This window comes from Pseudomonas sp. LjRoot277 (assembly GCF_964253845.1).
Classification (GTDB): domain Bacteria; phylum Pseudomonadota; class Gammaproteobacteria; order Pseudomonadales; family Pseudomonadaceae; genus Aquipseudomonas.
Genome location: NZ_CAXURI020000001.1, coordinates 4812454 through 4870124, shown reverse-complemented (window position 1 = coordinate 4870124; position 57671 = coordinate 4812454). Strand labels below are relative to the sequence as shown.

Below are 57671 nucleotides of genomic sequence, written 5' to 3'. Positions count from 1 at the left end.
AGTCGTAATGGTCTTGGGAAAACCCGCTTCGGCGGGTTTTTTTTTGCCTGTCGAAAAGGCCTTGGTAGATGAGTTCGTGTAGCAGCTGCCGAAGGCTGCGTTCGGCTGCGCAGCAGTCGTAATCCATACAAACACGGGGTGCCTGAAACACCGCAGTGTCTGTTTTTGCGACTGCTGCGCAGCCGAACGCAGCCTTCGGCAGCTGCTACAGGAAGGGGTTTCAAGGCTGAATGGGCAATGGCTTACACCAGAGCGCTGGTATGTCCTCTGTTTACGCTTCACCGATGTATTTAATCTGGATCCATCAACTGAGTCGCAGGAAGCGCTCAGGATCACGGATGATCGACCATTGGCCAGGATGGCTGCCGACAGGATGTCGAAATGGTCTTGAGAAACCCGCTTAGGCGGGTTTTTTTATGGGCGATGGGAAATCTTCGGCTCATCATTTTGGCCGGGGTAACGGCAGCCAGGCACTGGCTGCCGATCGGGATGGATCAGCGTGCTGACAACTGATCGAGTTTCGCCGCTGCACGCTCAGTGATTTCCGAGCGCAGTTTCAATGACCCGGCAGCACGTTTGCGGGCCTCCTCCAGCACACTGACCGGAGCCGTCTCAGGGCTGCCCGACGCAAACGGCGGCGCCGGGGCGTATTCGAGCTGCAACTGCAGCAGCTCTGCCGTGTCCTTATCGAACAACTCAGCGGCCAGGGTCAGGGCAAAATCGATGCCCGCCGTGATCCCGCCACCGGTCAGCAGGTTGCCGTCGCGCACCACCCGATCCTTCACCGGGATCGCCCCCAAAGGCACCAGCAATTCGTGATAAGCCCAGTGAGTGGTGGCGCGTTTACCCTTCAGCAGGCCCGCCGCACCGAGTACCAGCGCGCCGGTACACACCGACGTGATGTAACGCGCGTTGGCGGCCTGCGCCTTGATGAAGGCCAGCGTCTGTTCATCTTCCATCAGCGGCCCGACGCCGCTGCCGCCGGGAATGCAGATCACATCCAGCTTCGGGCAATCGTCGAACGTGGTGGTCGGTTTCAGCACCAGGCCCGTGCTCGCGGTGACCGGCATCAGGTCCTTCCAGATCAAATGCACCTTCACGTCCGGCAGCGAGGCCAGTACGTCGTAAGGGCCGGTGAGGTCCAGTTGCTGAACCTGTGGAAACAACAGAAAACCGATCTGCAACGTCATGGCATTTCTCTCATGAAGTGGGTGGACGACTTCACTTTAGGCTCGTAGGATTTGGCGCATACGCCAATAACCCCACGAATTACGCCAATCATGCCGAAAACCATTCACGTGCTCGCCTTTGCCAATGTGCAACTGCTTGACGTCACCGGGCCGTTGCAGGTGTTCGCTTCGGCCAACGATATTTCCCGCCAGCAAGGCTTGCCGGCACCTTATGCGCCGTCGGTGATTGCCAGCAGCGGCGGGGCGGTGATGTCGTCGGCGGGGCTGGCGCTGTTGGCCGAGCCGTTGCCCGAAGAGGGCAGTGACACGTTGATCATTGCCGGTGGCTGGGGCGTTTACGACGCGGCGCAAGACGAACCGCTGGTGGCGTGGGTACGTGAACACGCGACGGGGTGTCGGCGGGTAGCGTCGGTGTGCACCGGGGCATTTTTGCTGGCGGCCAGCGGCTGGCTCGATGGCCGGCGGGTGGTCACTCACTGGACCCGTTGCGAGCAGTTGGCGCAGCAGCATCCGCGGCTGCAGGTTGAGCCCAATCCGATCTTCATCAATGACGGCCCGGTCTGGACCTCGGCCGGGGTCACTGCCGGTATCGATCTGGCGCTGGCCATGGTCGAAGAAGATCTTGGCCGCACGATGGCCCTGGAAGTCGCCCGGCAACTGGTGGTGTTCCTGAAACGGCCCGGCGGCCAGTCGCAGTTCAGCGTGACCCTCTCTTTGCAAAAGGAAGGCAACCGTTTCGACGAACTTCACGCCTGGATCAGCGAAAACCTCACCAAGGATCTCGGCGTCCCGACCCTGGCCTTGCAGGCCGGCATGAGCGAACGCAGCTTCGTCCGCCATTACCGCGCCGACACCGGCCAGACTCCGGCGCGGGCCATCGAACTGATTCGGGTCGAGACCGCCCGACGTTTGCTCAGCGATACCGGCGTGCCGATCAAACGGGTGGCGGTGCAATGCGGTTTCGGCAGTGAAGAGACGCTTCGACGCAGTTTTCTGCGGGCCATGGGCGTAACCCCGCAGGCCTATCGCGAGCGTTTCAGCGTCAGCCCTCCAGCAGCTCCAGTAACGCTCTGAGCGTTGCCTTCTTTCGATACCGCAGGATTTGCTTCAATCAGTCTTTCTTCGCGTCCAACCTGGAATGAATCATTGGGCCGTGGTCCTCCGATGAGGAAGCACATTGGGTTGAGTTTTAGGGCTGTTACTGCAGAGTAGAACTTTCCATACATGTGGTCCGGCATAGGTATTTTCAGGTGTGAGGCTGCCTAAGCCTCGACTTCCGAAACTTGATTGAAGTACTTCGACCGATCCGGCGTAAACGTCACCACCATGCTGGTCCGCGAACAGGTCAACGCCCGTTCTTCACCCAAATCAACATCCAGATCTTCCCCGCGTAACCCTTGCCACTGAGCGAGGTACTTGAGGGATCCGTATTTTTCGAGTTTTTTCAGGCTGCGGCTGACGCCACCTTTCCAGCCCAGCACCGGCAGTTCGCCGGCAAGACAGCGTTGGGCGAGTTCGGGGAAACGGGCGGCGCGTTGGCGGCCGATCTCCCAGCATTTGATCAGGCCCTTGTCCTGGCCTTCCCACAATTCATCCCGGTTCAGACCTGACCGGAGTGGGGCGTCGATGCTGCGGTGGATGCGCTGGGTCATTCTGGTTCCTTGAATTCGGGTTTTGTTGGACAGCTCCGCTGTACCCGTTGACGGTCGATGGTAGGGGGGGATGTAACGGGTGGCAACAAAGGATTTTCCGGTGGCGGATGCGGGTTTTGTTTAAGCAATGCAGGACTTCGGACTACACAAACGTGTGGCGAGGTGCTCTCACGGCTGCCAGAAGCTCTTCTCCCCACTCAATTTCCGATCCAGAAAACACGCCGCACTGATCAGGGCCAAATGCGTCAGCGCTTGCGGCGTATTGCCCAGGTGCCGCGCATGGCTGTCGAACTCTTCGGCGTACAATCCCAGGGGGTTCGCATACCTCAGCAACTGTTCAAATTCCAGATGTGCTTTTTCCACCCGTCCGTCGCGGGCCAGGCATTCGACGTACCAGAAGGAGCACGCGGCGAAGGCGCCTTCGGTGCCGTCGAGGCCGTCGATTTGGGTGTCGTCATTGCGATAGCGGTAAACCATGCCTTCGCGCACCAGATTCTTTTCGATGGCGTCGAGGGTCGCAAGCCAGCGCGGGTCCTTGGCGCTGACGAAGCGCACCAGCGGCATCAGCAGCATCGAGCCATCGAGCGCGGTACCGCCGATGTGCTGGACGAAGTGCCCGCATTCTTCGTTCCAGAAATTTCCCCAGATGTCCGCGTAGATCGCTTGTCGGGTCTGGTCCCAGCGGGCGAACGGGGCGGGCAGTGAGCGTTTGGAAGCCAGGCGAATGGCTCGGTCCAGTGCGACCCAGCACATCAGCCTCGAGTGCAGGAAGTGATGCTGTTCGCCGCGCATTTCCCAGATACCGACGTCCTTTTGCTCCCAGGTTTCGCAGACCTGGTCGACCACTTCTACGGTGTGTTTCCAGCCTTCATGGGAGATGGCGTCGCCATATTTGTTGACCAGATAAACCGCGTCCATCAGCTCGCCGAAGATGTCGAGCTGGACCTGGTCGTAAGCCTGATTGCCGATCCGTACCGGTGTTGCGCCGCCATGACCGGAGAGGTGCGAGAGTTCGGTTTCCGGCAGTTCCTGGCGGCCATCGATGGCGTAGAGGATGTTGAGTTTCATCGGTTTGCCGTGGCAATCGCTGACCCGCCCGCGCAGCCAGCGCATGTAGTCATTGGCTTCCTGAACGAAGCCCAGGCGCATGAACGCATAGACGGTGAACGAGGCGTCGCGGATCCACGTGTAGCGGTAGTCCCAGTTGCGCTCGCCGCCGGGCGTTTCCGGCAGGCCGAACGTGGCGGCGGCGAGGATTGCGCCATGCTTGCGCGAGGTCAGCAGCTTCAACGCCAGGGCCGAGCGATTGACCATTTCCCGCCAGCGACCGCGGTAGTTGGATTGGCCAATCCAGTCGCGCCAGAACTTCAGGGTACGTTCCAGGCAGATCGCGGCGGCGCCTTCCTTGAACCGCGGGTCGTCGATGCCGCCGAGCAGGAATTCGGCGCTCTGGTCCTGTTCGAGGGTGAATTCGGCGACTGCCGCATGACCGTCGATACGTAGAACCTGGTCCGAAGACAGGCGTAGGGACGGGTGATCGGCGGCCTCGAACGTTACATCCTTCTGATCCATGCGCGCATGGGTCTTGGCGCGAGCGTAGTCATGGCGCACGGCGCAGCGCATGTGAAACGTTGCCTGGCCGCTGACCACACGAACCCGGCGCATCAGCATCGGCGTGTCATCTTCGCTGTCGCCGATGGGCAGCAGGTCGGTGACTTCGACGACGGCGCGGTCGCTGAGCCAACGGGTTTGCAGCACGTTGGTGTCCGGCAGATAAATCTGTTCGCGGCGGGCATCGGGCAGGTCCGGCGACAGTTGAAAGATGCCGGCCTCGGGCGTGTCCAGCAGCGAGCAGAAGATCGACGGGCTGTCGAATTCCGGCCAGCAAAAAAAGTCCACGCTGCCTTTGTCGTTGACCAGTGCCGCGCTGCGCATGTCTCCGATGATGCCGTGGGCGTCGATGGCGCTTTGTCGTTCGGGATGATGATCAGTCATTGCCGCGAAACTCCGGAAAAAGGCTCATACCGCCGTCGATGAACAGGGTGATGCCGACGTCAGCGCCTTGAGTTGAGGGCCTAATTAGCTGACTGGTTTGGGGGGGCTAGAGTTCAGCGCCAAGCCTTCACATTCCACCAACAATTCGCTGCTTTCCCCTCAACCCGCGTTTATGGCAACTTGCAGGCCCTTGTTGAGACCTGCACCTATGGCAAACCCCTACCGCGAGCTGTTCAAAGCCCCAGGCAGCAGCGCCTTTGTGCTGGCCGGGATGATCGCGCGCATGCCGATTTCCATGACCGGCATCGGCCTGATCACCATGCTCTCGCAATTGCAGGGTGGCTACGGATTGGCCGGTGCAGTGGCGGCCACGTTTGCCTTGGCCACGGCGTTTTGCGCGCCGCAAGTCTCGCGGCTGGTGGACCGATTCGGGCAGCGTCGGATCTTGCCAGTCTCGGCACTGATCGGTGGCGGGGCGTTGTTGCTGGTGTTGCTTTGCACTCGTTTGCAGGCGCCGCAGTGGACGTTGTTTGTATTCGCCGCGCTGGCGGGTTGCATGCCGAGTATGTCGGCGATGGTGCGGGCGCGCTGGACCGAGGTGTATCGCGGCCAACCTGAACTGCAAACCGCCTATGCGCTGGAGTCGGTGCTGGACGAAGTCTGTTTTATTGTCGGGCCGCCACTGTCGGTGGGGTTGTGCGTGGTGGCGTTCCCCGAGGCGGGGCCGTTGGCGGCGTTGCTGATGCTGGCGATCGGGGTGACGGCGTTTGTGCTGCAACGTGACACCGAGCCGGCGATTCATCCCCATGAAGACCATCATCAGGCCTCGATCATTCGTTCCAGCGAGATTCAGTTACTGATGTTGTTGATGGTCGCCATGGGCACCATCGTTGGTGTGGTGGACGTGGTCAGCGTGGCGTTCGCCCAGCAGCAGGGTCAGCCGGCGGCGGCGAGTATTGTGTTGTCGGTGTATGCCATCGGCTCGTGCCTGGCCGGTTTGGCGTTCGGGGCGTTGCGCTCGAAACTGCCGTTGCCGCAACTGTTCCTGTACGGCGGAGTGGCGACGGCGGTGACCACGCTGCCGTTGCTGCTGGCGACGAACATTCTCGGGCTGTCGCTGGCGGTGTTCGTCGCCGGGCTGTTTTTTGCGCCGACCCTGATTGTGGCGATGGCGTTGGTGGAGCGCATCGTGCCGCCGGCCAAACTCACTGAAGGCCTGACCTGGCTGGTGACTGGGTTGAGTATTGGCGTGGCGATCGGTGCGGCCAGTTCGGGTTGGCTTATCGATACATTTGGAGCCCGAAGCGGATTCTGGGTCGCCGTCGCCGCTGGCGCCGTGGTCCTCGGTTCCGCAGTGCAAAGCTTCCGCCACTTGAAATGATGACTAAATGTGGGAGCGGGCTTGCTCGCGAATGCGGTGGGTCAAACAACATCAACGTTGACTGATACACCGCATTCGCGAGCAAGCCCGCTCCCACATTTAGATCTTCGACTAATTCGAGACCTGCCTCATCCGTTCTCTTAACAGACAACTTTTCGAGGTAAGCCCGGTGACCCAGCTGACATTGCTCTGCCTGCCTTATTCGGGCGCGAGTGCCATGGTCTACAGCCGCTGGCGGCGCAAGCTACCGGAGTGGCTCAAGCTGCAACCCGTGGAACTCCCAGGACGTGGCGCCCGGTTTGGCGAACCCTTGCATACCGACATGCGACGCCTGGCGCTGCAACTCGCGCAGGAACAAAAAGCCACGCTCAAGGCGCCGTATGCGCTATTTGGCCATAGCCTTGGCGCGTTGCTCGCTTGTGAGATGGCCCATGCGTTTCGCTCGCTGGGCTGTCCGGAACCGGTGGCGCTGTTCGCTTCGGGCACCGCCGCACCGACCCTGCGTGCCGATTACGACCGGGGTTTCGCCGAGCCCAAAACCGATGCCGAATTGATCGAGCAATTGCGCACCCTCAACGGCACCCGTGAAGAGGTGCTGGCCAACGAAGAGCTGATGAGCCTGACGCTGCCGGTCCTGCGTGCGGACTTTCTATTGTGCGGACGTTTCGAACCGCAACAGCGTCCCTTGCTCAAGTGCCCGGTTCACGTGCTCGGCGGCAAAGCTGATCGCGCCACCACCGAGCAACTGATCGGCTGGAGCAAGGAAACCCACGGCAGTTTCTCGGTGGACATGCTTGCTGGCGGTCACTTCTTTATCCACGAGCACGAAGCCAAGGTGTTGCGGGTGATCAAGGATCAGTTGGAAGTTCACCATCGGCGGCATGCCATGGCCGTCAGCGCCTGACGCAATACCTGTGGGAGCGGGCTTGCTCGCGAAGAGGCCGTGTCAGTCGACATCCATGTTGAATGTCACGCAGCCTTCGCGAGCAAGCCCGCTCCCACATTTTGATTTGCAGCAGCCTCACTATCCTCGCCATATCCCTCCTCTCTGATACTTGTTCTCATTCGCTAATTTTTCCGGTCTGCATTCGTTTTATAGGGACGACGTGCCTTTGTGCTTCCCGCCACTGATCCGGATGCTAAGAAATGAATGCTGAAGACTCCTTGAAACTTGCTCGCCGGTTTATCGGGTTGCCCCTGGAAAAGCGCCAGATGTTCCTCGCGGCCTTGCAAAAGGAAGGCGTTGATTTCGCCCGATTTCCGATTCCTGCCGGCGTCGAAGCCGAAGATCGCCAGGCGTTGTCATACGCCCAGCAGCGCATGTGGGTTCTCTGGCAGCTGGACCCGCAAAGCGGCGCCTACAACCTGCCGGGCGCGGTGCGACTGACCGGGCACTTGAACCTGTCCGCGCTGGAACAAGCGTTCGCCAGCCTCGTTGAACGTCACGAAACCCTGCGCACGGTGTTCCAGCGCCAGGCCGATGACACTTTGTTACAAGTGCCGGCCAGCGCGCCGCTGGTCATCGATCAGGTGGATTTCAGCGCATTACCGGCCACGGAGCGCGAAAGGTCGGTCGCCCAAGCGGCCGAGCAGCAATCGGTGCTGCCGTTTGATCTGGCAACCGGCCCATTGCTGCGCGTCACCTTGCTCAAACTCGCCGAGCAGGAACACGTCCTCCTATTGACCCTGCACCACATCGTTTCCGACGGCTGGTCGATGAACGTGCTGATCGACGAATTCATCCGCTGCTACGACGCCTTTGAGGCGGGCGCACAACCGCAACTCACGCCATTGCCGATCCAGTACAGCGACTACTCGTTGTGGCAACGCCGCTGGCTGGAGGCGGGCGAACAAGCGCGTCAACTCGACTACTGGCAGGCGCAGCTGGGCGACGAGCACCCGGTTTTGGAACTGCCCACCGATCATCCGCGCCCGGCGATGCCGAGCTATCGCGGCACCCGTTACGAGTTCGCCGTCGACGCTCAGTTGGCCGAGCAACTGCGAGCGACGGCGCAGAAGCACAACATCACCCTGTTCATGCTGTTGCTCGGCGCCTTCAACGCGCTGCTGCACCGCTACACCGGGCAGACCGACATCCGCGTCGGCGTGCCAATCGCCAACCGTAATCGCGCCGAGATCGAAGGCCTGATCGGCTTCTTCGTCAACACCCAGGTGCTGCGCACCCAGCTCGACGGCCAGACCCGTGTCGGCGACTTGCTGCGTGCCATCAAGGAAGCCGCCCTCGGTGCCCAGGCCCATCAGGACTTGCCGTTCGAGCGCCTGGTCGAGGCGCTCAAACTGGAACGCAGCCTCAGCCACACGCCGCTGTTCCAGGTGATGTACAACCACCAGCCGCAAGTCGCGGATATTTCTACGGTCAGCACCGCGTCCGGCCTGGCGCTGGGCGTGATCGAGTGGGAAGGGCGCACCACTCAATTCGATCTGACCCTCGACACCTATGAAAAGGGCGGCAAGCTGCACGCCGCGCTGACCTACGCCAACGACCTGTTCGACGCGGCGACCATCGCGCGCATGGCGCAACACTGGACGCATTTGTTGCAGGGCATGGTCAGTGATTCGCAGCAGCGCATCAGTGATTTGCCGCTGCTTGAGAACGCCGAATATCAACGCATCGTGCATGACTGGAATCGCGCTGACGAAAGCTTCCCGCAGGACCTGTGCATTCATGAGCTGATCAGCCAGCAAGTCGTCGCGAACCCGAATGCATTGGCGGTGACCTTTGCCACGGAGCAGCTGACTTACGCCGAGCTCGACCATCAGGCCAATCGTCTGGCTAACAAGCTGATCGAGCTGGGCGTGGGGCCGGAAGTCCGGGTCGGCGTGGCGATGCAACGTTCCAACAACCTGTTGGTGGCGCTGCTGGCGGTACTCAAGGCGGGCGGCGCTTATGTGCCGCTGGACCCGGATTACCCGGCCGAACGCGTTGCCTACATGCTCGAAGACAGCCGCGCGCTGGTGCTTCTTACTGAACAGGCTGTCGCCGCAACATTAAACGTGCCGGCTGATACGCAAGTGTTGCTGATGAACGCTAGGGCGTGGGCCGCTTACCCAAGCAATGCGCCGGTGACCCGCGTCACACCAGACAACCTCGCCTACGTGATCTACACCTCCGGCTCCACCGGCAAACCCAAAGGCGTGGCCATCGCCCACCGCAATGTGCTGGCACTGATCGACTGGTCGAAATCGGTCTACAGCCGCGAAGACATTCAAGGGGTTTTGGCCTCGACGTCGGTGTGCTTCGACCTGTCGGTGTGGGAACTATTTGTCACCCTGGCCAACGGCGGCTCGGTGATCATCGCCCGCAATGCCCTGGAATTGCCGCAGCTGCCGGCCCGGGATCAGGTGCGCCTGATCAACACCGTGCCGTCGGCGATCAATGCGTTGCAGCGCGACGGGCAGATCCCGCCGAGCGTACGCATCATCAACCTCGCCGGCGAGCCGTTGAAGCAGAGCCTGGTGGAGGCGTTGTATCAGCAGTCGACCGTCGAGCATGTCTACGATTTGTACGGTCCGTCGGAAGACACCACCTATTCGACCTGGACCCGCCGCGAGGCTGCTGGCCGCGCAAACATTGGCCGGCCACTCAAGCACACCGCCAGCTACTTGCTGGACGCCGAACTGCAACCGGTGCCGCAAGGCGTGTCCGCCGAGCTGTACCTGGCTGGCGCCGGCATCACCCGTGGTTACCTGGCGCGTCCGGGCATGACCGCCGAAAAATACGTGCCGAATCCGTTCTCCAGCAACGGCGAACGCCTGTACCGCACCGGCGATCTGACCCGTTATCAGGCCGACGGCACGTTGCAATACGTCGGTCGCATCGACCATCAGGTCAAGGTGCGTGGCTTCCGTATCGAACTCGGTGAAATCGAAGCGCGGCTGTTGCAGCAAGAGGCCGTGCGTGAATTGGCGGTGCTGGCGCAAGACGGCGTCAACGGCCAGCAACTGGTCGCGTACATCGTGCCGACCGATCCATCGCTACTGGACGACATCGACGCTCAAGCGACCCAGCGTGAAACCTTGAAAGCCGCGCTGCGACAACATCTGCCGGACTACATGGTCCCGGCGTTCCTGCTGTTCCTCGAACAGCTGCCACTGACCCCAAACGGCAAACTCGACCGCAAGGCCTTGCCAGCGATTGACGGCTCGCAGCAACAACGCGAACACGTCGCGCCGCGCACTGCGATGGAAAAATCCCTGGCCGCGATTTGGCAGGACGTGTTGGCGATCGAAAACGTCGGTCTGGAAGACAACTTCTTCGAACTGGGCGGCGACTCCATCGTTTCCATGCAGGTGGTCAGCCGTGCGCGTCAGGCCGGGATCGTGTTGAGCCCCAAAGACCTGTTCCAGCACCAGACCATCCGCAGCCTGGCCCAGGCCGCTCGCAGCGGCGAGCAGCCGCTGGTCGAACAAGGTCCAGCGGTTGGCGCGGTGGCGTTGGCTCCGGTGCAACAGTGGTTCTTCGAGCAAGCGATCCCTGAGCGTCAGCACTGGAACCAGTCGCTGCTGCTGGTGCCGCGCGAGGCGTTGAACATCGAGGCGCTGGATCGCGCTCTTGAGCAATTGCTGACGCATCACGACAGCTTGCGTCTGCGCTACGAACAGACCGAAAACAGCTGGCAGCAGGCTTACGCCGCGCCGACCACTGAATCAGTGTTGTGGCAGCGTCAGGCGCAATCGCTCGTAGAACTCAACGCTCTGTGCGACGAAGCCCAACGCAGTCTCGATTTGCAAAATGGCCCGCTGATGCGCGCGCTGCTGGTTGCGATGGCCGACGGTACCGAGCGTTTGCTGCTGGTCATTCATCACCTGGCGGTGGACGGTGTTTCCTGGCGCGTGTTGCTTGAAGACCTTCAGCAGTTCTATAGCGGCGGTAATATGTCGCTGGCGAAAACCAGCACCTATCAACGCTGGGTCGCCCGTCTGCAAGCTCATCTGCCAGTCTTTGAAAACAGCCTCGGACACTGGCAGACCCAACTGAAAAACGCGCCGAGCGATCTGCCATGCGATCGCCCAACCGGCGCACTGGAAAACCGCTTCGAACAAAAACTCGAACTCAAACTCGACGCCGAGCAAACCCGAAAACTGCTGCAACAGGCTCCGGCGGCGTATCGCACCCAGGTCAACGACCTGCTGCTGACCGCGCTGGCGAGGGCGGTTTGCCGCTGGAGCGGGCAGGGCAGCACGCTGATTCAGCTTGAGGGCCATGGCCGCGAAGACCTGTTCGATGACATCGACCTGACCCGCACCGTCGGTTGGTTCACCAGCCTGTTCCCGGTCAATCTGATGCCGTCCAGCGATCTCGGCGCGTCGATCAAATCCATCAAGGAACAACTGCGTGCCGTGCCGGACAAAGGCCTCGGCTATGGCGCGCTGCGCTACCTCGGCACATCGGCGATCCGCGCCGAATTGGCGGCATTGCCGCAACCGCGTATCACCTTCAACTATCTGGGGCAGTTCGACCGTCAGTTCGACGATGCGGCGATGTTTGTGCCGTCCACTGAAGGCAACGGTATCGCGCAAGATCCATCGGCACCGCTGGGCAACTGGCTGACGGTCGAAGGCCAGGTCTACGGCGGTGAGTTGTCGCTGAGCTGGGGTTTCAGCCGCGAGATGTTCGACACCGCGACGATTCAGCGTCTGGCGGACGATTACGCGCTGGAACTCAACGCGTTGATCGACCACTGCTGTGCCATTGGAGCGCCGCAAGCCACACCGTCGGACTTCCCGCTGGCGCGCATCAGTCAGGCGCAGCTCGATGGATTGCCAGTGGCGGTCGCGACACTTGAAGACCTCTATCCACTGTCGCCGATGCAGCAGGGCATGCTGTTCCACACCCTCTACGAACCCGAAGTCGGCGCCTACATCAGTCAGTTGCGCCTGGACATTCAGGGCCTCGACCCTCAGCGTTTTGCCGACGCCTGGCAAACCGCGCTGGAGCGTCATGACATTCTGCGCAGCAGTTTCCTCTGGCAAGGCCTCGACACCGCGCATCAGGCGATTGTCCGCCACGTCGCGTTGCCGCTTGAACTGCTTGAAGCGACCGACACCGATGCGCTGGCCGACGCCGAACGTGCCCTGGGTTTCGAACTGGGCAGCGCGCCGCTTTTCCGCTTGAAGCTTGTCCGCACGGGCGTCAATGACTGGCACCTGATCTACACCAGCCACCATATTTTGATGGACGGCTGGAGCAACGCGCAGTTGCTGGCCGAAGTGATCCAGCACTACACCGCCGGGCAGTCGCTACCGGCACCGACCGGGCAGTACCGCGATTATCTGGGCTGGTTGCAGCAGCAATCGGCCGTCGCTGGCGAGCAGTTCTGGAAAGCGGCATTGGCACCGCTGGAAGCCCCTACGTTACTGGCCGAAGCCTTGCGGCCGCCGGTGGGCGCCGAGGGCAGCGAGGAATACCGCATCCCCCTCGACAGCCGCGCGACCCAGCGTCTGGCCGAGTTCGCCCGTCAGCAGAAGGTCACCCTCAACACCGTGCTGCAAGCGGCCTGGAGCCTGTTGCTGCAACGCTACACCGGCCAGGATTGCGTGGTGTTCGGCGCCACCGTGGCCGGGCGTTCTGCTCCGCTGCCGGGCATCGAAGAGCAGCTCGGCCTGTTCATCAACACGCTGCCGCTGGTGTGCGCGATGAAGCCGGATCAAACCGTCAGCCAATGGCTGGGTGAGTTGCAAGGGTTGAACCTGGCCATGCGCGAGTTCGAGCATGTGCCGCTTTACGACATTCAGGGCTGGGCGGGGCAGCAGGGTTCGGCGCTGTTCGACAGCCTGCTGGTGTTCGAAAACTTTCCGGTGGCGGAGGCGCTGAAACAGGGTGCACCGGCCGGGTTGTCGTTCGGCAACTTGCACAACCATGAGCGCACGCACTATCCGCTGACCCTGGGCATCGAACTGGGCGAAGGCCTTAGCCTGGACTTCAGCTACGACGCGGCGCGATTCAGTGCGGCGCAGGTCGCTGAGTTGTCGGCCAATCTGCAGCATCTGCTGACGCAACTGGTGGCGCAGCCGGACGCGGCATTGGGCGCGCTGGAACTGCTCGATGTTGATGGCAAAGCCGCGGTACTCGCGGTCAGCCAACCGGCCGCGGTTCAGTTATCCACAACGCTTTTGGTACACGAACAAATCGCCGCTCAGGCCGCCGCCACCCCGGACGCGATGGCATTGCAGGTCGATGGTCAGACCTTGAGCTACGGCCAATTGAACGCGCAGGCCAACCGACTGGCCCATCGCTTGATCGAAAACGGTGCCGGCCCCGGCAAGCGCGTCGGCCTGGCGCTGAACCGTGGTCCGCAACTGATCGTCAGCCTGCTGGCGGTGCTCAAAACCGGCGCGGCGTACGTTCCGCTGGACCCGAAATACCCGGCTGAACGCCTGGCCTACATGATCGACGACAGCCGCCTCGACGTGCTGCTGTGCGAGTCCGGTCTGCTGGAAAATGTGCCAGGCGTGCGACGTCTCCGCCTCGAAGATAACGCCGACTACTCCGACAGCAATCCGCCAAACCACGCGCTCGCCGAAGATCTGGCGTACGTCATCTACACCTCCGGCTCCACCGGCCAACCCAAAGGCGTGGCCATCGCCCATGCCGCGCTGCGCGAGTTCTGCCAGACCGCTGCCGACTATTCGCTGCTGTCGGCGTCGGACCGCGTGTTGCAGTTCGCGACCTTCAGTTTCGATGGCTTCGTCGAGCAGTGCTTCCCGGCGCTGTGCGTCGGTGCGGCGTTGATCATGCGCGGCGATGATGTGTGGGATGCCGGCCGCCTCGCTGCCGAAATCGTCCAGCAAGGCGTGACCGTGGCGGATTTGCCGGCGGCTTACTGGTACTTGCTGGCCCGCGAATGCGCGAGCGGTGTGGTGCGCAATCTCGGTGAGTTGCGCCAGGTTCACGTCGGCGGCGAAGCGATGTCGGTCGAAGGTCTGCGTTTATGGCATCAGGCTGGTTTGAGCCATGTGCGTTTGCTCAATACCTACGGCCCGACCGAGGCGACCGTGGTGTCCAGCGTTCACGAATGCCGTCTCGAAGATGCCAACGATGCGTTCGGCATTCCGATTGGTCGTGCTATCGCCGGTCGCGCGCTGTATGTACTGGACGCGGCGGGTCAATTGCTGCCCAACGGTGGCGTCGGCGAACTGTGCATCGGCGCGCCGGCAAGCCTCGCTCAGAGCTACTTCGACCGCCCGGCGCTGACCGCCGAACGCTTCCTGCCGGACCCATTCGCCCGTGAGCCGGGCGCGCGGCTGTACCGCAGCGGCGATCTGGCGCGCTACAACGCTGACGGGAATCTGGAATACGTCGGCCGCATCGACCATCAAGTGAAGATCCGCGGTTTCCGCATTGAAATGGGCGAGATCGAAGCCTGCCTGCAAGCTCGTGAGGAGGTGCGCGAAGCGGCGGTTATCGCTCAGGACGGTTCGCAACTGGTGGCGTATGTCGTGGCCAACGGCGCGGTGGTTTCAGAGACGAAATATCTGGAAGGCCTAAAAGCAGTTTTGCGTCAGTCGCTGCCGGAATACATGGTGCCAAGCCACCTGATTCTGCTGGCCAAATTGCCGCTCAACAACAACGGCAAACTCGACCGCAAAGCCTTGCCGCGTGCTGAAGCTGGCGATGCACAACGTGACTTCGTGGCCCCGGCCCAAGGGCTTGAAACGCAACTTGCGCTGATCTGGCAGGAAGTGTTGCAGGTCGAACGCGTGGGCCGCGACGACAACTTCTTCGAGTTGGGCGGACACTCGTTGCTGGTGCTTCAGGTGATCTCTCGCGTACGTCAGCAGTTGCAGCTTGAACTGTCGGTGAGCAGCCTGTTCTCCGCCGCGAATCTGGCGGAATTTTCCGAACGTGCAGCACTGGCGAACGTCAGCGGCCAACCGGTGCTGCAACGTGCAGCGGTCGATCAGCCACAAATTCTGTCGTACGCCCAACAACGCCAATGGATTCTCTGGCAACTGGACCCACAAAGTTCGGCCTACAACATTCCAGCCGCGCTACGCCTGAAGGGCTCGCTGAATCGCGAAGCCCTGCGCGAAGCCTTCACTCAACTGCAGACCCGTCACCAAACCCTGCGCACAACCTTTGAGCAGGACGGCCAGCAGGCGCGTCCGGTGCTGCACGACAACCTGGCGCTGCAACTGGAACACCGCACGCTCGATCAGTCGTTGATCGACAATGCCGTCGCCGAAGAAATCGCCCGTCCGTTCGACCTGCGCAACGGCCCGCTATGGCGCGTGTTGCTGCTGCAAGTGAACACTCACGAACATGTGCTGGTGCTCACCGTGCACCACATCGCTGCCGATGGCTGGTCGATGCAGGTCATGGTCGATGAATTCAGCGCGCTGTATCAGGCGGTCGTCGAAGGCAAGGCTGCGAACCTGTCGAGCCTGCCGGTGAACTACAGCGACTACGCCCGCTGGCAGCGTGACTGGCTGGAGGCCGGGGAGGGTGCACGCCAACTGGCGTGGTGGCGCGAGCAACTGGATGGCAGCCAGGCACCACTGGCATTGCCGAGCGAACTGACCCGTCCGGCCCGTCGCACCGAGCGCGGCGCCAGTCTGGTATTGAACGTTGACCGCGAGTTGCTGGCGGGTTTGCGTCACCGTGCCCAGGAACAACAGGTGACGTTGTTCATGCTGTTGCTGGCCAGCTTCCAGACCTTGCTGCATCGCCAGAGCGGGCAGTCGAGCATCAGCGTCGGCGTACCGAGTGCGGGTCGTTCGCGCCTGGAAACCGAAGGCCTGATCGGCTTCTTCATCAACACTCAGGTGCTGCGTGCCGAGATCGATGGGCAGCAGTCCTTCAGCACTTTGCTGCAACAGGTTAAACAGGTTGCATTGGGCGCGCAGGCTAATCAGGACTTGCCGTTCGAGCAGTTGGTCGACGCCTTGCAGCCTGACCGCAGCCTCAATCACAGCCCATTGTTCCAGGTGCTCTACAACCATCAACAGCAGTTGGGCGCGAGCGTCGAGCGTCGCGTCGCCGACTTGCAGGTCGAGCGTCTGCACTGGCAGCAACACACCACGCAATTCGATCTGGTACTCGACACTCATGAGCAGGGCGAAGAACTCGATGCCAGTCTGACTTACGCCACTGACCTGTACGACGAGGCGTCGATGAACCGCCTCGCCGAGCAGTGGCTGAACCTGCTGCGAGCGGTGGTCGCCGATCCGCAGCAGCGCGTCGCCGAACTGCCGTTGCTGCAAGCCTCGCAACGCGATGCGCTGATCCAGCATTGGAATCCGATGTTCCAGGCACAACCGCCGTCGCCAACCCTGCACCACTTGTTCGAAGCCCAGGCTGCCGAGCGACCGAACGCAATCGCACTGGTCTACGAAGGCGAGCAACTGAGCTACGCTGCGCTCAACGCTCAGGCCAACCGACTGGCGCGCAAACTGCGCGAGCAGGGTGTCGGCCCAGAGGTGCGCGTCGGCATCGCCACCGAACGGGCGATGTCGCTGGTGGTTGGCTTGCTGGCGATTCTCAAGGCCGGCGGCGCCTATGTGCCGCTCGATCCGCAATACCCGGCCGAGCGCCTGAGCTACATGATCGAAGACAGCGGCATCACGTTGCTGCTGACCCAACAACACTTGATCGACGGTTTACCGGCCCGCGACGGCGTGCAGGTGCTGAGCCTGGAGTCGTTGCAACTGGATGTCTTCAGCGCCGATAACTTGCCAGCGCTGGTCTCCCCAGAAAACCTCGCTTATGTGATCTACACCTCCGGTTCCACCGGCCGGCCGAAGGGCGCATTGCTCAGCCACGGCAACGTCGGGCGTCTGCTCAGCGCCACCGCTGCCGAGTTCAACTTCGGCCCGGACGATGTCTGGACGCTGTTCCATTCCTACGCCTTCGATTTCTCGGTGTGGGAGCTGTTTGGCTCGCTGTGCACCGGCGGGCGTCTGGTGATCGTGCCGTATTACATCAGCCGCGAGCCGCAAGAGTTTCATCGCTTGCTCTGTGATGAAGGCGTGACGGTGTTGAACCAGACCCCGACCGCGTTCCGCCAGTTGTTGCCGATTGCCTGCGCCAGCGAACGAAACCTGGCGTTGCGTCAGGTGATTTTCGGCGGCGAAGCGTTGGAAGTCGCGAGCCTGCGTCCATGGTTCGAGCGCTTCGGCGACCAACAGCCAACCCTGGTCAACATGTACGGCATCACCGAAACCACGGTGCACGTGACCTACCGTGCGATCCGCCTGGCCGACCTCGACGGCAAGGCCCAAAGCCCGATTGGCCTGCCGATCCGCGACCTGCGCTGGTACCTGCTCGACAGCCAGTTGCAACCGGTGCCGGTGGGCGTGGCGGGCGAGTTGTACATCGCCGGCGCTGGTCTGGCGCGTGGTTACCACGGGCGTTTCGGCCTCACCGCCGAGCGTTTCGTGCCGAGCCCATTCGACGCGTCGCAGCGCCTCTATCGCAGCGGCGACCTGGCGCGGCAGCGTGCCGATGGCAGCATCGATTACCTCGGCCGGATCGACCAGCAAGTGAAGATCCGTGGTTTCCGCATCGAACTGGGTGAAATCGAAGCCGCGCTGCTGGCCCAACCGGGCGTGCGCCAAGCGGTGTTGAGCGTGCATGCCGGCGACGGAGGTCCGCAACTGTGCGCCTACGTGGTAGCCGAGCACACTCCGCATGACCCGATCGCCTGGCGCGACAACCTGCGCGCCGCGCTCAAGGTCGATCTGCCGGATTACATGGTGCCGAGCCACTGGTTGTTGCTGGACGCCTTGCCGCTGACCGGCAACGGCAAGCTCGACCGCAAGGCCCTGCCGGTGCCCGATGCCGAGGAATGGCAACGCCCATTCGAAGCCCCCGAAGGCAATCTCGAACGGCAACTGGCCGACATCTGGGCCAGCGTGCTGGGCGTGGCGCAGATCGGCCGGCGCGACAATTTCTTTGAACTGGGCGGGCATTCGTTGCTCGCCGCCCAGGCCAGTGCCCGCGTGGAACTGGAACTGGGCATCGAGCTGCCGCTGCGTGCGCTGTTCGAATCCACCGACCTTCAGGCTTATGCCGCCATGGCCGGGCAACACGCCCCGGCTGACAACGATGCACGTCTTGATGCGCTTGAGTCGCTTCTCGACGAGATGGAGATCAACTGATGGAACACACCACTGCCCAGCGTATCGCCACCCGCTTCGCCGGCCTGCCTGCCGACAAGCGCCGCGAGTTTCTGACACGCATGCAAGAGCAGGGCGTGAGTTTTGGCCAACTGCCGATTCCGCCCGCTGCCGAGCCGCAAACGACGTTCGAACTGTCGTACGCGCAACAGCGCCAGTGGTTCCTCTGGCAGCTTGATCCGCAGAGTTCCGCTTACAACATTCCCGCCGCGCTGCGTTTGCACGGGCCGCTGAATGTCGCGGCGTTGCAGCAGAGTTTCGACGTGCTGCTGGAGCGGCATCAGAGCCTGCGCAGCCGTTTCGTCGAAGACGACGGTCAGGTGGTGCAGACGCTGGCCGGGTTCACCTCGCTGCCGATTGAACAGATCGACCTGCGCGATGAACCTCTGGAACAGCGTCTCGATCTGGCCATGAAAGCGGTCGATCAGGACATCGCCCGGCCGTTCGATCTTCAGCACGGTCCGCTGTTGCGGGTCAGCCTGTTGCAGCTCGACGCCGAAGACCATGTGCTGTTGCTGACCCTGCACCACATCGTCACCGATGGCTGGTCGATGGGCGTGTTGGTGGAGGAGTTTTCCCGGCTCTACGCCGCGCATTGCCAAGGGCAGAATGCAGCGCTGGAAGCGTTGCCGATCCAGTACTCCGACTACGCCCTGTGGCAACGTCGCTGGATGGAAGCGGGGGAGCTGGAGCGTCAACTCAACTGGTGGCGCGAGACCCTGGGCAGCGAACAGCCGCTGCTGGAATTGCCGACTGATCGCCCACGCCCGGCGCAGCCGAGCCAGCGCGGCGCGCGTCTGGATTTCGCCCTCGATGCGACCTTGGCCAGCGGTCTGATGAGCCTGGCCAAACAGCGCGGCGTCACGCCGTTCATGCTGTTGCTGGCGAGCTTCCAGGCCTTGCTCTATCGCTACAGCGGTCAGTCCGACCTGCGGGTCGGCGTGCCGATTGCCAACCGCAATCGCGCGGAAACCCGTGGCCTGATCGGCTTCTTCGTCAACACCCAGGTGATGCGTGCTGAACTGGACGGACGTCTGCCCTTCAGCCAATTGCTCGACCAGACCCGCGCCGCGTCGCTGGATGCCCAGGATTATCAGGACTTGCCGTTCGAGCGTCTGGTGCAGGCGCTGCAAGGTGAACGCAGCCTGAGCCACAGCCCGTTGTTCCAGGTGATGTTCAACCATCAGCAAGCCAAACCGGCGGCGGTCAGCGGTTTGCTCGCCGGCCTGCGCGTCGAAGCGCTGAACGCCACGGCGCACACCACGCAGTTCGATCTGCAACTGGACACGCAGGAAGAGGGCGACAAGCTGTTCGCCAGCCTGACCTACGCCACCGATCTGTTCGACGCCGAGCGCATCGAGCATTTAGCGCGTCACTGGCGCAATTTGTTGGCCGGTATGCTGGCGAACCCGCAATGCCCGCTTGCCGAGCTGCCGTTGCTGGATGCCGACGAGCGCCAGTGCATCCTCGATGACCTGAACGACACGGCTCAAAGCTATCCGGGCGAAGTCTACGTGCAGCGCCATTTCGAAGAACGTGTGGCTGAAAACGGTGACGCGACAGCGCTGGTATTCCAGGGCCAGAGTCTGAGTTACGCCGAACTGAACCTGCGTGCCAACCGTCTGGCCCATCACTTGCGTGCCCAGGGCGTTGGCCCTGAAGTGCTGGTGGGGATTGCCTGCGACCGCTCGTTTGAAATGGTCGTCGGCCTGTTGGCCATTCTCAAGGCCGGTGGCGCGTATGTGCCGCTGGACCCGGAATACCCGATTGATCGCCTGAGCTACATGATCGAGGACAGCAGCATTTCGCTGTTGCTGACTCAGGAACATCTGCTGGCGCAACTGCCGACCCCGGACAACGTGCGCACCTTGTGCCTGCACGCCGAGGCTGACTGGCTGAGCGATCTGCCGGGCACCGACCTGCCCAACCTGGCCATCGCAGAAAACCTCGCCTACGTGATTTACACCTCCGGTTCCACCGGCAAACCGAAAGGCGCGGGTAACCGCCATGTGGCGCTGCACAACCGTCTGGAGTGGATGCAGCAAGCTTACAACTTGCGGCCTACGGACCGCGTGCTGCAAAAAACGCCGTTCAGTTTCGACGTGTCGGTGTGGGAGTTTTTCTGGCCGCTGATGAAGGGCGCCACACTTGTGATCGCCGCACCGGGCGAGCATCGCGATCCACAACGCCTCGCCGCGTTGATCGTCGAACAGGCGATCACCACGCTGCACTTCGTGCCGTCGATGCTCTCTGCATTCATCAGTGCCGACGAGGCGCTGGCCTGCACCTCGCTGCAACGGATCATTTGCAGCGGTGAAGCGCTGCCGATGGAACTGCAACGCCAGACGCTGCGCAGCCTGCCGCAAGCCAATCTCTACAACCTGTATGGCCCGACCGAAGCGGCCATCGACGTGACCCACTGGACCTGCGTGGAGGAGGGCCGTGACAGCGTGCCGATCGGCCGCCCGATCGCCAATCTGCGCACCTGCATCCTCGACAGCGAACTGCAACCGTTGCCGCTGGGCGCGGTGGGCGAGTTGTACCTGGGCGGCGTCGGTCTGGCGCGCGGTTACCACCGTCGTGGCGCGCTGACTGCGGAACGTTTCGTGGTCGACCCGTTCGGCAGCGGCGAGCGCCTGTACCGCACCGGTGACCTGGCGCGTTATCGCGCGGATGGCGCCATCGACTACTGCGGGCGTATCGACCACCAAGTGAAGATTCGCGGTTTGCGCATCGAACTGGGCGAAATCGAAGCGCGTCTGCAAGAACATGCGGACGTGCAGGAAGCCGTGGTACTGGCCCTCGACGGCCCGAGCGGCAAGCAACTGGTTGCGTACATCGTGCCGCAAGATCGAGCCTTGGTCAGCGCCGATGCCGAGCAGCAAGGCGCGTGGCGCGAAACCCTGAAAAGCCATTTGCTGGCGAGCCTGCCGGATTACATGGTGCCGGCGCAGACCGTGCTGATCGAGCAAATGCCGCTGAGCCCCAACGGCAAACTCGACCGTAAACGCCTGCCCGCGCCCACCGCGCAAGTCAGTCAGCGCGCGTTCGAAGCGCCACGCAGCGAGCATGAACAGGTGCTGGCGCAGATCTGGCAGGACGTGTTGGGCGTGGAGCAGGTCGGGCGTCAGGACAACTTCTTTGAACTGGGCGGCGACTCGATCATTTCGATCCAAGTGGTCAGCCGTGCCCGTCGTGCGGGTCTGAGCCTGCAACCGCGTGACTTGTTCCAGCAGCAAACCTTGCAAGCGCTGGCCGCCGTGGTCAAAGAGCAGGCGGCACCGCTGGCGCAACAAGGGCCGGTGGACGGTGTGCAAATACTCACGCCGATCCAGCGCTGGTTCTTCGACGAGCCAATTCCGCAACGCGCGCACTGGAACCAGGCAGTGCTGCTGGTGCCGCGCGAAACCCTCGAATTGCCACGCCTGCAAGCCGCGCTGCAACGTCTGCTCAAGCAACATGACGCGCTGCGTTTGCGCTTCAGTCAGGTCGATGGCCAATGGTCGGCGCGGTATGTCGGGGCCGATAGCTGCGATGTGATCGACATGCTCTGGACCGCCCGCGTGGCCAGCGATGCGTCGCTGGAGTCGGTGTGCGATGAAGCTCAACGCAGCCTCAGCCTGCAAGACGGTCCGCTGCTGCGCGTCGCGTTGATCGCTCAGGCCGATGGCTCGCAGCGGTTGCTGGTGGTGATCCACCACTTGGCGGTGGACGGTGTGTCCTGGCGGGTGTTGCTGGAAGATTTGCAGGCCGCTTACCAAGGGCAAGAACTGCCGCCGAAGACCAGCGCCTTCCAGGCCTGGGCCGACAAGCTTGACGCATACGCACGTTCCGAAACCGCTGCCGGCGAACTGAACTGGTGGCAGGCGCAACTGAGCGTGGCGAATGATTCGCTACCAGCCACCAATGCCCAAGCCAGTCAGGCCGGGCATCTGCGCCAAGGCGTCAGTATCGGCCTGGACCGCGAACAGACCCGCCAGTTGCTGCAACAGGCGCCAGCGATCTACCGCACTCAAGTCAACGACCTGCTGCTGACCGCACTGGCCCGCACCCTCAGCCGCTGGACCGGTGACGCCTCGGCGCTGATTCAGCTCGAAGGCCATGGCCGCGAAGAGCTGTTCGACGACATCGACCTGACCCGCACCGTCGGCTGGTTCTCCAGCCTGTTCCCGGTGCGCTTGACGCCGACCGCCGACCTTTCGGGTTCGATCAAGGCGATCAAGCAGCAACTGCGCGAGATTCCCGGCAAAGGCATGGGCTACGGCCTGTTGCGCTACATGGGCGATGCCGCGACCCAAGCGGCACTGGCCGCGTTGCCGCAAGCACGCGTGACCTTCAACTACCTCGGCCAGTTCGACCAGAGTTTTGCCGAGGACGCGCTGTTCACCCCGGCTAGCGAATCCAGCGGTGCCGCGCAATCCACCGATGCACCGTTGCCTAACTGGCTGTCGGTGGATGGCCAGGTGTATGGCGGCGAACTGAAGCTGGATTGGACCTTCAGCCGCGAATGCTTCGACCTGTGCGAGATCGAAGCGCTGGCGGCGGATTTCCGAAGTGAGTTGCTGGCGCTGATCGCCCATTGCCTGAGCGATGGCGCGGGCGGCGTGACCCCAGCGGACTTCCCGTTGGCGCGTTTGACTCAAGCGCAACTCGATGGTCTGCCAGTGCCTCCGGCGCAAATCGAAGACCTGTACCCGCTGTCGCCGATGCAGGCCGGTTTGTTGTTCCACAGCTTGTACGAATCCGACTCCGGCGCCTACGTGAACCAGCTCAGCGTCGAAGCCCGTGGCCTCGATGCCGAACGGCTCGGCCGCGCGTGGCAAGCGGTGCTCGACACCCATCCGATCCTGCGCAGCAGTTTCCACTTCCCTGACGGTTTCGAAGTGCCGGTGCAGTTGGTGCATCGTCATCTGCAATTGCCGATGACCTGCCTCGATTGGCGCGGCCGCAATGATCAGGCCGAAGCGCTGTTGCAACTGATCGACAGCGAACGTCTGCAACTCGATTCGACCCGCGCGCCGTTGATGCGTTTGACGCTGGTGCGACTGGACGATGAGCGTCAGCAACTGATCTACACCCACCATCACTTGCTGCTCGATGGCTGGAGCAACTCGCTGCTGTTGAGCGAAGTCCTGCAGCGTTATGCCGGGCAAGACGTGCAGGCGCCGATTGGGCGTTTTGCCGATTACATTGGCTGGCTGCAACGTCAGGATGCGCAGGCTGACGAACTGTTCTGGCGCGAGCAACTGGCGACCCTCGACAACCCGACCCTGTTGGCCCAGAGCCTGGCCCATGGCGACAGTAAAAACCTGTCGACGGCGGAATTTGCCGATCATCGCCAGACCTTCGATGTCGCCACCAGCAAACGCTTCAGCGACTTTGCCCGTCAGCAAAAGGTCACCCTCAACACCTTGGTCCAAGGTGCCTGGGCACTGCTGCTGCAACGTTACAGCGGTCAACGCAGCGTCGCGTTCGGCGCGACCGTGGCGGGGCGGCCGGTGGACTTGCCGGGTGCTGAAAGTCAGCTGGGCCTGTTCATCAACACCTTGCCGGTGATCAGCAGCCCGGACGCGGTTGAAAGCGTCGGCCAGTGGCTGACCCGCTTGCAGGCGCAGAACCTGGAATTGCGTGAGCATGAATTCACCGCCCTCGGCGACATTCAGCGCTGGGCCGGGCGTGCCGGAGAGCCGCTGTTCGACAGCCTGCTGGTGTTCGAAAACTTCCCGGTCGCCGAGGCGCTGCAACAGGGTGCGCCGGCCGGTTTGAGCTTCTCGATCCCGCAGAACCATGAGCGCACTAACTTCCCGCTGACGCTGGCGGCCACTGCCGAAAGCCAGCTCAGCCTGAACTGGAGCTACCAGTGCGCTCACTTCAGCAGTGAGGCGATTGCCCGCATGAGCGAGCATTTGGCCGCGTTGCTGGCAGCGATGGTCGCCGCGCCACAGGCTGCATTGAGTGAACTGGATCTGCTGACCGCGCCGGAACGTGCGCAACAGTTAGTGGAGTGGAACCCCGCGTTCACCGCGACGGAAAACCCGCTCTGCGTGCATCAGTTGATCGAGGCCCAGGCCGTTGCTCGCCCGGACGCCACGGCGCTGATCTTCAACGATCTGGAATTGAGCTTCGACCAGCTCAACCGCCGCGCCAACCAATTGGCCCATCGCTTGCGCGCACTGGGCATCGGCCCGGAAGTGCGGGTCGGCCTCGCGATGCAGCGTTCGCCGGAAATGATCATTGGCCTGCTGGCGATCCTCAAGGCCGGCGGCGCTTACGTGCCGCTGGACCCGGCGTACCCGGCCGAGCGCCTGCGTTATCTGATGGAAGACAGCGGCATTTCGCTGCTGATCAGCCAATCGTGGCAGCGGGAAAAACTGCCGTTGCCGGAAGGCCTGTCGGTCTTGGAGGTCGACTGCGAGCCGCTGGAGCACATGTCGGAAAGCAACCCGGTCAACCTCACCTGCGGCGAAAACCTCGCGTACCTGATTTACACCTCGGGCTCCACTGGCCGGCCGAAAGGCGTCAGCGTGGCCCACGGTCCGTTGGCCATGCATTGCCTGTCGATCGGCGAGTTGTACGGCATGACGCCGGACGATCGCGAGCTGCAATTCGCTTCGATCAGCTTCGACGGCGCTCACGAGCGCTGGCTGACGCCGCTGGTGTTCGGTTCGGCCGTAATGCCCCGCGACGACGAGTTGTGGAGTGTGGAGCGCACCTGCGCCGAGATCGAAAAGCACGGCATTACCATCGCCTGCTTCACCCCGACCTATCTGGGGCAGATCGCCGAATTCATGGGCGAAGCGGGGCGCGATTTGCCGATCCGCTCCTACACCCCGTGCGGTGAAGGCATGGCCAAACACGCCTTTGATGAGGTCCAGCAGGTGCTGCAACCCAAGCGCCTGATCAACGGCTACGGCCCGACCGAAACGGTGATCACGCCGTTGATCTGGCTGGCGTATCCGGATACCGAATTCGACTCGGCATTCATGCCGATTGGCCGGCCGGTCGGCAACCGCAGCGCCTATATTCTGGACGGCGGCTTGCAGCCGTTGCCGGTTGGCGTGGCGGGCGAGTTGTACCTGGGCGGCGAGGGCGTCGCGCGTGGTTACCATCAACGTCCGGACTTGACGGCTGAACGCTTTGTGCCGGATCCGTTCGTGCCGGGCGCGCGTTTGTATCGCAGTGGCGACCTCGCGCGGTTCCGCGCTGACGGTGTCGTCGAGTACCTCGGCCGCATTGACCAGCAAGTGAAGATTCGCGGGTTCCGTATCGAGCTCGGCGAAATCGAAGCCTGCCTGCTCGAACACGAAGGCGTGCGTGAAGCGTTCGTGATCGATCGCGAAGGCCCGGTGAGCCGCCAGTTGGTTGGCTACGTGGTGCCGCGCGATCCACTCACCGACGAGCACGATTTGCGTGAAGCGCTGACCCTGCACCTGCGCAGCCGTCTGCCGGCGCACATGCTGCCGGCGCATTTGATGTGCCTGGCCGCGTTGCCGCTGACGCCGAACGGCAAGCTTGATCGCCAGGGCCTGCCAGCGCCGGAAGCAACCCGGCAGAACCACGATCAAGTCGCCGCTGCGTCGCCGGCCGAAACATTGCTGGTGGAGATCTGGCAGGAACTGCTGGGGCTGGAGTCGGTGGGCGTCACCGAGAACTTCTTCGAGCTGGGCGGTGACTCGATCATTTCCCTGCAAGCAGTGAGTCGTGCCGGGCAGCGCGGGCTGGTGTTCAGTCCGAAGCAACTGTTCGAGCAGCAAACCATTCGGGCACTTGCTGCGGTGGCGACCAGCCGTGAAGCGGCGTTGGTTGAAGCGCCGAAAGTCCCGGCTTTTGCGCTGGTGCCGCACATCGACATCGCCGCCCGCGAAGGTCTGCAAGACCTGTATCCGCTGTCGCCGATGCAGCAAGGCATGCTGTTCCATTGCCTCGATTCGCCGGAGCTGAACCCCTATGTCAATCAGTTGAGCGTGGCGGTGGACGGCTTGCAGGTGCCGCGTTTCCGCGCCGCTTGGCAAACCCTGGTGGAACGTCATGAAGTGCTGCGCGCGGCGTTCCGTTGGCGCGATGGTCTGGCCGATCCGCTGCAAGCGGTGTTCGCCGACGTTGAGCTGCCGATCGAAGAACTCGACTGGCGTGACCGCACCGACACTGAGCAGGCGCTGGGCGAACTGGCGGCTGCGGAACAGGCCAAGGGCTTCGACCTGAGCTGCCCGCCGTTGATGCGTTTCATCCTGGTTCGCCTGGGTGATGACCGTTACCAGATGATCTGGATCTACCATCACCTGTTGCTGGACGGCTGGAGTGCTTCGCGTCTGCTGGGCGACATGCTGCGCCTGTACCACAACGACAGCCTGCCGACCCTGACCGGTCGCTACGCCGACTACATCGCCTGGCTGCAACGCCAGGACGGTGCGCAGGCGGAAGGGTTCTGGCGCGAACGGCTGGCGTTGCTCGAAGCGCCGACCATTCTGGCCAAGGCTTCGGGTGCCACAGGTTCCGGCCACGGCGTGATGTACAGCAACCTCGATGCCGAAGCGACGCGCAAACTGCACAGCTTCGCCAAGCGTCAGCGCGTGACGTTGAACACGCTGGTGCAAGGCGCATGGCTGCTGCTGTTGCAACGTCACAGCGGCCAACGCAGTGTCGCGTTCGGCGCCACGGTGGCGGGGCGTCCGACCGGACTGGCCGGCGCGCAGGACATGCTCGGCCTGTTCATCAATACCTTGCCGGTGATCCAGACCCTCGATCCGCAACAGCCGCTGGGCGAGTGGTTGCGCGACTTGCAGGATTACAACCTGATGGTGCGCGACTACGAGCACACGCCGTTGTCCGACATTCAGCGCTGGGCCGGGCAGGGTGGCCAAGGCTTGTTCGACAGCATCATCGTGTTCGAAAACCATCCGGTGGACCGCGCCTTGAAAGGGGGCGAGGAAGGTGAACTGCGCTTTGCCGAGGTCGGCAGCGGCGGGGTCACCAACTTCCCGATGGACTTGATGGTCAGCGCCAACGAAGAAGGTCTGGAGGTCGAATACCTGTTCCTGCGTGATCGCTTCAGTGAAGTGGAAGTAGAGCGGATTCGTGCGCAGCTTGAAGGTTTGCTGCGTGCGTTGCCGGAAGATGCCACGTGCCTGCTCGGTAACATTGGCTTGCCTGAGGCGCGTTTGAGTCTGCCGCAGGTGTCCGACGACAACGCCGATTTGCTGCAAGCATTCAATCAGCATGTATGCACGCAACCGCAGAAAGTCGCCTTGATCTGCGAGGATCGGGAAGTCAGTTATGCACAGCTTGAGGCTCAGGCCAATGGTCTGGCGCAGCAACTGATTGGTCGTGGCATCGGACCGGAAAGTCTGGTGGCGGTGGCGCTGCCGCGTTCCGAACGCACCATCGTCGCATTCCTTGCGGTGTTGAAAGCAGGGGCGGCTTATTTGCCTTTGGACCTGGCGTACCCCGCCGAGCGACTGGCTTATATGTTGAGCGATTCGGCCGCCAGCCTGTTGCTCTGCGACAGTGATCTGGGCGAACGACTGACGCTGGCCGACAGCCCGCCACGTCTGTTGCTCGATCAGCTGGTCGTTGCTGGCAGTACCGAGTGCCCGGTTGCCAATCCGCTTCCGGGGCACCTCGCGTACCTGATTTACACCTCCGGTTCCACCGGCCAACCGAAAGGCGTGGCCGTGGCGCGTGGTCCGATTGCCCGGCATTGCCGCGGCATTATCGAGCTCTACGAACTGGCACCACGCAGCCGCGAACTGCACTTCATGTCGTTCGCTTTCGACGGTGCTCAAGAGCGTTGGCTGAGTGTGCTGTTGGCCGGCGGCAGTCTGGTGATTCGTGATGACAGTTTGTGGACGCCGGAGCAAACCCTGGAAGTGTTGCATCGTCATGGCGTCACGGTTGCCTGCTTCCCGCCGGCGTACCTGCAACAGATGGCCGAAGTCGCCGAACGCCTGGGCAATCCGCCGGCGGTCGAGGTGTATTGCTTTGGCGGTGATGCGGTGCCGGAGGCCAGTTTCGAGCAGGTCAAACGGGCTCTGCGTCCGCAGCGTCTGGTCAACGGTTACGGCCCGACCGAAACCGTGGTCACGCCGCTGTTGTGGCGTGCCGAGGTCAGCGAAACCTGCGATGCGGCGTATGCGCCGATTGGTCGTGGTGTGGCCGGGCGTGGCTTGTATGTGCTGGATGCCGACCTCAATCCGTTGCCGGTCGGTGTCAGCGGCGAGTTGTACCTGGGCGGCGAATGCCTGGCGCGCGGTTATCACCAGCGTCCCGGTATGAGCGCCGAGCGTTTCATCCCCGATCCGTTCGAGGCCGGTGGCCGCATGTACCGCACCGGCGACCTGGTGCGCCAGCGCGAGTGCGGGTTGATCGACTACCTGGGGCGTCTCGACCAGCAAGTGAAGATTCGTGGTTTCCGTATCGAACTGGGCGAAATCGAAGCGCGTCTGCGTGATTGCGCCGGGGTGCAGGATGCCGCCGTGGTGGTGCATGACACGCCGACCGGCAAGCAATTGGTGGGTTATGTGGTGGCGGTCGGTGCTGTTGGGCTGGATCGTCGACTCAAGGCTGAACTGCAAGCACAACTGCCGGACTACATGGTGCCGGCGCGAATCATGGTGCTGGAGCGTTTCCCGCTGTCGGCCAACGGCAAGCTCGACCGTCGCGCACTGCCTACGCCGGAATGGGCGCTCGGCGGTTATCGCGCACCACGCAACGCACTGGAAACGGCGCTGACGGCGATCTGGCAAGAGGTGCTCGGCGTGCCGCAAGTGGGCATCGACGACAATTTCTTCGAACTCGGCGGCGACTCGTTGCAGGTGCTCAAAGTCATTTCGCGGGTGCGCAGTCAGCCAAAATTGGGCTTCGAATTGAAACTGCGCGACTTGATGCAGAAGCCGTGCATCGCCGAACTCAGCGGCTATCAGGCTGCCGAGCCGGCGTCTGCACCGGACCCGTTGCTGGCGCTGAATGCGCGGATCCCGAACGTGCCGGCGCTGTTCTGCCTGCACGCCGGTTTCGGCACGGTGTTCGACTACGAACCGCTGGCCCGTCGACTGGAAGGCCGGCGCACGGTGTATGGCCTGCAATGTCGGATGCTGCTTGACCCGCTGTGGCAGGACGAGTCGCTGCTGGCCATGGCGCAAGCCTATGCGCAACGGATTCGCAGTCAGCAGGCCAAGGGCCCGTATTACTTGCTGGGTTGGTCATTGGGCGGGGCGTTGACGCAACTGGTCGCTCACGAACTGGAAACCCAGGGTGAAACGGTCGCGTTTGCCGGGCTGGTCGACAGTTACGTAGCGGGCACCGCAGACGCGGGGGACTGGCGCGAGGACTTGGGCGACTTCCTGAAGTTTGTGCTCGGTCTGCCGGCCGATGAGGCTCAGGCATTGATTGCGCTGAAAGCCGCTGATTTGAATGAGCGTGAGGGTTCCACGGCGGTGATCGAGGCGGCCATGCACGGCTCCAATGAGCAAGCGGCGTTGGGCGCGGGGGAACTCACGCAGATCTTCGCCACTGGCTCACGCCTCAAGCAATTGGCGCTGGCGCATCGGCAACTGCCGGCGATTCAGGTCACGGCTCATCGCTGGTGGGTGGCCGAACGCGACGATGAACGTCGGGTGTTTGAGTCTCAGGTCGGTAGCCACGGCGTTGATCGCTTGTTGGCGGGCGGGCATTACGAGTTGCTGCGCGGTGATGAGTTGCTCGACGAGCTTGAAGACCTGTTGGAACACCGTTTGGCCATCGCTTGAAAACAATTGTGGCGAGGGAGCTTGCTCCCGCTGGACTGCGCAGCAGTCCCTCTTTTAGGGGCCGCTTCGCGACCCAGCGGGAGCAAGCTCCCTCGCCACAGGGTTCTCGCTGGTTTCAAGATTGTGTATTGCCCGGTTACTTACCTATTTGTGTGAAGGATTTTCCCATGGCTGTGTTGCCAGAACTTGAAGCTTTTCTAGAACTCGCCGAGTTCGGCCGGATGACCGGCAAAAGTCGCGCGATGCATGAACAGTCGCCGCAACAGGCGCGGATCGATTTCGAAGCGTCGTCGGGGTTTCTCGATGTGCCGCTGGACAGCGTTGCCTGCGAGGACTTCACCATCGCCGCGCGAGATGGCCACAGTTTGTCGGCCAGGGTGTATCGCGATGGGCAAACGGTCGATGGGCTGCAACCGGTGGTGTTGTATTTCCATGGCGGTGGCTACGTGGTCGGCAGTCTCGACTCCCATGATGCGCTGTGCCGGCGGCTGGCCTCCCAAGGCGGTTTTGCCTTGTTGACGGTGGATTATCGTCTGGCGCCGGAATGGCGGTTCCCGACGCCGGTGCAAGATGCCTGCGATGCGGGGAACTGGCTGGTGCGTGAGGGTGCGGCGCGTGGTCTGGACGCAACGCGGGTGGCCGTGGCCGGTGACAGCGTGGGCGCGACGCTGGCCACGGTGTTGTCGATCATGGCGGTGCGTGAACCGGAGGAACTGGCGTTGAAACCCAAGGCGCAATTGTTGGTGTACCCGGTGACGGATGCCACGACCAAGCGCGCGTCGCATCGGGATTTCGCCGAGGGTTATTTGCTGGAGACGCCGACGCTGGATTGGTTCTATGCGCATTACGGGCGCACGCCGGAAGACCTGGCGGATTGGCGGTGTTCGCCGTTGCTGGCGGAGGATCTTTCGGGCGTGGCGCCGGCGCTGGTGTATTTGGCCGGGCATGATCCGTTGCATGACGAAGGGCTGGCGTATGCCGATCGATTGCGTGTGGCGGGGAATGAGGTGACGTTGCTGGAACAGCCGGGTATGACTCATGACTTTTTGCGTATGGCGGGGTTGTTGGGGGAGGTTGAGGGGATTCATGCGGAAGTGGCGGGGTGGGTTCGTTCGCGGCTTTGAATGATCGTTCCCATAAAAAATGCCCGTATCTCGCGATACGGGCATTTTTCATTTCAGCTCAGCCACTCAGAAATCATATTTCGCGGTGATCTGCATGTTGCGCGGCTCGCCGTAGAACGTGGTGCCGAAGTTGCCCAGGCCCGTCTGGTACTTCTTGTCGAAGATGTTGTAGGCATTGGCGGTGAAGCTCAGGTGTTCGTCGTACTGATAACGGGTCATCAGGTCCACGAGGGTGTAGCCACCTTGCTTGAGCATGGTGCTGCCGCCCTCGCCACCACCTACGTTGGGGCTGTAGCTCTGGCCGTAAAAAGCGCTCTGCCAGCTGATGCCGCCACCGACGGTGAATTGGTCCAGCGCGCCGGGCAGGCGGTAGGTGGTGAACGTACGAATCACGTGTTCCGGTTTGCTGGTGGCCAGCGGGAAACCGAAGATGCGCTGTTCGTCCTTGTCACGGGTGCGGGCGTAGGTGTAGCCGGCAGACACGTTCCAGTCCTGAGCCAGTGCGCCGGCCAGTTCCAGTTCCACACCATTGGTGGTGGCGCCGTCGGTGGCTTTGAAAATGCCGTCGCCGGTATTCAAATCGGTGCCGATCGATTGAGCGACGTTGTCCTGCTCAATGCGGAAGAAGGCCAGGCTGGCGTTCAGTTTGCCTTCGAAGTAGGCCGCTTTCAGGCCGGTTTCGTAGCTGTCGCCTTCGACCGGTGCCAGGGTCGAACCGTTGATGTCCTTGTTGATCTGAGGCTGGTAGATCTTGGTGTAGCTGGCGTAGACCGAGTAGGTATCGTTCAGGTCATAGACCACACCGGCGTAAGGCGTGACAACGCCATGTTCCTTGTAGCTGGCGTGAGTGTCGGTGAGGGTGCCGCCCGGATAGTACGAGTAATCCTCGTTGTACTTGAAGGTGCTCAGACGGCTGCCGAGGATGAATGACAGGTCGTCGGTCGGACGCAGGCGCGTGGCCAGGTAAAGGCCGTTCTGGCTCTGGGTGCGTTCGTACTTGCCGTTTTTCGGGAACTCCTGTTTCGGCAGGCTACCGTTCCAGTCATAGATGCTGCCCGGCACAAGTTCGAAGGCGCTGGTGTCGTACGTTGCGCCGGTCTGGCGTGAGTGGGACGCCATGAAGCCGGCCACCAGTTCATGCTCGCGACCGCCCAGGGAGAACGGACCGGAGACGTTTACGTCCGCGGAGTTCTGCACGCGATGACCTTCCCAGCGACCCCAGTAAAGGAAATTGCCTTCGCCCGTGGCGCGGTCCGCAGAACCCCCGCTGGCCGAGGCCAGTTGGGTATCGTGATCGGTGGTTTTCTGGTCGAAGCTGGCCTTGAACTTCCAGTCATTGGCCAGTGCCTGCTCCAGCGACGAGAAGTAGGTGACGCTGTCGAAATCACGACGGCTCCAGTCGGCGCCGGGGTTGAAACTGCGAGAGAAGTCGGTACGGCCGCCGTCGGTGAAGTACGGCGCGTTACCGGTCCAGGAGCTGCCGCGCGGGGTGGCACTGGACTTGTCGACGCCGAGGGTCAACAGGGTGTCGTCCGTCAGGTCGGCTTCGAGGATGCCGTAGAACAGGTCTTTCTTCTGGCTGTAGTGGTCGATGTACGAGCCTTTATCCTGGAGGGCACCAACGAAGCGACCGCGCACGCTGCCGGAATCGTTCAGCGAACCGGAGATGTCGCCTTCGGTGCGGTAGTTGTCCCAGTAACCGGCGGTGGCACTGACCGAAGCCTTGAATTCCTTGGTCGGCTTCTTGCGCACCAGGTTGACGGTGGCGGATGGGTCGCCCGAGCCGGTCATCAGGCCGGTAGCGCCTTTGATGACTTCGACGCGATCGAGGCTGGCGGCGTCGTCGCTGTTGTTGGGGTTCTCACCGTAAACGCCGTCGTACGGGAGGTTGATGCCATCGTACTGGTAGTTGGTGATGGCGAAGCCACGGGCGGAAAACTCGGTACGGTCACTGTCGTACTTCTGCGATGTGATGCCGGGCGTGTTGCGCAATACGTCGCCGACGCTCTTGGCGCCGCGATCGTCCATTTGTTGACGCGTCACCACGGTCACCGATTGCGGTGTTTCGCGCAGGGTCAGCGGCAGTTTGGTCGCGGTGGTGGTGGCGCCGGTGGTGTAGGAACCGGTGTCTTCAGTGGTCAGGCCCAGGGCCTGGCCGGAAATGGTGGTCGCGCCCAGTTGCAGGCTCGAGCCGCCGCCGGACACCAGGGTGACGCTGTTGCCGTTGATCTGGAACGAGATGCCGGTGCCTTGCAGCAGGGCCTTCAGGGCGTCGGACGGTTCCAGCGAACCGGACACCGCGCGAGACTTGATCCCTGCAACCTGATCCGGGCTGTAGAGGATTTGCAGATTGGTCTGCATGCCCAGTTCGGTCAGCGCGTTGGAAAGCGATTGACCTGCAATGTTCACTTTTACAGGTGCAGCATTGGCCATCGAGCTCCCCAGCAAGGTGGCGGTCAGCAGTACGCTAGTGAACAGGGTGCGATGCAAAGTCGGGCGCTGTACGGCTAGCGCGAGAGGTGTGCGGCGTGTTTGAGGTCGCATTACTTACCTGAGCTCCTGAAAAAGTGTTGTGCAGAGTTTTTGTTAATAGGAATGATTATTAGACGCAGCACGAACGTAAAACCGGAAAGAAACCCGTCAAATAAATTTCATAAAGAGGCGAAACGCGATCCGTGTAGCAGCTGGCGAAGCCTGCGTTCGGCTGCGCAGCAGTCGCAAAACCAGAATCCGCGGTGCATCAGGCAGACCTCGTGAGCCGGGTTGACGACTGCTGCGCAGCCGAACGCAGGCTTCGCCAGCTGCTACACAGACCGCGGTTTTCTGTTTCAGGCGGGGGCCAGTTCGGTGACGACTCGTCCGCTTTCCATGCGCACCAGCTGGTCCGCCACGTCGAAATAACGGTCATCGTGGGAGATCACGATGATGGTCTTGCCCAGGCGTTTAAGGTCCGGCAGCAGCTCGGTGTAGAAAATCCGCCGGAAGGTCGGGTCCTGGTCGGCCGCCCATTCATCGAACACCAGCACCGGACGTTCCTCCAGCCAGGCATTGACCAGGGCCAGGCGTTTGCGCTGGCCGGTGGAGAGGTCGGTGGTGGTGAAGTTGCCGTCCTTGACGCTGACCTTGTGCGCAATCTCCAGCCGTTGCAGGTATTTGTTGGCGTCTTCGGGGATGTGCGTATCGCCCTGGACCACGTCATCGAACAGGTAATAGTCGGCAAAAATCGTGGTGAACAACTGGCGATAGTCATCGCGGTTTTGCGCGTCGATCGCCTCGCCGTTGACGCGGATTTCACCCTGCTGCGGCGTGTACAGTCCCAGCAACAGTTTGATCAGCGTGGTCTTGCCGCAACCGTTCTCGCCGACAATAAAGGTGATGTCGCCTTGCTTGATCGTCAGGTTCACCGGCCCGAGCTGGAACGGTGCGGCACCTTCGACAGCCGGGAAGCCGAAACGCACATCGGCGAGCTTCAGTTCGTGTACTGCTTGCTTGACGTTGCCTTTATCGCTCAGCAGCAGATGAGGTTCCGGGGTGGAAAACTGCTCCGACAGTTCGGCAATGCGGCGAAAGGCGATCTGCGCGCGGCTGACGATCGGCAAGGTGCTGATCAAATGCTCCAGCGGGCCTTTCATATAAAGCAGCACCAGCACGAAGCCGCTCATCACGGTTTTGTCGGCGCTCGGCCAAAAGGTTTGCAGCGCGAGGGCCAGGCCGATGACCACGAAGAACAGCATCGAGCCGAAGGTCTTGGCGATCACGAAAGTGTTGATGGAACGCACCTGGGTGTTGCAGATGAACTCGGCCGTGGCCTTGATGCCCGAGACGAACATGCGCTGGCGGCGTGGGCGATGAATGCGCAGTTCCTTGGCGCCTTCGGCAATCGCGTTGTAGTGCTTTTGCAGTTCATCTTCGGCCTCACGGGCGGCCATGAAACCCTGCACCCCTTTGCTCTGGGCATAGGCCTGAATGGCGGTGCCGATCAGGATGGCGGCGACCATGATCAGGAACATCGGCCACGACAGAATGGCCAGGTAGCCCATGCAACCCAAGGTCACGGTGACGGAAATGGCCAGCGGCGCGAAGGCGAAAGCGAAGTCGCTGATGGTGTCGACGTCGTGGGTCAGCACCGGGATCAATCGGTGGCTGCGATAGCGCTCGATCTGTTCGATCGGTGCCGACAGGACTTTTTCACCCAGCTGTTTACGCAGCTTGGCGATGATGTGCTGGCCGACATAGTTGGTGCCAATGTCCGAGCAGATCGAACTGGCCAGTGCCAGCAGGCACAGGCCGGCGAACAGGGCGACGACGCCCTGGGTCAGGCCGGTGTCCGAATGCAGGGCGTTGTTGATGGTCGCCAGCAATACCGTGACGCTCAGGCCGCCGACCATGCCCAGGAAAATGGACGCGGCGACGATGAGCCGAAAGGGTTTCAACAGGGCGAACAATTCGCCGATGGCGCCACGGGTAGGCTGGGTCATGGAAGACAGTTCCTTGGGTCGTGAAGGCAGATACCCAGTAGAACGTCTGGTGGAAGGCTTAATTTAGAAGGGCGCCGATTGGCGGCGGGACGTGCCACACAAAACCCTCCTACAGAGAGCACAGTCATCCAGAAAACTCTGGCTTAGAGGTCGCGCACGATGCGGAACCCCATCCAGTCGCCACGCTCTTGCGGGTACTGGCTGTTGCGGTTGCCGGAGCGGGAGAACACCGGTGCTTCGCCCCAGTCGTTGCCGCGAATCCGCACGGCTTCGCATTTGGGCTCGACCCAGGCGCTGCCATCGGTGGGGGCACCAACGTAGTCCGGGTGTTCGCAGTCCTCGACCCATTCGTAAACGTTGCCGTGCATGTCGTACATGCCAAAGGCGTTCGGCGGGTAGCTGCCCACTGGCGAGCTGAAGCTGTAACCATCCGCCGGGCCATAGGTGTTGGCGTGTTTGCTGATGCTGTATGCCTTGCCTTCATCGAACGGGAAGGGGAACGGCCCTTTGCTGCCGCCACGCGCGGCATATTCGCGTTGGGCCTCGCTGACCATGCGGTACGTCTGCCCGGTTTTTTTCGACAGCCAGGCGACGTAGTTTTTCACGTCGTCGAAGTTCATGCACACCGCCGGCTGACGCGGGCTCTGCGGATAGCGCGGCTTGCTGGCGACGCACTCGCGACCCGGCCGGGTGTCGCCGTTGGCGATGGTCACGCCACTCTCGCGCACGTAGCTGTCCCATTCACCAGCGGTGACCTGGAAGCGGCTCATGGCGAACGGTTTGGCGAAGGTCACTTCGTGCATCGGACTTTCATCAGGCTCGCGCCCGACTTCGTCATCGGGGGTGCCCATGGTGAAGGTGCCGGCGGGCAGCACGACCATTTCCGGGCAGTCCCGGCAGTCTTTGAACACCTTGCCCGGTTGCGCCGCGGCGGCAGCCTGAGCGGCGCCAGGCAGCAGGCCTGCCACGAGTGCGGTCAGGGCCAGTGCCTTGAGCGGCAGGTTCAGCAGATCTCGGTTCATGTGTTATCTCAACTTAAAAGAAAACGGGTGTCCCTGTGGCGAGGGAGCTTGCTCCCGCTGGACTGCGTAGCAGTCCCTTTCTTTGGGGCCGCTTCGCTGCCCAGCGGGAGCAAGCTCCCTCGCCACAGGGTTCTGCATTAGGCGGTCTTATTCAGCAGGGCCATGAAACGGTCGATATCGTTTTCGGTGTTGAGCAGGCCGGGGGCGATGCGGATTACCGGGCCGACGTCGCGGTCCACCGAGTCGCAGACCACGCGGTTTTCCATGAGTTGGACGGCGACTTGTTCGCAGTCGCGATCCTTGATCCGGAAGAAGGTAAAACCGGCCGACAGGTCCGGGCTCTTTGGCGTCACCAGTTCGATCTGCGGGTGCTCCAGCAAGCGGTTTTTCGCATAGGTATTGAGCGCGTGGATGCGCGCCTGCACCTCGGCCTTGCCGAGGTCCAGGTGCAGCTTGAAAGCTTCATTCAGGGCCCAGCGATGCTCAAAGCTGTGATAGCCACCGGGGGTCATGATGGTCGAGAAGGTGGTGGCTTCGGAGAACGTCGGAATGGTCGGCGTCACGTCCTTGAGCTCGGTCGAACGGGCGCAGATGATCCCGGTACCGCGCGGGCCGAACATCCATTTGTGCGTGCCGGCAATGAAGAAATCGCAGTGCATGTCGGGGAAGTCGAGGTCCTCGACGCCGAAGCCATGGACGCCGTCGACCACATACAGGATGCGGTCCTTTTCCTCGCGGTTGCGATTCTGTTCGTCCACCAGTTTGCCGATCTCGCCGATTGGCAGTTTCACGCCGCTGCCCGATTGCACCCAGGTCATGCCGAGCACTCGGGTTTCCGGGCGAATGCCTTTGGCAATCGAGCCCAGCACTTCATCCACGGAAATACTGTGGCTGTTCTCGAACAGCTTGAGCTTGCGAACCTTGACTCCGTCCTTTTGCTGGCGGTAAGCCAAGGCATAGTTGGTGGCGTAGTGTTCGTGTTCGCTGGTGAGGATTTCCTGATCGGGACGCACATGAATGCCGCCGTAGATCAGCGAAAGGCCTTCGGTGGTGCTGCCGGTGAGGGCGATCTGCTCGGGCTTGGCCTTGAGGTAGCGACCGGCCCAGACGCGCACTTCTTGCTCGCGTTTTTCGGTTTCCCCCAGGTCCCAGTCCATGGCCAGGCCGGGGTTGCGGTCGAGGTTGGCGCGGTGCACATCGATCGCTTCACGCACAGATTTGGGGTGTGAGGTCACCAGAAAGTTGGCGAAGTGCAGGTAATCCGGGTCCTGATTGAACATCTGGCGCAGTTGCGCCCATTTATCCTTCGGCAGCGGCGCCGGAGTGGCGGCCAGCGCCGGCAGGTTCACGGCTGCGCCCAAGGGCAGGCCGGCCGCGAGAATACCGGCCTGCTTGAGGAATGAACGACGGTTGGTCATGAGCTCGGTTCGCTTCTGCAAAAGAGAGAATCAGTTTTTCGCTACAGGCTTGGAAGACTTCTGCACCTGGTCCCAGACCCGCAGGAAGTTGCCGCCCCAGAGCTTGGCGATATCGGCTTCGCCGTAGCCGCGACTGATCAACTCGGCCGTTACGTTGCGGGCCTCGCTGACGTCTTTCCAGCCGTCCAGACCGCCGCCGTCGTTGAAGTCGGAACTGATGCCGACGTGGTCGATACCGATTTTCTTCACCGCGTAGTCGATCGCGTCGCCGTAGTCCTTGAGCGTGGCCTTGGGTTCTTCATCGACAATCGCGTAGAGCTGACTGGCGTACTCGCCGAAACGTTGCTCGGACCAGACGGTGATCACCGGGTCGCCCGGCATCAGCGCCATCTCCAGACCTTGCAACGGTTGCAGGTCGAAGCGTGCGCGCAGGGCGTTGAGTTTGTCCTGGGTGGCCTGGCTGAGCGGGCGGATGTAGGTCGGGAAACCGACAATCTGCACCACGCCGCCGCTGTTCTTGATCAGCTGCATTTCCTGATCGCTGAGGTTGCGCGGGATGTCCACCAACCCTCGCGGCGCCGAGTGGGACGCGACCATCGGCGCACGGCTCAACTGGGCAACTTGCTCCAGCGCCTTGGTCGACATCTGCGAAACGTCGATGATCACGCCGAGGTCGTTGAGGCGGTGCACGGCCTGCTTGCCAATCTCCGAGAGGCCGCCGAGGGCGTCGCGGGAATCGTTGAAAAACGGCAACGGCCGGGATGAGTCAGCCCAGGCGTTGTTGCCCACATAGCTGAAGCCGAACATGCGCATGCCGCGGGCTGCCCACTTGTCCAGGGCGTTCAGGTCGTTGCCCAGCGGATAGGCGTTGAGCATGCTCATGAAGATCGCGAACTTGCCTTCGCCATGCAGGCGGCGGAAGTCGTCGGGGGTGTAGGCGATAGCGACTTGATTGGGGAAGTCGCGAACCATGGTGCTGATGATTTTGTAGCGGGTTTCCTGCTCGAACCGTGCTTCGTCGACGAAACCGGCGGTTGGGCGGTGCGGGGCGTTGGCGCCGTTCCAGATTTCCGGCCAGCCGAAAATCGTCAGGGCTGCACCGGACAGGCGTCCGCGCCCGGTCTTGACCAGGTCAAACTGCCCGGCGCCGTCCTTGTCGGCTTCATTGCCGGCGGTGCCGAAGTCCAGCGGGACGGTGACGTGGCTGTCGAAGGAGAGGATCCGTTCGTGCAGCTCATCGGCCTGTTTCATCACTTTGACCGGGTAACCGGGATTGTCCTTGAACCAGTAATCCCAGGCCGCAAAGCCTGCACCGGCGCTGATCGCCAGGGCCAGCGGCAGGCCGATGTAAAGAGCCTTTCTCGAACGTGGTTTTGTCATTGCCGTCTCAGTCAGGTTCGCCGTTGGGGAGCAGGCGCAGGGGCCTTTGCTATCTGGGAAGAACGAGTGGCCGACGAAAGAATTTAGTGTTTGTACGGGCCTCATCGCGAGCAAGCTCGCTCCCACATTGGACCGAGGTGTACGCGGATCGAATGTGGGAGCGAGCTTGCTCGCGATGCTCTTAAATTTTCGGGGGCTACGTACGTTCTAGCTTGGATAAAGCCTGCTTCATGGCTGACACAGGTAGGGCAATGACGATTTCTCGACGATGGTTCATGGCAGGCCTGGCGCTGACCGGCGCCGCCGTGCCTGCGGTTTTTTATGGGCATCGTGAATGGACGAAACCGGATCCGACGATCACCCCCGGCGAAGCGTCATTCGATGTTGCGGATGTCGCTGGCCAGCACTTGGCGAACACCTTGCGCGGTGTCTGGCAGATCCGTTTCGAGGGGCCTGACGCCGGCATCGAAGGCCTGCCGCGGGACGGGCTGGAGGTGTTTCTCGACGTCGGTCACAAAGGTCGCGGCTTGAGCGGGTTCCTCGACACCGCCGAGCGTTTGCGTTCGAGCGAAACGCCGCGTTACCGGGTGCTCGGCGACCTGGCCGGCGCCAAACCTGCGCAACTGAGCTGGCGGCTGCTCAGCGCCAGCGGCGCAGCGGATTACGAATTCAGCCTGTTGCTGGACGAAGTCTGGGCCGGTTTCGGCAACGCTGGCAGCGGCACCCTCAGTGGTCGGGTGTTGAATCTGGATCGTCCGCTGATGTTGACGGCCCAGGACAATCGCTTCATTGCCATCAAGCGCGTGTTCCCCGAAGCCCGCGAGCGCAGCGGTCTCAACCCGACGCTGCTGGCCTGGCTGGTGTCCCCGGAGCATCGGCTGTTTCACCAGCTCTGGCACGCCTCCCGGGACAAATGGCACACCCTGTCCGAAGACAAGCGCAGCGCCCTGCGCGGTATTGGCTGGCAGCCTGGCCCGCGCGACAAGGAGCGTGATGCCCGTGGCGCGCGCAAGGATCGTAACGGCTCGGGTGTGGATTTCTTCTTCATGCACCGGCACATGCTCGGCACGGCGCGCTCCCTGCAAGATTTGCCGTCCTGGTCGCACTTCCCGCTACCGCAGCCGGAACTGGCGCGTGATCGCGTTGGCTTCGCCCGTTATTTCGACAACCACGACGGCACCGCGCTGCCACCGACCTGGCTGGCCGACGACGATGCCGAGTACTCGCAATGGGTCAGCGACATCAAGACCGCCGAGACCTACCACAGCAATTTCCAGGTCTGGGAATCGCAGTACCGCGATCCGCGCTACCTGTCGAAATTGACCTTGGGTCAGTTCGGTTCAGAGGTGGAATTGGGGCTGCACGACTGGCTGCACATGCGTTGGGCCTCGGTGCCGCGTGATCCGTCTAACGGTCAGCCGGTGCCGTTTGCCCGGGATCCGGCGGACTTTTCCGCACGCTGGTATGCGCCGGAAAACGACTTCCTCGGCGATCCGTTTTCGTCTCATGTAAACCCGGTGTTCTGGCATTTCCACGGCTGGATCGACGATCGTCTGGAAGACTGGTTCCGTGCGCACGAGCGTTTTCATCCGGGGGAGGTCAGTCGGCTGGAGGTCAATGGCGTGGCGTGGTTTGCGCCTGGGCGTTGGGTCGAGATCGATGATCCGTGGCTCGGCCCGAGCACCCATGGTTGCGCCACCACGCCGGGATTACAGGCCGGCAAGTCGGTGGAGATGGACCCGGAAACCATGAAGCTGGCGTTGCGGATTACCTTTGGTGACGACGAGAAGAAACTGGCGGATCTGTTCCGCAAAGTGCCGCAGCGGCCTTGGTATGCACGGCATTTGAAGGCTAAACCGATTACCAGTTAATCAATAAAACCGCGTCATCGTTCAATCGCGAGCAAGCTCGGCTCCCACAGGTTATGCGTCGTGCCCAAAATATGCGGCACACATAAAACCCTGTGGGAGCGAGCTTGCTCGCGATGGCGTACTCACTGGCGCCGCAAATTACAAAGTCTGCCACCCGCCACCCAGCGCCTTGTACAACGCAATACTCGCTTGCAACCGCGACAACCGCAGCTGCACATTCAAATCCTGCGCCGCATACAGCGTGCGCTGTGTCTCCAGCACCGTCAGCAAATCCTCGGCACCGGCCTGATAGCGGCTTTGCGCAATGTTGAACGCGGTCTGCGCCTGGTTCAGTTCTTCACCTTGCCACTGCCGCTGTTCGTCCAGACCGCGAATGCTGTTCAACGCTTTTTCCACATCGGCGAAGCCGTTGATGATCGCCCCGCGGTACGTCTCCAACAGTTCTTCCTGACGGGCCGTGGCTTTATCGCGCTCGGCGCTCAGGCGACCATTGTTGAAGACCGGCGCGAGCAATCCGGCGGTGAGGTTGTAGAAAGGATTGCGCAGCATGTCCGCCGCACGATCCGCGCCCGATCCGAGTTCCGCGCTCAACGTGACCTTCGGTAGCATGGCGGCACGGGCGACGGTGACGTCGGCTTGTGCAGCGGCCAATTGCGCTTCGGCGCGGGCGATGTCCGGGCGACGACTGATCAGCTCGCTGGGCAGGCCAGCGCCAATGGTCGGCCATGACAATTGATCAAAGTGTTCCTGACCCAAAGACAATGCCTGCACCGGCCGGCCGAGCAGGGCGGCAAGGCTGATCTGTGCGTCCTGAGCTTGTTGCTGCACCAGCGGCAATTGCCGTTGTTGCGCGGCGACCAGGCTCTTCTGCTGCGCCAGTTCCAGCGCGGTTGCCGAGCCTGAATCAAAACGCGTCTGCACCAGTTTCAAAACATTCTGCGCGTTCGCCAGATTCAGCTCGGCGATGCGACTTTGCTCACCTAACGACACGCTTTGTGCGTAGCTGTTGGCGACGCCGCTGAGCAGCGTCAACTCCACCGTCGCCTGATCGAATTCGCTGGCCTGCAAGCCGAATTGCGCACTGTCGCGGGAGGCGCGTTGGCCGCCCCAGAAGTCGATTTCGTAAGTGGCGCTGAGGTTGGCGTTAAAGTAATCGACGGCCTTGTTATCGCCGTCGGCATCGAGCTGGCTGTAGCCGTTGCCGCGCAATAGTTTCTGCCGATTGGCGTTCAGGCCGGCCTTGACCTCCGGCAGCAGCGAGCCACCGGCAATCACGGTGTCGGCTTGCGCTTGACGCACCCGAGCGATAGCAGCGGCCAGATCGTAACTGCCGACCCGCGCCTGTTCGATCAGGCGATCCAGCTGCGGGCTGCCGAACTGCGTCCACCATTGCAGGTTGCTGCGTGAGGCGCTTTCGGTGTGCGGCGATTGCCAGGAAGAGGGCGGCTGAATGCCGCTGTCCGGGCGCTGGGCGGGACTGCCGCAGGCGCCGAGCAACAGGCAGAGGGTCAGCAGGCTGAGTTGCGGCTTCATAGATCGATCATTCACTGGTAAGGGCCGTGACCGGGTCGAGTCGGGCAGCTTTGCGGGCCGGCATAAAGCCGAAGACAACACCGGTGACCAGGGCGCAGCCGAAGGCGCCGAGTACCGCTATCAAGGAGAACGCGACGGCGACTTCGCTGAGGATCAGCACACCGCCGACGATCAGCGCCAGGGCAATCCCGGCGAGCCCGCCGACCACCGAAAGCATCACCGCTTCGGTGAGGAACTGGCGCAGGATGTCCCGCTGGCGGGCACCGGTGGCCATGCGGATACCGATCTCCCGAGTCCGTTCGCGCACGGTCATGAGCATGATGTTCATCACACCGATCCCGCCCACCAGCAACGAAATCGCGGCAATCGAGCCGAGCATCAGCGACAGGGTATTTTGCGTGCGTGCCTCGGCCTGAATCATTGCCGCGTTGTTGGTCAGTTCGAAATCCTTCTTGCCGTTGTGCAGGCGCAGCATCAATTGCTCGATGGCTTTTTCCGTCTCTTTGACCTTGCGCGCATCGGCAGCGGCGATGGCCACGTATTCGGGGTTGTGGGTGCCGAACAGTCGGATGCTGGCGGCGGAGTAGGGGATGGCGATGCGGTCGTCGCTGTCGGAGTCGCCGGAGCTGGCGCCTTTTTCCGCGAGCACGCCGACCACCTGGAACGGCACGTTCTCAATCAGGATGTATTGGCCGATCGGGTTAGTGACGTCCTTGAGCAACTTGGTCCGCACCTTGTGGCCGATGACTGCGACGGCTGCTGCGTTGCGTTCATCGTCCTGAGTGAAGTAGCTGCCTTCCACCACCGGCCAGTTGAAAATCGCCGGGAAGTTGGTGTCGTTGCCGCCGACGTAACTCAAGTGGTCGAGGTTGCCGAAGCGCACCCCGGCCTCTTGACCGTTGACCGGCATGATCCGTGTCACCTGCGGCAGGCTTCCCACCGCCGCGACGTCATCCAGGGTGACGACGCCCTGCGGCGTTCGCGGGTTTGGTGACGAGCCGCTGAGGTAAATGATGTTGGAGCCGAACGCACCCATTTGCGCCATCACCTGACGCTTGCTGCCTTCACCGACCGCCAGCATCACCACCACCGACGCGACGCCGATGATGATCCCGAGCAGCGTCAGCGCGGTGCGAAAACGGTTGATCCACATCACCCGCCACGCGGCTTGCACCGCATCGACCAGTTCGCCTTTCCAGGCCCCGGTGGCTTCCGCGCCTTCGCTCAGGCGCTTGCGCAGATCCACCGCTTGCAGCGCGCCAGGGTTGGCCGAGGTCTGCGCTTCGGGGTTGTCCCGGGCGCTGTCGCTGATGATCAGCCCGTCGCGAATTTCGATGATGCGTTTGGCCCGTGCCGCGACTTCGCGGTCGTGGGTGATGAGGATCACCACGTGGCCCTGGCTCGCCAGTTCGTCGAGCAAGGTCATGACCTCGGCACCGCTGTGGCTGTCGAGGGCGCCAGTGGGTTCGTCGGCGAGGATGATGTGGCCGCCGTTCATCAAGGCGCGGGCGATGGACACCCGTTGTTGCTGGCCGCCGGAGAGCTGGTGCGGACGATTGCCGGTACGCGAGGCCAGCCCGAGGCGGTCGAGCAGGGTGGCAGCGCGGGCGTGGCGTTCGGCGGCCGGAGTGCCGGCATAGATGGCCGGCATCTCGACGTTTTCCTGGGCCGAACCGGACGGGATCAGGTGATAACCCTGGAACACAAAACCGAATGCTTCGCGGCGCAGCCAGGCCAGTTCGTCGCTGTCGAGTGCGGCAACGTTTTCCCCGGCGAAACGGTATTCGCCTGAGGTCGGACGGTCGAGGCAGCCGAGGATGTTCATCAGCGTCGACTTGCCGGAGCCGGAAGCACCGACGATCGCCACGAATTCCCCGGCGTGGATCGACAGGTCGATGCCGCGCAGTACGTGAACTTCCGGTGAATCGCCGCCGCCGTAAGCTTTGCGGATGTCGTACAGGTCGATCAGGGGCGTCAGCATTCAGCCGCCACTCCCGTCGGCCGGGCCGATCAACAGGTGATCGCCTTCCTGCAAACCGTCGAGGATCTGCACCCGCAGGCGATCGCTGATGCCGGTGCGGACGTCGCGCTGCTCGATGCTGCCGTTTTTGGCGACGACCTGGGCAATTTGCATATTCGCTTCAGTGCCCGCCTGCAACGCCGCGACAGGCGCAGTCAGGGTGTTTTTCGCCTGATCCGAAACGAAGAAGACCTGGGTGGTCATTTCCGCCATCAGCGCATTGTCGGCGTTATCGACGTCGAGCAACACGGTGTACAACACCACGCGAGCACTGCCGCTTTTGCTCGAACTGGCGGGGCTGCCGCCGCCCTGGTTGGTCTGGTCCAATGGCTTGGGCGGCACCGGCAAAATTTGCCGCACGGTGCTGTTCCAGCGACGGTTGCCGCCGCTGAGGGTGGTGAACCAGGCCGTCATCCCGGGTTTGACGTGACCGATATCGGCTTCCGACACCTCGGCCCAGACGGTCATCGGCGACAACTTGGCGATGCGCAGAATCAGTGGCGTTTGTTGCTGGGCGTTGAGGGTCTGGCCGACCCGGGCGTCGAGTGCAACGACGGTTCCGCTCATGGGCGCATAGATTCGGGTGTAACCCAGTTCCGCTTGATCACTGCGCAGGCTGGCCTGGGCCTGGCGGATCTGCGCCTGGAACATGTCGATGCGGGCTTGGGTGGCGCGCAGTTCGGCCTCGGCGGTCTGCACGTCTTCTTCGCGGGTGGCGCCACCGGCCTTGAGGTTTTGCTGACGCTGGAATTTCTGCCGGGCGAGATCGTGCTGCGCCCGTTGTTCCTGCAGCTGTGCCTTGAGGTTTTCGATGGAGAAACGCCCAGCGTCGAGTTTGGCCTGTTGAGTGGACGGATCAATCTCCACCAGCAACTGGCCTTCCTTGACCACATCGCCGACTTCCACGTGGAGCTTGTGGATCTGCCCGGACGCCTGGGCACCGACGTCGACATAACGTCGAGGTTGCAGGGTGCCCAGGGCCGTGACGCTGCTTTCGATGTCGGCGCGGGTGACCTGCACGGTGGCGAACTGGTCACGACCGGGCGGGACGATCTGCCAGGCGGCCACGGCGATAACGGGAATCAGACAAAGTGCTACAAGCAGGGCGCGTCGGGTCTGTCGGGGACGTTTCATGCAGGGTTCCGGCCAATGAATATCGGCCCGTCGCTCAGCCTGCGCACAAAATCGGGCAACAGCAGAGCGCTGTCGGGGGACCGACAGAGACGGGGAGCTGTCCTGTAAACGATGAACGTACCGGGGAATTTAGGCGCGGACACATAGCGTTACACGTGTAGCCCAAGACTATTTGTCAGGCAAGGTGAAGCAATACTTTAAATCTATATGAGAATTACTATAAATTACGCACCTCAAACTGCCACTATCGTGCCACTGCCTATTTCGGCGGTCGCCGATCTGGCTCAAGGACAGAAACCGCACCCCTGCGGCCGGGAGTCATGTTGGAAAACTACTATCGCGAGCTGGTGTGTTTTTTGAACGCCAAGCTGGGCAACCGTCAGGTGGCCGAAGATGTGGTGCATGACGCTTATCTGCGGGTATTGGAGCGCTCCAGCGACACGCCGATCGAGCAGCCTCGGGCGTTCCTGTATCGCACCGCGCTCAATCTGGTGATCGACGACCATCGGCGCAATGCCCTGCGTCAGGTCGAGTCGCTGGAAGTGCTCGACAACGAAGAGCGCTACTTCACCCCATCCCCTCATCACAGCCTCGATCATGGCCAACGCCTGGAGATGCTCCAGCGTGCGTTGGCTGAATTACCCCGGTTGTGCCGCGAGAGTTTCCTGCTGCGCAAGATCGAAGGTCTGTCGCATCCGGAAATTGCTGAGCACCTTGGTATTTCGCGCGCGCTGGTGGAGAAGCACATCGTCAATGCCATGAAGCATTGCCGCGTGCGGATGCGGCAGTGGGACGCCCACTGATCTCTTCTCTCTAAATTTTTTTTCATTGTCCTCGTTCCTACTCAACAGACGACCTGCTGTCCTGCATCAGGTCACTTAGGCTTATTCCCCTTGTTGAGGGGTTCATCCAGAGGACACTGGAAATGACACAGGCAATTGCATCGCCCATCGTTCACGACCTGATCGGCGTCGGTTTCGGCCCTTCGAACCTGGCGCTGGCCATCGCTCTGCAAGAGCGCGGGCCGAGTCAGGGCGAGCTGGATGTTCTGTTTCTCGACAAGCAGGCCGACTACCGCTGGCACGGCAACACCCTGGTGACCCAGAGCGAGTTGCAGATCTCCTTCCTCAAGGACCTGGTGACATTGCGCAACCCGACCAGCCCGTACTCCTTCGTCAACTACCTCAAGCACCACGGTCGTCTGGTGGACTTCATCAACCTGGGCACCTTTTATCCGTGCCGCATGGAGTACAACGATTACCTGCGCTGGGTCGCCGGGCAATTTGCCGAGCAGAGCCGCTACGGCGAAGAAGTGCTGACCATCGAGCCGGTGTTGCACAACCAGCAGGTCGAAGCGCTGCGGGTGATCTCGCGTGATACCCAGGGTCAGCAGCACGTTCGCACCGCCCGTTCGGTGGTGGTCAGTGCCGGCGGGACACCACGCATTCCCGAAGCCTTCAAGGCGCTCAAGGGTGACAGCCGGGTGTTCCACCACTCCCAGTACCTGGCGCAGATGGCCAAGCAGCCGTGCGTGAACAACCAGCCGATGAGCATCGCGATCATCGGTGGCGGGCAGAGCGCGGCGGAAGCGTTCATCGATTTGAACGACAGCTTCCCGTCGGTGCAGGTGGACATGATCCTGCGTGGCTCGGCCCTGAAACCGGCGGACGACAGCCCCTTCGTCAACGAAGTGTTCTCGCCGGAGTTCACTGATCTGGTGTTCCAGCAGGCAAGCAGCGAGCGCGAGCGTCTGGTCAACGAGTACCACAACACCAACTATTCGGTGGTGGACATCGACCTGATAGAACGCATCTACGGCATCTTCTATCGCCAGAAAGTCTCGGGCATTGCGCGCCATGCGTTCCGTACCCTGACCACTATCGAAAAAGCCACCGCCACCGAGCGCGGCATCGAGTTGGCCGTGCGCAACAACGCCACCGGTGAAGTCACGGTCCGTCATTACGACGCCGTGGTGTTGGCCACCGGTTACGAGCGCCAGATGCACCGCAAACTGCTGGCGCCGCTGGAGCAGTACCTGGGTGACTTCGAGGTAGACCGTAATTACAAACTGATCACTGACGAGCGCTGCAAGGCCGGCATCTATATGCAGGGCTTCTGCCAGGCCAGCCACGGCTTGAGCGACACCTTGCTGTCGATCCTGCCGATTCGCGCCGATGAGATTGCCGGTTCGCTGTATGACCATGGCAAGAACCGTGGGCATGGCCGTTCGGTGGTGGATTTGTTGTTGGCGACTGCCAGCTAAGATTGTTTGCGCCTGATAGTCAGACTTCGCGAGCAAGCCCGCTCCCACATTTTGATCTGTGTTCGCAGTTCGAGTGTGGGAGCGGCGGTGCGACGATTCGACTTGCTCGCGAAGAGGCCCTGAAGAACAGCACAAATCCCGAATCCTGAACCCTTCCTGAAGAACCCCGCGATTCCCCCTCCAGACGCCTTTGCTTCGTTTACTCTCCAGAAATCGGGGCGTAAGCTTCGCGCGTTTTCAATCAATAGCGGAGACCCACAGTGGGTACTTGTTCGAGTGACAGTAGTCGGCCGGTTTCGATAACCGGCACCTTCCCGGCAAGATAACGCGCAACTTTTTTGTGCCGTTTTCTCGCCGACAAGCGAGCAGCGGCATCCCGAACGCGGCCAGTCCTGGTCCGTGTCCCGACGTCCCTCTCATCGACGCTGAACCGTGCGTGATGTTCGACTGTGTGTCGTCATCGCGGCGCATCGACACGCCTGCTCGACGGTTTCCCGGCTGACCCTGGGGGAACTGCCATGAACCTGACCCTGCTCAAAGAATTCTTCGCCGGATTCCTGCGCACCCGCCACATCGCCCGACACTTCCGTCGACTGGCGCTGCTGGAAAACTTCACCGACACCACGGTCAGCCGCGAGGTACCGCCCACCCTGGCGCAAACCCTGGTGAGCGCCGCCAACAGCGACACCGGCCAATTGCTGGACAACCTCGGCAGCCACACCGATGGCCTGAGCGAACTGGAAGCCGATGCACTGCGCGTGCAATTCGGCCTCAACGAAGTCGAGCACGAACAGCCTCTGCCCTGGTGGACGCACCTGTGGCACTGCTACAAAAACCCGTTCAACCTGCTGCTGACCTTGCTCGCGGTCATCTCCTGGCTGACCGAAGACATGAAAGCCGCCATCGTGATTTTCTCCATGGTGGTGCTCTCGACCTTGCTGCGCTTCTGGCAGGAAACCAAATCCAACCAGGCCGCCGACGCGCTCAAGGCAATGGTGAGCAACACCGCCACGGTGTTGCGTCGGGATGCGCAACGTACCGAGCTGCCGATCAAGCAACTGGTGCCGGGCGATCTGATCGTATTGTCGGCCGGCGACATGATTCCCGCCGATTGCCGGGTGCTCGGCGCCAAGGATTTGTTCGTCAGCCAGGCCGCGATGACCGGCGAATCGATGCCGGTGGAAAAATTCCCCCGTCAGCAGGACAGTGACACCCGCAACCCGCTGGACCTCGACAACATCCTGTTCATGGGCACCAACGTGGTGTCCGGCACGGCCATGGCGGTGATTCTCACCACCGGCAACAACACCTATTTCGGCGCCTTGGCCCAGCGAGTTGGCGCCACCGATCGCGCACCCACCTCATTCCAGACCGGGGTCAACAAAGTCAGCTGGCTGTTGATCCGTTTCATGTTCGTCATGGCACCGCTGGTGCTGTTCATCAACGGCTTCACCAAGGGCGACTGGACCGAAGCGTTGCTGTTCGCGCTGTCGATTGCCGTGGGGCTGACCCCGGAAATGCTGCCGATGATCGTCACCTCGACCCTGGCCAAAGGCGCGGTGTTCCTGTCGCGCAAAAAAGTCATCGTCAAACGCCTCGATGCGATCCAGAACTTCGGCGCGATGGACGTGCTGTGCACCGACAAGACCGGCACCCTGACTCAGGACAAAATCTTCCTGGCGCGTAACGTCGATGTCTGGGGCAACGATTCCGATGACGTATTGGAAATGGCCTACCTCAACAGCTACTACCAGACCGGGCTGAAAAATCTGCTGGATGTGGCGGTGCTCGAACACGTGGAAGTCCACCGTGAACTGAAAGTCGGCACGGCGTTTCGCAAGGTCGACGAGATCCCGTTCGACTTCACTCGCCGACGCATGTCGGTGGTGGTCGCCGAGCGCAATCATTCGCACCTGCTGATCTGCAAGGGCGCGGTGGAAGAAGTGCTGGCGGTGTGCACGCGGGTGCGTCACGGCGAGGTCGATGAAGCACTGAGCGATGAACTGCTGGCGCGGATTCGTCAGGTCACCGCATCGTTCAACGCCGAAGGCTTGCGCGTGGTGGCGGTTGCAGCGCGGCCGATGATTGAAGGGCGCGATACCTACAGCCTGGCGGATGAACAGGCGCTGACGCTGATCGGTTACGTGGCGTTTCTCGATCCACCGAAGGAAAGCACCGCACCGGCCCTCAAAGCCCTTGCCGCTCACGGCGTGGCCGTGAAAGTGCTGACCGGCGACAACGAATTGGTGACCGCGAAGATTTGCCGCGAAGTCGGCCTGGAGCAGCAGGGGCTGTTGATGGGTAACGACATCGAGCGCATGAGCGACGCCGAACTGGCGGTGGCGGTGGAGACCACCAACGTTTTCGCCAAACTCACCCCGTCGCACAAGGAACGCATCGTGCGTTTGCTCAAGGGCAACGGTCATGTGGTCGGATTCATGGGTGACGGCATCAACGACGCGCCAGCCCTGCGTACCGCCGACATCGGCATTTCGGTGGACAGCGCCGTCGACATCGCCAAGGAAGCGGCGGACATCATCCTGCTGGAGAAAAGCCTGATGGTGCTGGAGGAGGGCGTACTGGAAGGGCGACGGACCTTCGCCAACATGCTCAAGTACATCAAAATGACCGCCAGCTCGAACTTCGGCAACGTGTTCTCGGTGCTGGTGGCCAGTGCGTTCATCCCGTTCCTGCCGATGCTGCCGATGCACCTGCTGGTGCAGAACCTGCTCTATGACATTTCGCAGATCGCCATCCCGTTCGATAACGTCGATGAAGAAATGCTGAAAACACCACAGCGCTGGCAGCCGGCGGACGTCGGGCGCTTCATGCTGTTTTTCGGACCGATCAGCTCGATCTTCGACATCACCACGTTTGCCTTGATGTGGTACGTCTTCGACGCCAATACCCCGGACCATCAAACCCTGTTCCAGTCCGGCTGGTTCGTGGTCGGGCTGCTGACCCAGACGCTGATCGTGCACATGATCCGCACGCCGAAAATCCCGTTCCTGCAAAGCCGGGCGGCGATGCCACTGATGGTGATGACTGGAATCATCATGGCCGTCGGCATCTTCCTGCCGATGGGACCGCTGGCGCACTACTTCAAATTGCAGGCGCTGCCGTCGCTGTACTTCGTGTTCCTGCCGGTGATTCTGCTGGCGTACATGGCGCTGACTCAGGCGGTGAAAGGGTTCTATATCCGCCGGTTTGGCTGGCAATAAAGCGTGCACATTTAGGAAAAGTCCTACAGAAAGCTCGACGGGTCTTCCGTAGCCTTGCGCCCTCACGAATCTGACACTCTCCTGGGGGCCCACGTTGTCGAACAAAGCCTTACGTATCCTGATCGCCGACGAGTTGCATTTTCACCGCATGAAGGTCGAGCGACTGTTCAATCAACTCGACTACTACCGGATAGCACCGGTGCACAGCCTTGAAGAGCTGTTGACCCTGGTCGAATACAGTTGCGAGCCATTTGATCTGGTGGTCATCAATGCCTCGCTGGCGGGCGGGGCGTTGAACCTGTTCGATTTTTTCCTTGATAACCAACAGGTTCATCACGCCTTGATCTATGACGGTCAGCTGGCGCAACTGCCGCCCATTCCTGCCTGCGTTCAACAGACGGTTGAGGTGAGTCACGCAACGCTGCCTGATCTGGCGTCCATTGCGCGGCTGATGGCGATCATCGACCCTCGTCTACCGTTCGTCGGCACTGTCATTTCTGTCAGGTAGTTGCGCCCGGTTTTCCATGCAAAAGTCTTTGCGCAGCCAGTACGTTCAACCGGGCCGGGCCGGGCTTATGGGCATTGATTGCTCAATCGTCGTTTTTGTTGCACAGGGAGTTGCCATGAAGTCAGTGCTGATTGTGGACGATCATCCGGTGGTTCGCGCCGCAGTCAAAATCGTACTGGTGCAGGAGGGTTTCAAGCAGATATACGAGGCGGCGTGTGGTAATGAGGTCTTGCCGAAGATCCGCGAACACAAGCCTGATCTGGTGGTACTGGATCTGGTGATGCCCTCGCTCGACGGGCTGGATGTGCTGGCGCGGATCAAAGCCAGTGAGGTGCCATGCCGAGTACTGGTCTTTACCTCCCAGGAGCCCATGTTTTATCAGGATCGTTGCATGCACGCCGGTGCCGCGGCCTATGTCGCCAAGTCCAATGACTTGCAGCATTTGCACAAAGCCGTGCAGGCCGTGATGGCCGGTTACACCTATTTCGCCCAGCTGCCCTCGGCGTCGGTGTCGCTGACTTCGATGCAACGCAGTGAACAGCAGATGATCGATAAACTCTCTGACCGGGAACTGACGATTTTTCAGCATCTGGCCCGGGGCATCAGTAACAAGGCGATCGCTGAAATCATGCACTTGAGTCACAAGACCGTCAGCACCTACAAGACCCGTGTGGTTGGAAAACTCAACGTGGAATCAGCGGTGTACCTGAGGGATTTTGCCAAGCGTAATCATCTGATCTGAGTGAGCCCGATCATGCGCGATTGTTTGTGGGCTCTGTTGCTGTTCTGTGGACTGGGAGCACCGGTGACGGCGGCCGATGAGCCAAAGCTTTTACATGTGCTGGGGCGTTCCGCGGTGGAGGGTTATCAGGTCCAGCTGGATGAAAAAGACTGGCAGTGGTTGCGCGGCAAACGAGTCTTGCGCCTCGGGGTGTCGGGGCCGGACTACCCGCCGTTCGAGATCACGCGAAACGTTGATGAGCTGGAAGGCATCACCGCAGACTATGCCGCACTGTTGGGGCAACTGCTGCACGTAAAAATCGACGTGCTTCGTTATCGCACGCGCGAGGCGGCCATGGATGCGCTCAAACGCGATGATCTGGACCTGCTCGGCACGTCCAACAACTTCGAGGCGGCTGACCCCGAGCTGACCCGATCCTGTGCCTATGCCGAAGATCAGCCGATGCTGGTTACCCGCCTGGACGACTGGATGCCCGTCGACCTCGCTGGCAAACGCATCGCCATGGTCGATGACTATCTGCAGGCGCAGACTGTCGAAGCCTTCTATCCCGATGCGAGTTTGCAACGCTACCCCTCGGCACTCGACGCGATCGGGGCGGTGGCGTTCGGGCAGGATGATGTGTACCTCGGGGACTTCATCAGCGCCAATTACCTCATCAATAACAACTACCTCAGTAACGTACGCCTCGTGGGGCCTTCCGGCCTGGACGCCAATCCGTTCGGCTTTGCCCTCAGCCGGGGCAACCCTCGTCTGAAGAGCATTGTCGATAAGACTCTGGCGGCGATTTCCATGGATCAACGCACGGCCATCGAGCAGCGCTGGAGTGCCGGAAGAGCCAACATGGCGGGTCAAGAGCGAGTACGTTTGAGCGCCAGTGAGCAACGTTGGCTGGATCAACATCCGACGGTGGAAGTGGGTGCCGTCGAGAGCTTTGCCCCCCTGACTTTTTACGATGCACAGGGACAACTCAGTGGGTTGACCGCGCAATTGTTGACGCTGATCAGCCAGCGCAGCGGCTTGACCTTCAAGGTGCAGCGGGGTAACTCCCTCGATCAGCAGATTCAGCAACTCAAGGACGGCAAGATCGACGTATTACCTGTGGTCACGCCCAGTATGGAGCGCGAAGTCGAACTGCGTTTCACTCGGGCCTACTTGAACAATCCGTTTGTACTGGTCAGTGCGACCACCCCGGGAAGCCCCAGGACTCTGGATGACATGGCCGGTAAACGCCTGGCGATTTATCGCGGTCATCCGTTGCTCGGGTTCATTCGCGCTCGGGCGCCCAATGTGCGTCTGGTCGAAGTGCAGAGTCCGGCGCAGGGTCTGGAATGGGTGATCAAGGGCCAGGCCGACGGGGCAGTCAGCTCATTGATCGTGGCTCGGTATCTGATTACCCGGCAATACCGCGAGCGTCTGCGGATCAGCAGCACCGTGGGTGATGAGCCGGCGCGTATCGCTCTGGCCACCAACCGTGGTGCGCTGGAGTTGCACTCGATTCTGAACAAGGCACTGCTGAGCATTTCGCCCCAGGAGATGGATGAGCTGTTAGTCCGCTGGAGCAATGATGTGGTGGTTGATGACAGCTACTGGCTGCGTCATCGCCAAGGCATTCTCCAGGCGTTTGCCGCTGCAGGCGCTTTGCTGTTGCTCGCACTGGCCTGGATAGCCTGGCAGCGTCGGCAGATAACTCAACGCCAGCAACTGCTCGGGCAATTGCAGGATGCCAAGAACGCCGCCGACGATGCCAACCGTGCCAAAACCACCTTCCTGGCGACCATGAGTCATGAAATCCGCACACCGATGAATGCCCTGATCGGCATGCTCGAACTGGCGCTGAAGCGAGCGGAAGAGGGCTTCACTGATCGCTCCGCCATCGAAGTGGCATCCAATGCCGCGCAGCAATTGCTGGCGTTGATCGGCGATATCCTGGACATCGCCCGCATCGAGTCCGGGCATTTGTCGCTGACCCCAGAGCGGGCCAATCTACGCACGCTGGTGGCGTCGGTGTGCCGGGTTTTCGAAGGCCTGGCACGGCAGAAGAACTTGCAGTGGCGGGTCGAATTGCCCGAGCACAGCGATCGTGACGTGTTAGTCGACCCCACGCGCTTCAAGCAGGTGCTGTCCAATCTGCTGAGCAACGCGATCAAGTTCACCCGTGAAGGTGAGGTGAGTCTGACACTGCGAGTAGAGCCCGGTGTGTCGGGGCATCTGGCAGTCAGTGTGCGTATCGAGGACAGCGGCATCGGTGTCAGTGTGGTCGATCAGCAACGACTGTTCAGCCCGTTCGTGCAGGCCGGTAACAGCCAGCAGTCAGGCCACAATGGTTCCGGTCTGGGACTGGTGATCAGCCGCACTCTGTGCGAAATGATGGGCGGCCGATTGCAGCTCGACAGCGTCCTCGGACTGGGTACGCAGGTCGACATCAGCCTTGATCTGATTGCGTTGCAACCGTTGGCCTGCAGCGAGCGGACCGATAGCGGACTGCAGGTGCCCACTCGGCTGCTGAGGATTCTGGTGGTCGACGATTACCCGGCCAATCGATTGTTGCTCTCACGGCAGCTGAGCTACCTGGGGCATCAGGTGCTGGAGGTTGAGGATGGCGAGCGTGGTCTTGCGCAGTGGCGCGAGCATGAGCTCGATTTGGTCATCACCGATTGCAACATGCCGGTGGTCAATGGTTATGAATTGGCGGGTGCGATACGCGATGAAGAGCGCGCAAATGGCTTGCCACCCACGCTGATTCTTGGGTTTAGCGCCAATGCGCAGCCGGAGGAAAAGATCCGTTGCCTTGAAGCGGGCATGGACGACTGTCTGTTCAAACCGATCCGGCTGGCCGATTTGAGTGCCTGGCTGGCGTCCCGATTTGTGAATGAGCCGCCAGCGCCGGTTGAAGAGCAAGCAACGTCCGAGATCGACTTGACCGGCCTGGAGCTCTACGTCGGTGAAGACCGGACGCTGATCAATCAGTTGTTGCGCGAACTGGCCGAGACCAATCGCTACGATCGCGATGATCTGCTGGCAGCGCACGTCAGTGGCAATCGTCACCGGCTGCAAGACCTGGCGCACCGCATCAAAGGTGGTGCGCGGATGGTTCGTGCAAAACGATTGATCGAGTGCTGCGAACATCTGGAACGTGCCTGCGCCGAGGGGCGCGCGGCGTTGATCAACGAGGCCGTCGATCAATTGCAGCACGCCATGGCACGCCTTGATCAGAGCCTCAAGCGAGACTGACGCTTAATCCCAGTGGGGCGCGAGACCTTTGGGGCTGGTCAGTCGATGGTCACGATCAAGACCCGCGATCAGCGCCATGTCGGCGTCGCTCAAGGCCAGTGTGCGGGCGTGCAGGTTACTTTGCAGGTTGGTGCGTTTGGTCGACGAGGGAATCACGGCGTAACCCAGTTGCATGGCCCAAGCCAACGTGACATCTGCCGGCGTCGCCTGCAGGCGATCGGCGATCTGCTGGATCACCGGGTCTTTCAGCACTTCGCCGTAAGCGAGGGTCATGTACGAGGTGATCTGGATGCCCTGGCTCTGCGCGAATTCGACGACCTTGCGGTTTTGCAGGTAGGGATGCAATTCGATCTGGTTGGTCGCGATGTGTTCGGCACCGACCGCGGCGATCGCCTGTTTCATCAGGTCGACGGTGAAGTTGGACACACCGATCTGCCGGGTCAGGCCCAGTTGTTTGGCTTCGAGCAGGGCGGCCATGAATTCCTCGACCGGCACCTGATCTTCCGGAGATGGCCAATGGATGAGGGTCAGGTCCAGGTAGTCGGTTTGCAGCTTTAACAGGCTTTCCTTGAGGCTGTCGATCAGGCGATCCCCGGCGAAGTTGGCAACCCAGATCTTGCTGGTGATGAACAACTCGTCACGGGCGATGCCACTGGCGGCAATCGCCTCGCCGACCTCGGCTTCGTTCTCGTAGATTTGCGCGGTATCGATGACTCGATAGCCCAGTTCCAGGCCGGTGCTCACCGAATCGATGACCACCTGGCCTTGCAAGCGAAAAGTACCAAGGCCGAATGCGGGAATAGACATCAATGACTCCAGGGTTGCAGTGGGAATGGGCACGAGTATCCCCGGCTGCAGCCATGAGAAAAACCGCTGGATCGGCAAAGCAATGTTTACCGCAAGTCATGAATCGAAAGATCGCAGCCTCGCAATCCCCTGTAGGAGCTGTCGAGTGAAACGAGGCTGCGATCTTGTGATCTTAAGTTTTCCTGAGACACCGCGTTGTCTAGTTTTACGACTGCTGCGCAGCCGAACGCAGGCTTCGCCAGCTGCTACATGGGGTGTGTACGGGCTTCTAAGCAATATCGCTGTGGCTGAATTCCTCGCCCAGAAAGTCGATCAATGCGCGTACCGACGGCAGCAGCCCACGGCGTGAAGGGAAGATGGCATGCACGATCCCGCATTTGGGTGCCCAGCCCGGCACCAGTTCCACCAGTCGGCCCGCGGCAATGTCATCGCGCACCACCACGCTGGGCAGGTGAGCGATGCCGATCCCGGCCACCACGGCGTGACGCAACGCCAACAGGTCATCGGTGACCATTCGTGGCGCATGCCGAATCACCGCGCTGGCGCCGTGCGCCCCAAACAATTCCCACTGATATTCACGCTGCGCCGCGCCCCAGTGCAGACTCGGCAACCCGCTGAGGTCGGCCGGGGAGGCCGGTGATGACAGGCGCGGCATGAAGGCCGGACTGCCCACCAGGCATTGGGTGCTGTTGCCCAGCACCTTCATCACCATGTCGGTGTTTTCCAGCGGCGGAAAGCGTACCCGCAGGGCAATGTCGAACCCCTCGTGGATCAGGTCGACCCGGCGGTTGGTGCTCTCGATGAACAACTCCACCAGCG

The 57671-nt window shown here is 61.6% G+C and carries 26 protein-coding genes and 1 pseudogene (1 of these 27 running past the window's edge); 13 read left to right on the top strand and 14 right to left on the bottom strand.

Annotated elements, in window-relative coordinates; genetic code table 11:
- Nucleotides 1-494 precede the first annotated feature (494 nt).
- Nucleotides 495-1190: an isonitrile hydratase gene (inhA, locus tag ACSQ87_RS22865; protein ID WP_223433211.1), complete on the bottom strand. Its 696-nt coding sequence runs from the start codon at nucleotides 1188-1190 to the stop codon at nucleotides 495-497.
- 90 nt (nucleotides 1191-1280) lie between these two features.
- On the opposite strand from inhA, the gene ACSQ87_RS22860 reads away from it, so the two are divergent.
- A complete protein-coding gene (locus tag ACSQ87_RS22860) occupies nucleotides 1281-2264 on the top strand; it encodes a GlxA family transcriptional regulator (protein WP_436274442.1) in 984 nt (327 codons plus the stop codon).
- A 188-nt stretch (nucleotides 2265-2452) separates the two neighbouring features.
- On the opposite strand, the gene ACSQ87_RS22855 is transcribed toward ACSQ87_RS22860, so the two are convergent.
- The gene (locus ACSQ87_RS22855) at nucleotides 2453-2842 is read right to left on the bottom strand and encodes a hypothetical protein (RefSeq protein ID WP_223433213.1); all 390 of its coding nucleotides are present in this window, start codon (nucleotides 2840-2842) and stop codon (nucleotides 2453-2455) included.
- A gap of 168 nt (nucleotides 2843-3010) precedes the next feature.
- Nucleotides 3011-4837, bottom strand: coding sequence for a glycoside hydrolase family 15 protein (locus tag ACSQ87_RS22850; protein WP_436274441.1), 1827 nt, complete (start codon nucleotides 4835-4837; stop codon nucleotides 3011-3013).
- Nucleotides 4838-5045: 208 nt separating this feature from the next.
- On the opposite strand from ACSQ87_RS22850, the gene ACSQ87_RS22845 reads away from it, so the two are divergent.
- The 4 genes from ACSQ87_RS22845 (at nucleotide 5046) to ACSQ87_RS22830 (ending at nucleotide 30100) form a co-directional block, all read left to right on the top strand.
- Nucleotides 5046-6218: an MFS transporter gene (locus ACSQ87_RS22845; protein WP_436274440.1), complete on the top strand. Its 1173-nt coding sequence runs from the start codon at nucleotides 5046-5048 to the stop codon at nucleotides 6216-6218.
- A 169-nt stretch (nucleotides 6219-6387) separates the two neighbouring features.
- The gene (locus ACSQ87_RS22840) at nucleotides 6388-7122 is read left to right on the top strand and encodes a thioesterase II family protein (RefSeq protein ID WP_223432479.1); all 735 of its coding nucleotides are present in this window, start codon (nucleotides 6388-6390) and stop codon (nucleotides 7120-7122) included.
- Nucleotides 7123-7364: 242 nt separating this feature from the next.
- Complete coding sequence (locus ACSQ87_RS22835) at nucleotides 7365-18338, top strand: amino acid adenylation domain-containing protein (protein WP_436274439.1); 10974 nt, start codon at nucleotides 7365-7367, stop codon at nucleotides 18336-18338.
- A complete protein-coding gene (locus ACSQ87_RS22830; RefSeq protein WP_436274438.1) occupies nucleotides 18338-30100 on the top strand; it encodes a non-ribosomal peptide synthase/polyketide synthase in 11763 nt (3920 codons plus the stop codon). Before ACSQ87_RS22835 ends, ACSQ87_RS22830 begins: the two co-directional genes overlap by 1 nt.
- An 8-nt stretch (nucleotides 30101-30108) precedes the next feature.
- Here ACSQ87_RS22830 and ACSQ87_RS22825 read toward each other — a convergent pair.
- A pseudogene (locus ACSQ87_RS22825) lies at nucleotides 30109-30201 on the bottom strand (N-acetyltransferase); the annotation flags it as partial.
- A 66-nt stretch (nucleotides 30202-30267) separates the two neighbouring features.
- Here ACSQ87_RS22825 and ACSQ87_RS22820 point away from each other — a divergent pair.
- Nucleotides 30268-31224, top strand: coding sequence for an alpha/beta hydrolase (locus ACSQ87_RS22820; protein ID WP_223432482.1), 957 nt, complete (start codon nucleotides 30268-30270; stop codon nucleotides 31222-31224).
- Nucleotides 31225-31290: 66 nt separating this feature from the next.
- Here the strand turns inward: ACSQ87_RS22820 and ACSQ87_RS22815 are convergent, their stop codons facing one another.
- From ACSQ87_RS22815 to pvdM, 5 genes are all read right to left on the bottom strand, one after another.
- Complete coding sequence (locus tag ACSQ87_RS22815) at nucleotides 31291-33768, bottom strand: TonB-dependent siderophore receptor (protein ID WP_436274437.1); 2478 nt, start codon at nucleotides 33766-33768, stop codon at nucleotides 31291-31293.
- Between the two features lie 284 nt (nucleotides 33769-34052).
- Complete coding sequence (locus ACSQ87_RS22810; RefSeq protein WP_223432484.1) at nucleotides 34053-35702, bottom strand: cyclic peptide export ABC transporter; 1650 nt, start codon at nucleotides 35700-35702, stop codon at nucleotides 34053-34055.
- Nucleotides 35703-35845: 143 nt separating this feature from the next.
- Nucleotides 35846-36724 carry a dihydropyoverdine dehydrogenase gene (pvdO, locus tag ACSQ87_RS22805; protein WP_223432485.1) on the bottom strand — a complete coding sequence of 293 codons (879 nt, stop codon included), beginning with the start codon at nucleotides 36722-36724 and terminating at the stop codon, nucleotides 35846-35848.
- Nucleotides 36725-36861: 137 nt separating this feature from the next.
- The gene (pvdN, locus tag ACSQ87_RS22800; RefSeq protein WP_436274436.1) at nucleotides 36862-38142 is read right to left on the bottom strand and encodes a pyoverdine-tailoring periplasmic protein PvdN; all 1281 of its coding nucleotides are present in this window, start codon (nucleotides 38140-38142) and stop codon (nucleotides 36862-36864) included.
- Between the two features lie 30 nt (nucleotides 38143-38172).
- Nucleotides 38173-39522 (bottom strand): pyoverdine-tailoring dipeptidase-like protein PvdM, encoded by a 1350-nt coding sequence (pvdM, locus tag ACSQ87_RS22795; protein ID WP_436274435.1) that lies wholly within the window; start codon nucleotides 39520-39522, stop codon nucleotides 38173-38175.
- A gap of 251 nt (nucleotides 39523-39773) precedes the next feature.
- Here pvdM and pvdP point away from each other — a divergent pair, with 251 nt between their 5' ends.
- Nucleotides 39774-41393 (top strand): pyoverdine maturation tyrosinase PvdP, encoded by a 1620-nt coding sequence (gene pvdP, locus ACSQ87_RS22790; RefSeq protein ID WP_436274434.1) that lies wholly within the window; start codon nucleotides 39774-39776, stop codon nucleotides 41391-41393.
- Nucleotides 41394-41531: 138 nt separating this feature from the next.
- On the opposite strand, the gene ACSQ87_RS22785 is transcribed toward pvdP, so the two are convergent.
- From ACSQ87_RS22785 to ACSQ87_RS22775, 3 genes are read right to left on the bottom strand one after another with little or no spacing between them, the layout of a single operon-like run.
- Nucleotides 41532-42926 (bottom strand): efflux transporter outer membrane subunit, encoded by a 1395-nt coding sequence (locus tag ACSQ87_RS22785; protein ID WP_436274433.1) that lies wholly within the window; start codon nucleotides 42924-42926, stop codon nucleotides 41532-41534.
- Between the two features lie 7 nt (nucleotides 42927-42933).
- Nucleotides 42934-44907 (bottom strand): MacB family efflux pump subunit, encoded by a 1974-nt coding sequence (locus ACSQ87_RS22780; RefSeq protein ID WP_436274432.1) that lies wholly within the window; start codon nucleotides 44905-44907, stop codon nucleotides 42934-42936.
- On the bottom strand, nucleotides 44908-46080 hold the full coding sequence (locus tag ACSQ87_RS22775) for an efflux RND transporter periplasmic adaptor subunit (RefSeq protein ID WP_436274431.1): 1173 nt from the start codon (nucleotides 46078-46080) through the stop codon (nucleotides 44908-44910).
- A gap of 320 nt (nucleotides 46081-46400) precedes the next feature.
- Here ACSQ87_RS22775 and ACSQ87_RS22770 point away from each other — a divergent pair, with 320 nt between their 5' ends.
- The 6 genes from ACSQ87_RS22770 to ACSQ87_RS22745 all read left to right on the top strand — a co-directional run bounded on the left by ACSQ87_RS22770 (nucleotide 46401) and on the right by ACSQ87_RS22745 (nucleotide 56045).
- A complete protein-coding gene (locus ACSQ87_RS22770) occupies nucleotides 46401-46883 on the top strand; it encodes a sigma-70 family RNA polymerase sigma factor (RefSeq protein ID WP_283181052.1) in 483 nt (160 codons plus the stop codon).
- Between the two features lie 122 nt (nucleotides 46884-47005).
- The gene (locus tag ACSQ87_RS22765; RefSeq protein WP_436274430.1) at nucleotides 47006-48343 is read left to right on the top strand and encodes a lysine N(6)-hydroxylase/L-ornithine N(5)-oxygenase family protein; all 1338 of its coding nucleotides are present in this window, start codon (nucleotides 47006-47008) and stop codon (nucleotides 48341-48343) included.
- Between the two features lie 518 nt (nucleotides 48344-48861).
- A complete protein-coding gene (gene mgtA, locus ACSQ87_RS22760; RefSeq protein ID WP_436274429.1) occupies nucleotides 48862-51564 on the top strand; it encodes a magnesium-translocating P-type ATPase in 2703 nt (900 codons plus the stop codon).
- 94 nt (nucleotides 51565-51658) lie between these two features.
- Nucleotides 51659-52072: a response regulator gene (locus ACSQ87_RS22755; RefSeq protein WP_223432495.1), complete on the top strand. Its 414-nt coding sequence runs from the start codon at nucleotides 51659-51661 to the stop codon at nucleotides 52070-52072.
- A gap of 115 nt (nucleotides 52073-52187) precedes the next feature.
- Complete coding sequence (locus ACSQ87_RS22750; RefSeq protein ID WP_223432496.1) at nucleotides 52188-52814, top strand: response regulator transcription factor; 627 nt, start codon at nucleotides 52188-52190, stop codon at nucleotides 52812-52814.
- 12 nt (nucleotides 52815-52826) lie between these two features.
- Nucleotides 52827-56045, top strand: a complete 3219-nt coding sequence (locus tag ACSQ87_RS22745) for a transporter substrate-binding domain-containing protein (protein WP_436274428.1) — start codon at nucleotides 52827-52829, stop codon at nucleotides 56043-56045.
- Between the two features lie 3 nt (nucleotides 56046-56048).
- On the opposite strand, the gene dkgB is transcribed toward ACSQ87_RS22745, so the two are convergent.
- Together dkgB and ACSQ87_RS22735 are read right to left on the bottom strand one after the other, a co-directional pair.
- A complete protein-coding gene (dkgB, locus tag ACSQ87_RS22740) occupies nucleotides 56049-56852 on the bottom strand; it encodes a 2,5-didehydrogluconate reductase DkgB (protein WP_436274427.1) in 804 nt (267 codons plus the stop codon).
- A gap of 268 nt (nucleotides 56853-57120) precedes the next feature.
- Nucleotides 57121-57671 carry the 3' portion of a LysR substrate-binding domain-containing protein gene (locus tag ACSQ87_RS22735; protein WP_436274426.1) on the bottom strand. Its footprint extends 358 nt past the window's final position, so the window shows 551 of its 909 coding nt (coding positions 359-909); its start codon lies off the right edge, out of view; it ends in the stop codon at nucleotides 57121-57123.

Excerpts from the sequence above, each read along its gene's own strand:
- inhA (WP_223433211.1), bottom strand. The coding sequence starts at position 1,190 with ATGACGTTGCAGATCGGTTTTCTGTTGTTTCCACAGGTTCAGCAACTG.
- ACSQ87_RS22860 (WP_436274442.1), top strand. The coding sequence starts at position 1,281 with ATGCCGAAAACCATTCACGTGCTCGCCTTTGCCAATGTGCAACTGCTT.
- ACSQ87_RS22855 (WP_223433213.1), bottom strand. The coding sequence starts at position 2,842 with ATGACCCAGCGCATCCACCGCAGCATCGACGCCCCACTCCGGTCAGGT.
- ACSQ87_RS22850 (WP_436274441.1), bottom strand. The coding sequence starts at position 4,837 with ATGACTGATCATCATCCCGAACGACAAAGCGCCATCGACGCCCACGGC.
- ACSQ87_RS22845 (WP_436274440.1), top strand. The coding sequence starts at position 5,046 with ATGGCAAACCCCTACCGCGAGCTGTTCAAAGCCCCAGGCAGCAGCGCC.
- ACSQ87_RS22835 (WP_436274439.1), top strand. The coding sequence starts at position 7,365 with ATGAATGCTGAAGACTCCTTGAAACTTGCTCGCCGGTTTATCGGGTTG.
- ACSQ87_RS22830 (WP_436274438.1), top strand. The coding sequence starts at position 18,338 with ATGGAACACACCACTGCCCAGCGTATCGCCACCCGCTTCGCCGGCCTG.
- ACSQ87_RS22820 (WP_223432482.1), top strand. The coding sequence starts at position 30,268 with ATGGCTGTGTTGCCAGAACTTGAAGCTTTTCTAGAACTCGCCGAGTTC.
- ACSQ87_RS22815 (WP_436274437.1), bottom strand. The coding sequence starts at position 33,768 with ATGCGACCTCAAACACGCCGCACACCTCTCGCGCTAGCCGTACAGCGC.
- ACSQ87_RS22810 (WP_223432484.1), bottom strand. The coding sequence starts at position 35,702 with ATGACCCAGCCTACCCGTGGCGCCATCGGCGAATTGTTCGCCCTGTTG.
- pvdO (WP_223432485.1), bottom strand. The coding sequence starts at position 36,724 with ATGAACCGAGATCTGCTGAACCTGCCGCTCAAGGCACTGGCCCTGACC.
- pvdN (WP_436274436.1), bottom strand. The coding sequence starts at position 38,142 with ATGACCAACCGTCGTTCATTCCTCAAGCAGGCCGGTATTCTCGCGGCC.
- pvdM (WP_436274435.1), bottom strand. The coding sequence starts at position 39,522 with ATGACAAAACCACGTTCGAGAAAGGCTCTTTACATCGGCCTGCCGCTG.
- pvdP (WP_436274434.1), top strand. The coding sequence starts at position 39,774 with ATGACGATTTCTCGACGATGGTTCATGGCAGGCCTGGCGCTGACCGGC.
- ACSQ87_RS22785 (WP_436274433.1), bottom strand. The coding sequence starts at position 42,926 with ATGAAGCCGCAACTCAGCCTGCTGACCCTCTGCCTGTTGCTCGGCGCC.
- ACSQ87_RS22780 (WP_436274432.1), bottom strand. The coding sequence starts at position 44,907 with ATGCTGACGCCCCTGATCGACCTGTACGACATCCGCAAAGCTTACGGC.
- ACSQ87_RS22775 (WP_436274431.1), bottom strand. The coding sequence starts at position 46,080 with ATGAAACGTCCCCGACAGACCCGACGCGCCCTGCTTGTAGCACTTTGT.
- ACSQ87_RS22770 (WP_283181052.1), top strand. The coding sequence starts at position 46,401 with ATGTTGGAAAACTACTATCGCGAGCTGGTGTGTTTTTTGAACGCCAAG.
- ACSQ87_RS22765 (WP_436274430.1), top strand. The coding sequence starts at position 47,006 with ATGACACAGGCAATTGCATCGCCCATCGTTCACGACCTGATCGGCGTC.
- mgtA (WP_436274429.1), top strand. The coding sequence starts at position 48,862 with ATGAACCTGACCCTGCTCAAAGAATTCTTCGCCGGATTCCTGCGCACC.
- ACSQ87_RS22750 (WP_223432496.1), top strand. The coding sequence starts at position 52,188 with ATGAAGTCAGTGCTGATTGTGGACGATCATCCGGTGGTTCGCGCCGCA.
- ACSQ87_RS22745 (WP_436274428.1), top strand. The coding sequence starts at position 52,827 with ATGCGCGATTGTTTGTGGGCTCTGTTGCTGTTCTGTGGACTGGGAGCA.
- dkgB (WP_436274427.1), bottom strand. The coding sequence starts at position 56,852 with ATGTCTATTCCCGCATTCGGCCTTGGTACTTTTCGCTTGCAAGGCCAG.